The organism is Clostridium perfringens (assembly GCF_016027375.1).
GTDB lineage: Bacteria > Bacillota > Clostridia > Clostridiales > Clostridiaceae > Sarcina > Sarcina perfringens.
In genome coordinates this window covers 2,912,031-2,969,701 of record NZ_CP065681.1, presented here as the reverse complement: position 1 = coordinate 2,969,701, position 57,671 = coordinate 2,912,031, and the positions used below count along the sequence as shown (strand labels likewise).

Below are 57,671 nucleotides of genomic sequence, written 5' to 3'. Positions count from 1 at the left end.
CTTATAGGTATAAATATATTATTAGAACATACAGGAATTATTGAAAAGTTATTTTCTTAGTATCATAATTAAGGTAAGGATACATATATAACTTTATCTTAGGTTGAAACTTAAAATCACTATTTTTTAAACAAGAGAAAAAAATATTACTTGTAATAATACATTAACAAGTGATATAAATATATAGGTAGATTTTAGAATAATAATTTTAATTAAATATATTTGTGTTAAATATGGTTTAGAGTTATAAACAACTAAGGAGGTAATTTACATGTACGTTGCATTTGGAAACAGAGTGTTAGATAGTGAAGAAATAAAAAAAGAAATAGAACTTAATACTGATGCTAAAGTTGTAAGTGATTTATGTAAGAGCTCAAAAAGAGAAGATATAATTGCTTTTAAACTAAGCATAGATATGGATATTTTAAGAGGTCTTATGAAAGAGAATTCTGATCTTAAAGATTTAAATGATGAAGAGTTATTTGAAGATTATTTAGATTTAGCAGAAGAGGTTGCTGGAATGATATTTGAATACATGCCAGAAGATGCTATATTAGATATAAGATCATATAAATGGGATATGTCTTACAATGATGTAAAATTAATAATGGTAATGGCTCATGAAGATCTTGGAATAGCTAAGGTTAATGATGTTATGAAGAGATTATTAAGACAAGTAGATTAATTTTAAATGGTGAAATAAACTTTTAAATTAATTTTTATAAAATAAGTTTTATATGAATTAGATAATTAAAATCTATAAATGTTATTTGTTTTTCTAACATTTATAGATTTTTTTAGTGTGTTTTTAATAAAGAAATTTATGAAATATTTATTGGAAATACTTTTGGTTGTAGAAAAAATATAAAATTTAGTATAATAAAATTATTAATTTGTTGTGAATAAAAATTAAAGAATAAATGAATGTTTTAATTCATGTAATTTTTATAGGTACGATTAGTTAAAATATTTTAGTGATTTAGTAGGTGATTAAGATGAAACTTTTAAGTTTAAATACGGAAATACTAGGTTTTGATACTTCTTCTGAATTTGCAAAAGAATTAAATTTAAATGAAAAAGACCTAGTTTTTACAAACAGAAGAATATATGAAGGAAGTTTTAAATCTTTAGATTTAAAATGTAATTATGTCTTAAAGGACAAATATAATTTCAATGAACCTAATGATGAAATTATAGATGAAATTTTTAAAGATATAAAAAATATAGATTTTAATAGAGTTATAGCTATTGGTGGAGGATCAATTCTAGATGTAGGTAAACTTTTAGCTTTAAAAGATGTAGATAGTACAAAGAAACTATTTAAAAGAGAACTTCCTATAATAAGAGATAAGGAGCTTATTATAGTTCCTACAACTTGTGGTACTGGTAGTGAGGTAACAAACATATCTATTGTGGAAATAAAGAGTGAAAATACTAAGTTAGGTTTAGCAGTAGATGAACTTTATGCAGATAAAGGAGTTTTAATTCCTGAACTTTGTAAAACAATGCCTTATAAAGCTTTTGTTTATAGTTCTATTGATGCATTAATACATAGTATAGAAGGATTTTTATCTCCAAACTCTACTCCTTACACAGATTTATTTGCTTTTAAAGCAATTGAAATGATTTTAAGTGGATATAAAGAGATAATAGAAAAAGGTGAAGAGTATAGAAATACTATAATGGATAAATTTTTAATTGCAAGCAATTATGCAGGAATAGCCTTTGGAAATGCAGGAGTTGGTGCAGTTCATGCCTTATCTTATCCTTTAGGAGGAAAATATCATGTTCCTCATGGAGAGGCAAATTATCAATTTTTAATGGCAGTATTAAATTTCTACAAGAAAAACAATGGTGATGGAAAAATTAGCGAATTAACAAAATTAATAAGCAGTATTATAAATGCAAAGGAAGAGGATTGTTATTTAGAGTTAGAAAACTTATTAAATAATCTTATTAGAAGAAAAAATTTAAAAGAATATGGTATGACAATTGATGAAATTGAAAAATTTTCTCATAGTGTAATGAAAAATCAACAAAGATTACTTAAAAATAATTATGTATCTATGGAAATAAAAGATATGGAGGAAATTTATAAATCTCTATATTAGGAGGCATTATGAAATTTTTTAGGATGATTTTAATTGCTGGAGAAGTTTTGCTTGTAATTTTGTTGCTTTTAGGTATTGTGTTTAAAGTAGCTGAATGTGAAAAGAAGGATAAAAGTTTAAGTAATATTAAAGAACAACATATTAAATTGGATGATGAACAACAAGAAAAATTACTATATTGTAGTATTATCAGATAATAATTTTAAATAGTTAATGGGAAGGAGAGGTACTTGTGGTTTTAGTACTTACATTTATTTTATTTTTAATGATATTTTTAATAATAGTAGATTTCTTTGCTATATTATTTAGACTTACAGGGGTGCCAATAGAAAAAGCCAGATTTCAAGTTACATCTCTTTTGACAGGAACAGGTTTCACAACAAAAGAAAGTGAGATAATAGTTCAACATCCTACTAGAAGAAAGCTTGCTATTTGGCTTATGGGATTTAGTTATGCCAGTACAGCAACTATTATATCTTTTGCAGTAAATATAATAACTAGTAGTGTCATAGATGTAGGTTCCATAGCTGTAATTGTTCTTTTTATTATATTTGTTTTGTTTTTTCATAAAAGTTCTTTATTAGAAAAGTTTGAAAATAAAATTGAGAAATTTATTGTTCAATCTAAAATTTGGGACAAGATTAATTCAAAGCATTTAACTTTAATAACTAACACTAAAGGCTTTGGAGTTTATGAAATATATCTTTCAAACAAGGCAACACTTATTGGAAAGAGCATAAGAGATAGTGATCTTAAAGCAAATGAAATAGAAGTTTTAAATATAGATAAAGGGGATAAGTTTGTTAATTTCCCAACTCCTGATTATACTTTTGAAGTTTGTGATAAGGTAACAGTGTATGGTAATGTAAAAAATATAAAGGCTATGTTTAAGCATATAAATGAAGTTAAATAACAAAATGGGCGTATATTAAAATAACTCTTTATAAAACTTACAAATAGTGTATGTTTGTAAGTTTTATTTTTTATATTTTAGACACAAACCCATTTTTTATTATTTTATAGCCTAATTAGATTCTTAAGTTATTTAGATTTTTAATCATTTTATTTAAAACTTCATCGAAAAATATAAGTTCCTCATCTTTTAAATCTTCTAATAATAACTTAAAAAATCTATTACTTACTTTGTTTAAAATATTAAGTGTTTCATTAGCAGAGGGAGATATGTATAATCTAAATATTCTTTTGTCTTTGTCATCTTTTTTTATTGATAGCATTTCTTTTTTTAATAAGCTTTCTATAGATCTTGAAATTAATCCTTTAGAAAGACCTGAAAATTCGACTATATCCTTTGCAGTATTATATTCTAAATTTTCCTGTAAGAAAACTAATATTTCAAATTCATTATGCGTTAATCCCAAATCATTTAATGTTGGTGAAATAAATTTTTTATATGTTTTTTTTGCTTTAGTAAAAGAAACTAAAAAAGCATTTCCATTAGGATTAAGAGCTTTTAAATCCATTAACCTTCCTCCTTGAATAGTTCAATTGTAAACTTTATATAAATTATACCTTAAATTGGTTTATAAGTAAACTATATATTTCTTATTTAAATCATATAATCATTATACATATGAAAATATACTTTTTTAATAATATTTTTCAAAGTTTAATGTAGAAAAGATTAATATTTTTTAATTAAGTTAATAATATAAGGATAAAATAGTAAAAAATTACTATAACATATTTATAAATTTATTTAGGAGAGGAAAAACATTGGAGTTTAAAAATAATAAAATTAAAGATTATATTTTTTTATCAACATATATAATACTTTTAATATTCTTTTTTATAAATATAAAGGATATTATGAACTTTCTTTATAAGTTTTTAGGAATAATAAAGCCTTTTATATGGGGAATAGCCATAGCTTTTATTCTTAATATTCCAGTGAAATTAATAGAAAAAAACTTAGGAAATAGTAAGTTCTTTAAAGGAATGAAAAGAAGTTTTTCAATAACTTTAACATTTCTTTTCTTTATATTAGCTATAACATTATTTATATTATTTGTAATTCCTCAATTATTAAGTAGTATTTCAACTTTAATGAATAGTATTCCAGAATACTTATCTCAATTTGAAAAGTTTTTAGAGGTAAATGCAATAAATAATTCACAGTCACAAGTTATGATGCAAAATATAATTAATGAGTTACTAAATATGTGGAAAGAAATATTAAAGGTAACAAGTCAAATAGTAGGAACCTCCTTAGGTTATTTATTAGACTTTACTTTAGGAATAACTTATGGAGTAATAAATTTCTTTTTATCCTTAATTTTAGCTATATATATGCTAGCAAGTAAAGAAATCTTAATAAGTCAACTAAAACTTATAATATATGCTTTTGTTAGTAAAAATAAGGCAGATAGGATTATAGAACTAGGGAAGATGTGTAATGAAATGTTTTCTAAATTCATATTAGGGCAGTGCACAGAGGCGTTAGTTATAGGAGTTTTATGCTTTATAGGGATGATAATTTTAAAAATGCCATATGCTTTATTAATAAGTGTAGTAATTGGAGTAACAGCATTAATACCTGTTTTTGGAGCCTTTTTAGGTACAATACCCTCAGCATTTATAATACTAATAATGGATCCTATTAAGGCTCTTTGGTTTATTATATTTATAATAGTTCTTCAGCAATTAGAAGGAAATCTAATATATCCAAGGGTTGTTGGAAGCTCTATAGGATTATCTGCCCTGTGGGTTATGTTTGCTATGATAGTTGGAGGAAGTTTATTTGGAATAATAGGAATGTTAATAGGAATTCCTATCTTTGGTGTAGTCTTTAAAATCTTAAAGAGAGTAGCTAATAGGAAGATAAATGAAAAGGGAATTGAAAGAAGATAATTTAAGATATTCATTTTAAAGCAGTTTATTATAAATAGGCTGCTTTTTTATTTTGATTTTTTTAAGGAGGTATAATAAGGAAAAATTAATAAAGTGATAAAATTCGACAATTAAACTTGGTAGTTTGTTAAAATGTTTCTATTAGATATAGAAGTTTTAAGTATATGTTTTTCTATAAAAAACAATTGTGTTGTTATGATACACATAGAAAAATGGAGTATTTAAGAGGAAATATAATCAAATTATTAAGAAACTTGCAATAATTTGTTAAGAGTAAGTTTGATTACAATTAAAAATGTATTTATAATTAAAAATGTGTTAACGAAATAATAAGTTTAATGATAAATTCATATAAATTGATAATTTGAATGAGGTCATAATTAAAAGAGGGGGATCAATATAAAATGGCAGAGGCAATTAAATCTACTGATTTTGAGGTAGAAAAAGGCAATGGACGATTAAAGCATCCAGCAGGACTATACCTTTTATTTTTCACAGAAATGTGGGAAAGATTTAGTTACTATGGAATGAGAGCTTTATTAATGCTTTACTTAACAGCATCATTTGTGACTGGCGGATTAGGATATGATGTACCTAGTGCAGCTAGAATATATGGAGCTTATACTTTTTTAGTTTACTTTACACCAATAATTGGTGGAGAAATAGCAGATAAGTTTTTAGGACAGAAAAAATCAATTATGCTTGGGGCAGCAGTAATGATTTTAGGTAACTTAACTTTATTTGGATGGCAAACTAGATGGGCTTTATACTTAGGATTAGGGTTCATAATAGTAGGAAATGCTTTCTTTAAACCCAATATATCAACAATAGTTGGTCAATTATATGAAGATGGTGACAAGAGAAAAGATTCAGCTTTCACAATATTCTACATGGGAATAAACTTAGGATCTTTAATAGCACCAATAATATGTGGATTATTAGCAGAAAACTTTTTTGCTACAAAATCAGGAGAAGTAATACTTCACTATGGATTTAGATACGGATTCTTAGCAGCAGGTATAGGTATAATATTAGGAGAAATTATCTTTATAACTTTATCTCCAAAATACTTAGCACATGTTGGTGAAATTAAAAGAGAAAAAAATAAAAAAGATGTTGCAAAAGAAAAGAAACCTTTAACTAAGCAAGAGAAGAAGAGAGTTGCAGTTATATTAATACTTGCATCATTCGTTGTATTCTTCTGGGCAGGATTTGAACAAGCAGGTACAACTTTAACATTATTTGCTGAAAATGCAACTAATAGAAGTTTGTTTGGATGGACAGTACCAGTAGCATTCTTCCAATCTATAAACCCATTATTTATACTAATATTAGCACCATTATTCTCAAAATTATGGTTTACACTTGCTAATAGTAAAAGAGGAGATTTATCAATCCCAACTAAAATGGCTATGGGTATGATAGTTTTAGGATGTGGATTCTTATTAATGGTTTTCGCAACTATGTCATTAGGTGGAAATGTTGAAAATCCAGCAGTTAAAGCTAGTATGTTCTGGTTAGTAGGAACTTACTTATTTAACACAATGGGAGAACTTTGTTTATCACCAATAGGACTTTCAATGGTAAGTTCATTAGCACCAGCTAAATACGCTTCATTATTAATGGGTGTATGGCTTGCTAGTAACGGAGTAGCAAACTACTTATCAGGATTCATAGCATCATTTGTTGAAAAACTAGGAGCTTTAGAACTATTTGGTTCAATAGCTGGAGTGAGTATAGTATTAGGTTTAGTACTATTGCTATTAAGCAAAAAGATTACAGCTATGATGGAATAAAATGATATTAAAATTAAATCTCTTTAAGAAGATTTGAGTAATTAAATTAGGATATTTAAGTTTTATATAAGAAAAGACACATTAATAAAATAATGTGTCTTTTTTGTATCTTAAAAATTTTTATTTTAAATTTATTTTAGTTAATTTAAGTTAAGTATTTTTTTAAACTCTAAAATATTCTTCATCTAAGTATAAAAGCATTTCTTCAGTTATAGGAACTGACAATCCTGCATAGTCTGAAAATCTTTGGATCTCATCTTCTTTTTCTTCTTTTTTTAGCTCGTGATGATGTTTAATTTTTTTGCCAGCTTTCTTTTCAAGGTCTTTCCACTCTTTATAAACTTTTACTAAATCTTCTTTTAACTTATTATCGCTCATGAAAAACATCTCCTTAAATAAATGTATTATTATAATATTCTTCTAATTCAAGTATTTCTTTTTCTGTCAATGGTGTATCAATTTTAGCGAATTCAGAAAATTTCTTTGTTATAAGTTTTATTTGCTCTTTTTCTAACTTTTTAAAATCATGATTTAATTTTAATTTTTCAAAAAAGCTTTTTTCAGAAACTCTCCATTTACTATAGAGATCTAATAACTCCTTCTTTATTTTTTCCTCTCCCATAAAATTCAACTCCTTATAAATTTTATAAATATATTATATAATAAAAATATATATTTTAAAATGTTGTAAATAAAGAAAGATTTTTGTTTACAAAAAGTATAAAATTTAATTTAGTAAAAAAAATAATTTTAAGAAAAAAATTTGATTTAAAAAGTGTTTTAATATAAGTAATTACTTATATTATATATAAAGAAACAATTGTTTACTAATGGAATTTAGAGGCATAAAATTTTAGTGAGGTGATATAAAATGAATACATTAAATGATATTTTATCAAAAGAAATTGAAGAATTTAGAGAAAAAGGACATAAGTTTTTAAATAAAGAAATGACTGTTGGTGAATTTAAAAAGGCATCAGGAGGCATGGGTGTTTATGCGCACCGTGGAGGAAAAGAATTCATGGTGAGATTAAGAGTTCCATCAGGAGTTGCTGGATTAAGTTTATTAGAAGAAGCATATAACTGGGCTAAGAAATATAACTTAGAAAAAATACATTTAACAACTCGTGAAGCAATACAATTACATGGAATATCAATAGATGCTGTATGCGACATAATGCAAGAAGGGTTAAATAAAGGAATATACACTAGAGGCGGTGGTGGAAACTTCCCAAGAAACGTAGCCTTAAATCCTTTATCAGGAGTTCAAATAGGAGAAACTTTTGATGTAACTCCTTATGCACTAGCATCTAATGCACATTATATGAGTAAAATATATACTTATAATTTACCAAGAAAAATTAAAACTGCATTTTCAAATACAGAGGAGGATTCAGCTCATTGCACAGTTACAGACTTAGGATTTTTAGCTGTGGAGAATAACGGTAAGAGAGCCTTTAAACTTTACATAGGTGGAGGATTAGGAAGAAATCCAAGAACATCTGTTGAATTTGATGAGTTAATAGATGAAAAGGACGTATTATATTGTCTTGAAGCTATGACTAATTTATTTGTAGCTGAAGGAGATTATAAAAATCACGGAAAAGCTCGTATAAGATATATTGTTGAGAGAATGGGCGAAGAAGAGTTTAAAAATTGCTTTAGAAAACACTTAGAAGAAGTGAAAGCTAAAGGTGGATTAGACCTTAAGGTTGAAGATATAAAATATAGTAAAAAAGGTGAAAAAACTAATATAAAACATGAAAGATTAATACCTCAAAAACAAGAAGGATTATATACTGTTTTATTCCACCCAGTTGGAGGACAATTAAGCTTAGATGTATTAAAAGAATTAATAGAAAAAATAGAGAAAATAGAAGAAGTAGAAGTAAGATTAGGTATGGATGAAAATCTATATGTAAGAAACTTAAATGGAAAAGAAGCTGAAGCTATCTTAGACTTTACTCAAGGTAAAGGAGGAGAGACTTTAGCTGAAAGAAGTGTTTCTTGTATAGGTACACCAATATGTCAAATGGGAGTACTAGAAAGCCAAAAAACTTTAAGAGAGTTTGTAGAATTATTAAAAGAAAATTCAATTAAGGAAGGAATATTACCAAGAGTTCGTTTCTCAGGATGTCCAAATTCTTGCGGTATGCATGAAATAGGAGATATAGGATTCGCTGGTAAAAAGAAAAAAGTTGGTGATGTTTTATCAAATGTATTTGAATTACATTTTGGTGGAAAATTGGGAATAGGTGAAACTCGTTTAGGAGATTACTATGGAGATATACTTCAAGACAAGGTTCCAGAATTCTTAATTAAGGTTGCAAAGGCTGTAGAAGCTAAAAATTCAACTTTTGAAGAGTGGATTAAGGATAATAGTGAAGAATTTAAAGCTATAGTTGAAGAATATAATGTATAGTTGTTAACAAAATATTTACAAAATCCAAAAAAACTTAATAAATAGGTTTTTTTGGATTTTTTGATTTTTACTAAAAATTCCTTTCAAGGGGCATATTTAAATACTTTTTTAGCTTGTTTTATTAAATATTAGGTTTAGTAATACTAAGTATTTTACTTAGTTTTTGTTACCGAAATATTAACGATGCCCTTTGAAGCTAGCTTGAAATAAGGGTTAGAAAGAATTTGCTATAGAAAAAAATAAAATGGTGATATATAATAAATTCAAAATTTATATTTATGCGGTTAAATAAGTTGTTTAAAGAAAGGATTGATGTTAGGGTTGAAAGAAAAGATATGCCTTTATGGTTTTAATAATCTTACTAAGACACTAAGTTTTAATATTTATGATATTTGTTATGCGAAAACAGAGAGAGAAAAGGAAGACTATATAAAATATATAGACGAGCAGTATAATTCTGAACGTCTTACAAAGATTCTTTGTGATGTTACAGAAATGATAGGAGCTCATGTCCTAAATATTTCAAAACAAGATTATGAACCTCAGGGAGCTAGTGTAAATGTTCTTATAACAGAGGAGGCATTACCAGTAGCACTAATTGACCCATCATGTAATAAAGGAGAACTTTCATATTTGGAGCTTAGAGATAGTGTAGTTGGACATTTAGATAAAAGTCATCTTACAGTTCACACTTATCCAGAATTTCATCCAAATAACGATATAATTTCTTTTAGAGTTGATATAGATGTATCTACTTGTGGAAAAATATCTCCATTAAATGCTCTAGATTACTTAATCGGAAGTTTTGATTCAGATGTAATAACTATTGATTATAGAGTTAGAGGATTTACTAGAGATGTTGATGGTAGAAAATGCTACATAGACCATGATATAAAATCTATTCAAGATTATATAGATGGAGAGACCCTAAAAAAATACGATGCTATGGATGTTAATGTTTATCAATCTAACATATTCCATACAAAGATGATGCTTAAGGATATAGTTTTAAATAACTATTTATTTAATTCTGATCCATATGAATTATCTCCAAATGATAGAAGAGAAATAAGAGATAGAATATCAAAAGAGATGATTGAAATATACGGTGGTGTAAATATTTATTAAGAAAAGGAGGGATTTCTGTGAAAAGACTTTCTCAAGAAAATGCTCCTATTTATGAAGCATTAAAATGGTACAAGAATCAAAGAATTGTTCCTTTTGATGTACCAGGTCATAAACAAGGAAGAGGAAATACAGAATTAAGAGAGTTTTTAGGTGAAGATTGTGTTTCAGTAGATGTAAATTCAATGAAACCCTTAGATAATCTTTGTCATCCAACTTCTGTAATAAAGGATGCAGAAGAATTAGCAGCTGATGCCTTTGGTGCTGATAAGGCATTTTTCATGGTTAATGGAACCACATCAGCTGTACAAGCCATGATAATGAGTGTTTGCAAAGATGGAGATAAGATTATAATGCCTAGGAATGTGCATAGATCTGCAATAAATTCTTTAATAATAACAGGGGTAACTCCTGTGTATATAAATCCAGGAATTCATGGTAGACTTGGAATTTCTCTAGGAATGGCAATGGAAGATATAAAAAAATCCATTAAGGAAAATCCAGATGCTAAGGCTATTTTTGTTAATAACCCAACATACTATGGAATTTGCTCTAATTTAAGAGAAATAGTTAAGTTAGCTCATGAAAATAATATGTATGTCTTAGTTGATGAAGCTCATGGAACTCATTTTTATTTTGATAAAAGACTTCCAGTATCAGCTATGGAGGCAGGGGCAGATATGGCAGCAGTTAGCATACATAAAACAGGAGGCTCATTAACTCAGAGTTCTATGTTACTTATGAAGTGTAATAGAATTAAGCCAGATTATGTGAGAACAATAATAAACTTAACACAAACAACTAGTGGTTCTTATTTACTTTTATCTTCTTTAGATATTGCTAGAAGAAATTTAGCCTTAAATGGAGAAAAAATATTTGAAGAGGTTGTTGGAATAGCTGAATATGCAAGAGAAGAAATAAATAAGATAGGTGGTTATTACGCTTTCTCAAAAGAAATAAATAATGGTGATGATATTTATGATTTTGATGTAACTAAGCTTACTATAAACACTTTAGAAACTGGACTTGCTGGAATAGAAGTTTATGACATATTAAGAGATGATTATGGAATTCAAATAGAGCTTGGAGATGTGGCTAATATTCTTGCCATAATATCAGTTGGAGATACTAGATATAACATTGAGAGATTAGTTTCAGCTTTAAGTGAGATTAAGAGAATTCATGAAAAAGATAAAAAAGATATTTTTGACCACGAATATATAGATCCTATAGTTAAGGTTAAGCCAAAAGAGGCTTTTTATGCTGATAAGAAGAAGGTTCTTTTAAGAGAAAGTGAAGGATTAATTTCTGGAGAATTTGTAATGTGTTATCCACCAGGAATTCCAATACTTGCCCCAGGAGAGCTTATAACTAAGGAGACTATAGACTATATTGAGTATTCTAAGAAAAAGGGAAGTTTAGTTACAGGCCCTGAAGATATGGAAATTGAATATATAAATGTTTTAGATTGTTAGGAGGAATTTTAATTATGGAATTATGGTACACAGAAGAACATACAGACAATGTACGTTTTTCAATCAAAGTAGATGAACAACTTTATAGTGGAAAGAGCGATTTCCAAAGAATAGATGTTTTTAAATCTCAAGAGTTTGGAACTTTCTTCACATTAGATGGACTTATGATGGTAACAGAAAAGGATGAATTTATTTATCATGACATGATAGTTCATGTTCCAATGGCTACAAATCCTAATATTAAAAATGTACTAGTTATAGGAGCTGGAGATGGTGGAACTGTAAGAGAACTTACAAGATATGAAACTATAGAAAAAATAGACATGGTTGAAATTGATAAGTTAGTTGTTGATGTTTGTAGAGAATATTTACCTCAAACAGCTAATAAATTAGATGATCCTAGAGTAAGTTTATTCTTTGAAGATGGATTAAAATTTGTACGTTCAGTTGAAAATAAATATGACTTAATAATAGTTGATTCAACAGATCCATTTGGACCTGGAGAAGGTTTATTCACAAGAGAATTTTATGGAAATTGCTTTAAGGCCTTAAAAGAAGATGGAATACTTGTAAATCAACATGAAAGTCCATACTATGAAGAGTATGCAAGGGGAATGAAGAGAGCTCATAAGAGAATAAAAGAATGTTTCCCAGTATGTAGAGTTTATCAAGCTCATATACCAACTTATCCATCAGGACATTGGCTATTTGGTTTTGCATCAAAAAAATATGATCCACTAAATGCTGATATAGAAAAGTGGAATGATTTAGGATTAAAAACTAAATATTATAATACTGATTTGCATAAAGGATGTTTTGCATTACCTAATTATGTTAAGGAGATGCTAGAGAATGTTGATGAATAGAAATGTAAGCACTTTTATAGGGTGTGAAGCTGAATATGATGAATCAAGCATAGTTGTATTTGGAGCTCCTTTTGATTCAACAACTTCTTTTAGACCAGGTACTAGGTTTGCAAGTCAAGTAATGAGAGGAGAATCTTGGGGATTAGAAAGTTATAGTCCATATCAAGACTTAGATCTTTATGATTTTAATATTTTTGATGGAGGAGAAATAGAGCTTCCTTTCGGAAATTCAGAGGGAGCATTAGCTTTAATAGAGGATTTTTCAACTAAGGTTGTTGAAGATGGGAAAATACCAGCTATGATAGGTGGAGAGCATTTAGTAACTTTAGGGGCATTTAAAGGAGTATTTAAAAAATATCCTGATGTTCATGTAATTCACTTTGATGCTCATGCAGATTTAAGAGAAGATTATTTAGGTCAAAAACTATCTCATGCTACTGTTATACATAGAGTTTGGGATTTAGTAGGAGATAATAAAATATTCCAATTTGGAATACGTTCTGGTGAAAAAGAAGAATTTTTATGGGCAAAGGATCACGTTTATACAAATAAGTTTAATTGTGATACTTTAGATTATGCCTTAGAAAAGGTTAAAGATAAACCTGTTTATGTAACAATAGACTTAGATGTTTTAGACCCATCTGTATTCCCAGGTACAGGAACACCAGAACCAGGTGGAATTCAGTTTAATGAACTTTTAAATTCAATATTAAAACTTAAGGGGTTAAATATTGTGGGATTTGATATTAATGAATTATCACCACAGTATGACCAAACAGGAGCATCAACGGCTGTAGCTTGTAAAGTTTTAAGAGAGATGTTATTAGTAGCAAATAACAAATAGAATGATTTTAAAGATAGATTAGCCTTAGATAAATTTAGAATATGTATTTAAGAACTAGTTAAAATTAAAACTAGTTCTTAATCAATTCAGTTAAGGGTATATTTAGAGATTTTTAAAGTTAATTGCAATTTATGCAAAATATACTTTAAGTTAAATTTAATTTAGAATTTTTAGAGATTTAAATATAAAAAATAGAACTGTATCAAAAGCTAATAAAAAATTTCTTAAATTAATGAGAGAGAGTATTTAGTAACTCTTTCAAAAATAGTCTTAGAAATTTTTAAAAGGTTAATTTGATACAGTTCTTTTTGCGTATTTATCTAATAAAGTAAAGAATTAAAAGTGCTTGAATTGCTATTATTAAAGGAATACCTATAGTAAATTTTGCATGTTTTGTTTTATGACGAAAGACATGCATTCCCCATAATGTTCCAATTCCTCCTCCTATTATAGAAACGCCTATTAAGGTATCTTCACTTATTCTCCATTGATGTTTTTTAGCTTTTTGTTTATCTATATACATTAGAATTATTGCCACTAAATTTATTACAATCAAATAACCTACAAAAAGTTCTTTCAATAATTACCCCTCCTAATTTATTTCATTAGTATTTATTATATGGTTCTTAACTTAATTATAACTTATTTCTAGGGAAAGTTATTATTAATTAGTAGATAAATATAAAATTTGGGTAGTATAAAGTGTATTTCATACAATTTTAGTAATATTAAAGTTTATTTAAACGTATACATAATATAAGGTCATTTTATTTTAAGGGGGGAGAGCTAATGAAAAGTAAAAAAATTATAGCTACGCTTGTTGCAAGTTTAGTTATTTCTAATATGGGAGGATATTTAGTAAAAGCTAATCCTAATGTAAATCATAAGGCAGTTATTATAGAAGATAGACAAGCTATTATTGAAACTGCTATTCCACAATCAGAAATGACAGCTAGTGCAACTTCAGAAGAGGGCCAAGATCCAGCTTCAAATGCTATTGATGGGAATATAAATACTATGTGGCATACAAAATGGAATGGGAGTGATGCACTTCCACAGAGTTTATCAGTAAACTTAGGAAGTTCTAGAAAAGTTAGTTCTATAGCTATTACACCAAGAACAAGTGGAAACAATGGATTTATAACTAAGTATGAAATTCATGCTATTAATAATGGAGTGGAAGCTTTAGTTGCAGAGGGTACCTGGGAAGAAAATAATTTAGTTAAAACTGTAACTTTTGATTCTTCTATTGATGCAGAAGAGATAAAAATAACTGCAATTCAAGGTGTTGGTGGATTTGCTTCAATAGCAGAGTTAAATGTTTATGAAATCAAAGGCGAAGTTGATGAAATTGCCAACTATGGAAACTTAAAAATAACTAAGGAGGAAGAAAGATTAAATATAACAGGTGATTTAGAAAAATTCTCCTCACTAGATGAAGGAACTATAGTAACTAGATTTAATATGAATGATACCTCAATTCAAAGTTTAATTGGTTTAAGTGATGGAAATAAAGCAAATAACTATTTTTCACTTTATGTAAGTGGAGGAAAAGTAGGATATGAGCTTAGAAGACAAGAAGGAAATGGAGATTTTAATGTACATCACAGTGCAGATGTTACTTTCAATAGAGGAATAAATACTTTAGCTTTAAAAATAGAAAAGGGAATAGGAGCTAAGATATTTTTAAATGGTTCTCTGGTTAAAACGGTATCAGATCCAAATATTAAATTTTTAAATGCAATAAATCTTAATAGTGGATTTATTGGTAAAACTGATAGAGCAAATGGGTATAATGAGTATTTATTTAGAGGAAATATAGATTTTATGAATATTTATGATAAACCAGTAAGTGATAATTATTTGTTAAGAAAAACAGGAGAAACTAAAGCACCATTAGAAGATAGTTTATTGCCAGATGATGTTTATAAAACACAACCAGTAGAATTATTCTATCCTGGATATTTAGAATCAAGAGGATATAGAATTCCTGCTTTAGAAACAACTAAAAAAGGAACGGTTTTAGCTTCTATAGATGTTAGAAATAACGGAGATCATGATGCTCCTAATAATAACATAGATGTAGGTATAAGAAGAAAAGAAGTAAATGGAGAATGGGAAGAAGGAAAAGTAATATTAGATTATCCAGGTAAATCAGCAGCTATAGATACTTCTCTTATGTCAGCTACCATAGAAGAGAATGGAATTGAAAAAGAGAGAATATTTCTTATAGTAACTCATTTCCCAGAAGGTTATGGATTCCCTAATACAGAGGGTGGAAGTGGATATAGAGAAATTGATGGAAAATATTATTTTATATTAAAAGATGCTCAAAATAATGAATATACAGTTAGAGAAGATGGAATTGTTTACAATTCAGAAGGAAATCAAACTGATTATGTAATGAAAAATGATAAAACCCTTATTCAAAATGGAGAAGAAGTTGGAAATGCCTTACTAAGCAATTCTCCACTTAAGGCAGTTGGAACTGCTCATATTGAAATGATTTATAGTGATGATGATGGTAAGACATGGAGTGAACCAGAGGATTTAAATCCAGGGCTTAAGAAAGAATGGATGAAATTCTTTGGAACTGCACCAGGAAAGGGAATTCAAATAAAAAATGGAGAGCATAAAGATAGATTAATATTCCCAATATACTATACTAATCAAAATAATTTCCAATCAAGTGCTGTAATTTATAGTGATGACTTTGGTGAAACTTGGAAGTTGGGAGAATCTCCAATAGATACAGCTTCTGTAAGCTCTGAAACAGTTTCTTCAGGAACACAGTTGACAGAGTGCCAAGTAGTTGAAATGCCAAATGGACAACTAAAATTATTTATGAGAAATACTGGTTCATATACAAGAATTGCAACTAGTTTTGATGGAGGAGCAACATGGCATGATGAAGTTCCAGAAGATACTTCTTTAAGAGAGCCTTATTGTCAATTAAGTGTTATAAATTATAGTGGAAAAATAAATGGTAAAGATGCAATTATATTCTCAAACCCAGACGCAAGTAGTAGAGTAAATGGAAGTGTTAAGGTTGGCTTAATAAATGAGAATGGAACTTATGACAATGGAGAACCAAGATATGAATTTGATTGGATTTATAATAAGACAGTTAAGCCAGGTTCATTTGCTTATTCTTGTTTAACAGAGTTACCAGATGGAAACCTAGGATTATTTTATGAGGGTGAAGGGGCAGGCAGAATGGTATATACTGAATTTGATTTAAATTACCTTAAGTTTAATGCTTCTGAAGATTCACCATCAGCTTCAGTTCAATCAATTGAAGTTTTAGATGAAGATTTAGCTTACAATTCTGGAGAGGAAGTTTCAATAAAAGTAAACTTTAATCAATTAGTTAGTATCATAGGAGATAGAAAGATAACTTTAGATATAGGTGGAGTAGATGTACCACTAAATATGGTTAATTATGAAGGGAAGAGCTCAGCTATATTTAAAGGAACTATACCAGAAGGAATTAATCAAGGAAATTATGAAATAAAGCTTAAAGAAAATAATACTTTAGAACTTAATACTGTTTATAATAAAGTTTCAACTTTCAATGGATTAGATAATACAGGAATTAATGTACAGATTGGTGAATTAAAAACAACTGTTGGAAATTCAACCATAAAGGTTAATGATGAAGTTCAAGTTGGCTCAGCATTTGAAGCTATATTAGGAATTGAAGGATTAAATGGAGATACAGAAGTGTATTCAGCAGAATATTTATTTGAGTATAATGCAGAAGCATTTATATTAAATGAAATTACTTCATTTAATGATTCTTTATTTGTAAAGAGTAAAGAAGTTGAACCAGGAAAAGTTAGAATATTAGTAGCTTCTTTAGGGAATGAAATAGAAAAAGATTCAGATCTAGTAAAAGTTAACTTAACTCCAAAGATTTCTTCTGAATTAGAAGTTTTAGGATTAACAACAGCTTTAGTAGGAGCTGGAGATGGAAATACTCATGACTTAGAACTTTCAAGTAAGGAAGTTAAAATTAATGAAGAAGCTTCAGGAGAGATAGTAGTAAATCCAGTACAAAATTTTGAAATTCCAGAAATAAATAAGAAAAATGTTAAATTAACATGGAATGCTCCAATAACAACTGAGGGGTTAGAGGGATATGTAATATATAAAGATGGAAAGAAATTATCAGAAGTTCCAGCTGAATCTACAGAGTTTGTGGTTTCAAAATTAAATAGACATACTATTTACAATTTTAAAGTGGCAGCTAAATATTCAAATGGAGAACTTTCAGCTAAAGAAAGTAAGACTATAAGAACTGCTAGGTAATGAATAAATTTAAAAATAAATGTAAATAAGTAAAAAATAAGTAATATTATGTAATGTAAACGAATATAAATATTTATGTAGATTATTAAAGTAATCATACATTTTGTATATATAAAAAATTTGAAATGTTTGGGGGAGAAATTTTATGAAGAAAAAATTATTAGGTATGTTATTAGCCGGAACATTAATGGTAGGAGCAGTTGGATCATATGCTTGGTTCTCAGATAAAGCAGAAGTTGATTCAGGAATTAAATTAACAATGGGTACTTTAGATGTTGATGTAAAAGAGATTTCTGATGGATGGAATATTGTTGATGAAACATCAGAAATAATAAATAAAAAATCAACTAAACATTTTAAAAATGTTAGACCAGGAGATAGTTTCCAAAGAGAATTTGTAATAGCTAATTCAGGTACATTAAAGCAAAAAGTATCAGTTAAATTAAATCCAGAGGTAGCTAGAAAAGTTGTTACTACAATTGGTGACCAAGCTGTTCTTTTTGATGATTTATTTAATTTAAAATTTGAATTAGGTGAGCTTGAATTACCAATGAAGATCAATGAAAATGAAACTTTTGAATTTGAGTTAGACTCACTTTATACTGAAGCTGAAGATTCTGATAAAGTTACAAGTGCTGCAGATTTAAAAGTTACTTTAGAAGTAGATAAAGATGCTATGGATAATAGATTTAACCATGATGGAAATAAGTTCGTTGAAATATTTGACTTCTTAAAAGATAAATCAGTTCCATTAGTACTTGTTGAAGCAGAACAAGTTAATAAATAATATTAATTTAAAATAAAAAACAGAGTCCATTAGACTCTGTTTTTTATTTTGTGATTAAGGATTTTAAAGGTTTATAATTTTAATTTAAATATAATATATTTAAATTAAAAGCTTATTTATAGTTTGGTTTGAATTTTTTTAGTCTTAAGGCATTTAATAATACTGATACTGAACTAAAGCTCATGGCAAAGGCACCTATCATTGGATTAAGTAATGGGCCTCCAAATATATGAAGAACTCCCATTGCTACTGGAATACCTAAAGTATTGTATCCAAAGGCCCAGAATAAGTTTTCCTTTATATTTTTCATTGTTTGCCTGCTTAATTGAATAGCACCAACAACATGTAATATATCACCTTTCATTAGAACTATATCAGCAGACTCCATAGCTATATCAGTACCTGAACCTATAGCCATTCCAATGTCAGAAATAGCTAAAGCAGGAGCATCATTTATTCCATCACCAACCATAGCGACTTTTTTGCCTTCATCTTGAATGGTTTTAATTTTTTCAGCCTTTTCTTGAGGAAGAACCTCAGCGATAACTCTATCTACACCTACTTCTTTTGCAATAGCCTTAGCTGTTTTTAAATTATCTCCTGTTAACATTACTACTTCAAGTCCCATTTTTTGTAGGGTTTCTATAGCTTTTTTACTTGTTTCTTTAACAGTATCAGCAACGGCGATTATACCAGCTATTTTTTCATTAATAGCAATAAACATAGGAGTTTTTCCCTTTGAAGCTAGTTCTTCAGAAGTCTCTAATAAATTTTTAAGATTTATATTTTTATCTTTCATAAGTTTATAGTTACCTAATAAAATTGATTTATTTTCAATAGAGCACTTAATTCCCTTACCAGGTATTGCTTCAAAATCTAAAACATTTTTTAGTTTGATATTTTTTTCTTCAGCATCTCTAACAATAGCTTCTCCAAGAGGATGTTCTGAACCTTTTTCTGCTGAGGCTGCTAATAAAAGGAGTTCATCTTTTGAAATATTTTCACAAATAATATCTGTAACCCTAGGTTTTCCTTCAGTTATAGTTCCTGTTTTGTCGAAGACAACAGTATTTAAGTTTTGTGTGCTTTCTAAAGCTTCACCACTTTTAATAAGTATTCCATTTTCAGCTCCCTTACCTGTACCAACCATAATAGCTGTTGGGGTAGCTAAACCTAAAGCGCATGGACAAGCAATTACTAATACAGATATAAAGATTGTAAGTGCAAAAGTTTTACTTTCACCAGAGAAATACCAAGCTAAACTTGCAATTACTGCTAAAGATATTACTATAGGTACAAAATAACCTGAAATAGTATCAGCTAATTTGGCAATTGGAGCTTTTGATCCTTGGGCATCTTCTACTAATTTAACTATTTGAGAGATTACAGTATCCTTACCAACCTTTGTAGCTTCATAAATTATTCTTCCATTTTTATTTATACTAGCTCCAAAGACTGTATCTCCTACTTTTTTTTCAGCAGGAATACTTTCTCCAGTTAGCATACTTTCATCAATTGATGTATATCCTTCTACAACTTTACCGTCTACAGGCAATTTCTCACCTGGCTTAACAAGTACTAAATCAAAAACTTTAACTTCATCAATAGATACAATTTTTTCTTTTCCATCTACAAGTAGAGTGGCTGTTTTAGGGGCTAATCCCATAAGTTTTTTTATTGCATCAGAAGTTTTACCTTTAGTTAAAGTTTCTAAGTATTTACCTAAACTTATTAATGTAAGTATTGTTCCAGCAGATTCAAAATATAACTGCATAGCATAGTTACTATCGTCCATATAAATGTGGTATATTGCAAATAATCCATAAACATATGCAGCACCAGCTCCTATAGCTATTAAGGAATCCATATTAGGACTTCTCATAAATAAATTCTTAAAACCATGTATAAAGAAATCTCTACATATGAATATAACCACAGTTGTAAGAAGTAATTGAATAAGTGCAAAGTTTAAGGGATTATGCATCGGATCTATTATATTAGGTAAATGAAGGCCAACCATATGTCCCATTGATATTATGAATAATGGAATTGTGAATATTGCTGAGCCAATAAGTCTATTTTTCATTCTTTTAGTTTCATTCTCTTTTGCTTTTTCATGTTCATCTTCTTGAGATGCATCTAAAAGTTTATATCCTAATTTTTCTACCTTTGCTTTTATATCATTAGCAGAAACTTTATCTTTATCGAAAGAAATATTAAGAGTAGAATTTGCGAAGTTAACATTAGAACTTTCAACACCATCCATTTTACTTGTTACCTTTTCAATTCTAGCTGCACAGGCTGAACAAGTCATTCCTTCTACCTTAAAGGAAGTAGACTTATTATTTCCTTTTAGTTCAAAGCCTAGTTTCTTTACTTTTTCTTTAATTTCTTTTAAGGAAATTTCATCTTCATCATATTCAACTTGAAGGCTTTCATTAGCAAAGTTAACAGTAGCATTATATATTCCAGATAATTTATTTAAAACTTTCTCAATTCTAGATGCGCAGGAAGCACAACTCATTCCAGAAACTTTGAAAGATTCTTTCTTTAAGTTTCTAACTACTGAGAAACCTAGCTTATTTATTTTTTCTTCTATTTCTTTGAAGGATATTTTATTTTCATCAAACTCTAAATTTAATTTTTCAGTTGCCAAATTAACATTAGCTTTTGATATGCCATCCATTTTACCTAGAACTTTTTCGATTCTAGCAGCACAAGCGGCACAACTCATACCTTTTATTTTAATTGATTTATTTATCATAAAAATTATAGCTGACATATTCCCTTGTTATAAAGAAAGGAATAACAGTTTTCCTCCTTTTAAATTTTTACCTCCCCTAGGGGGTGGTTGTGATTCAAATATACTCTTTGATTTTTCTTTTGTCAATAATAAAGTGATAAGTATTATCAATGAAATTTAAGATTTAGGGTAAGTATTTTTAATAATATAAACTTATTTTGGCTAAAAAATAAAAACTTATTTAAAATTAGATAATTATTAATAAAAAACTAAAAAAATCACAAGATAAGAAAAAGAAGTTAATTTAGAAAAATTAAATGAGGTGAGTATATGAAAAAGTTACTTTATATTACAGTAAACTCAAAGCCAGAGAAGCTTTCATCAAGTAAGACTATTGGAAGAGCTTTCATAAGTAGATTTGTGGAACTAAATCCAGAGTTTGAAATAGAGGAAGTGGACTTATACAAAGACTTTATTCCTAGATTAGAGCATAAGCATTTTTCAGGAAGAAGTTCTGTGGTGGATTGTGAGACTGCTAGTATAGATGCAAAGACAAAGGAAGAAGTAAAAAGAATAATAGAGTTAAGTGAGCAATTTAAAAATGCAGATTTATACGTAATAGCAGCCCCTTTATGGACACTATCTTTTCCAGCACCATTAAAAGAATATATAGATTGTGTTGTCCAAAACAAAATAACAATTAAAGTAACACCAGAAGAGGTTAAGGGCTTGTTAGATGATAAACAAAGAGAAATGGTGTATATACAATCTTCAGGGGGAGAAATTCCTTGGCTTACTAAAGGGATATTTAATAAAGGCTTAAATTATGTTGAAGATATAATGAAATTCTTAGGAATAAAAAAATTCCATCAATTATTAGTGGATGGAACAGGTTTTAGCATAGAAGAAAAATTTAAGGCTGAAGATAAGGCTGTTGAAAAAATAGATAATGTAATAAAAGACATACATTTTAGTAATAAAGGTTAAAATAAAAGTATTTTATTTGGTTAAGAAAATTTTATATGAAAATTAAATTTGGTTATATTTAAAGATTGATTTTTAGGTTCATAAATATTTTTAAGAGAATTTATCAAAATGATTTATTAATAAAACTTACCTGTACATAACATATTAATTGTAAGCTTTATTCATGATCTTTGATAAATTCTTTTACTTTAAATATGAGAAAAAATATCTTTTACACAAGTATTATAAATTAAAAAGGGAACGAATGTTTGCATTTTTTACTTTTATATGTTATACTTAACTCTCAGCTTGTGGGTTTAAATGCTGAAACTAGAATATAGAAATAAATTATTTTTATAATAAAATAAAGTTTAGAGTTTATTCTCAGGTTTAAAAAGGTATAGAAGAGAGATAAAATATTTAAATTACAATAACGGTAAATTGTAATTCACTTCGTAAAGAGGATTTTCACTTCAATAGGTACAAAATTATTTTATACTAATGTTTTAAAATTTCTAAAAACATGATAAATGGTATAAAAACATAACACCTAAAATATTCTTAATAAATCCAGTAAAAAATTTAAAAGTATGTTATTAATTCAGTATAGTTTTACATTATAGGACTATTTATTTAAGATTTATAAAAAGGTACTGCGTGAAAAATTAATAATATGTATTTTCATATATTATAGCTAATTAAAGTTGATTTAGAATGATATTTGATTAGTTTAATTTTTGTTGAAAAAATAGAATATATTCATACTAGTTGTTAACTCAAAAGAGAAACTAGATGATTTTTAATACTTACAATTAAACCTGTGAATTAAAGGAAAAAAATAAAAATTTTGATATATAAATATTAAATTATGTCTATAATTTAAGTGAAAGTTGAATTCTCTATATAGGGAGAGTTTATTTAAAATGTAAATTAAAAGGAGGATGAAAATTTGTTAATATATAATATTTGTAATGAATTTAGTAAAAGTAAAAAGAATAAAAGAAGAACTAGTACAGATGTAAAGAATATTTTAAATGAGGCAAAAAATAAATAGATTTTATTATGTAGAGCACTGTTTTATATAATGGTGTTTTTTTATTTTTTAAATACTATTTTAAAAGCTTATGAAGACAGTAATATAGCCATTAATAGAGACTAACATAGTATTTAGTATTTAATAAATTATATGAAATAAATTTTAGGTTAAACAAATTAAAATTTGAATTTAACTTAAAATCGTGTTACAATAAACTAACAACTTTTTAAAATAATAAAAGTTGTCAGAAGAAAAGGGGGATTTTTATGATAGAAATAAAAAATGTATCTAAACAAATAGGAGACAGAAAGATACTAGATAATATTTCTTTAACTATTGATAAAGGAAGTCTAGTTGTTTTAATAGGTTCTAGTGGATGCGGTAAAACAACTACTTTAAAACTTATAAATAAGTTAATAACACCTACTTCTGGTGAAATATTTATAAATGGGAAATCTTTAGCCAAGGAAAACCCTATTGAATTAAGAAGAAATATTGGATACGTAATTCAGAATAATGGATTGTTTCCACATTTAACAATAAAGGAAAATATAGAGCTTATTCCAAGACTAAAGAAAGGCAAAGATGTTGAAAAAATAGAGCAGACGACTTTAGACCTTTTAAATATGGTTGGATTGGATCCTGAAATTTATTTAAATAAGTATCCATCAGAGCTTAGTGGAGGACAGCAACAGAGAGTAGGTTTTGCAAGAGCCTTTGCTACAGATGCTGAGATAATTTTAATGGATGAGCCCTTTAGTGCTTTAGATCCAATAACTCGTACTTCACTTCAGGAAGAGCTTTTTAATATTCAAGAGGAGCTTAAAAAAACAATTATTTTTGTTACTCATGATATGGACGAAGCTTTAAAGATAGCAGATAAAATATGCATAATGAATGGAGGAAAAATAGCTCAATATGATACTCCAGAAAATATACTTAGAAATCCAGCAAATGATTTTGTTAGAGATTTTATAGGATCAGATAGGGTTTGGAATAATCCTGACTTCATAAAAGCAAAGGATATAATGATAAAAAATCCTGTATCTGTTAAAGGTGCTAGAACCATATTACAAGGAATCGAGATAATGAGAAGTAATAAGGTTGATAGTTTATTAATTATTGATAAAGAAAATGTACTTAAAGGTATTGTTACTTTTAAAGATATAAAAATTACAAATGAAAAATCAAGAGCACTTTCAGAAATTATGAGTGAAAATCCACTAAGAGTTAATGAAGATGATAGTTTAGTTGATATTTTAACTGTAATGAATGAAAACTCAGTAGGATTTATACCTGTTGTTAATTCAGAAGAAAAATTGGTAGGGCTTATAACAAGAAGTAGTTTACTTTCAATATTAAGCGACCAATTCTTAGACATGGAGGTGAATATATTTGAATAATTTATTACAATATGTAATTTCACAGAAAACTCAAATATTAGATTTATTAGTTCAACATATATATTTAACAATTACGGCTATAGGAATAGCTATATTAATAGGAGTTCCTTTAGGAATTCTTGTTTCAAGGGTTAAGTTTTTAAGAAAGCCTATAATAGGCTTTGTAAACTTAGTACAAGCTGTGCCTTCTATGGCCTTACTAGGATTGCTTATTCCCATATTAGGAATAGGAAGTACACCTGCAATCTTTATGGTTGTAGTATATTCATTGCTTCCAATAGTTAAAAATACTTACACAGGAATCTCTGGAATAGACCCAGTAGTATTAGAATCTGCTAAGGGAATTGGACTTACTAAGAACCAAAGTTTATTTAAGATACAATTACCATTAGCATTGCCAATAATAATGTCTGGTATAAGAATATCAGCAGTTACAGCCGTAGGGCTTATGACTTTAGCAGCCTTTATTGGTGCCGGTGGACTTGGATACTTAGTATTCTCAGGAGTTCAAACAGTAAATAATAATATGATTTTAGCAGGAGCTATACCAGCTTGTATTTTAGCCTTAATAGTTGACTTTATTTTTGGAAAAATAGAGGTAGCTGTTACACCAAAGGGATTAAGTAATGATAACAAAAAGAAAAATACTTTTGTTCTTAAAATAATAAGTGTAATAATGATAATAGCTATTTTATTTATGGGAATTTCATCATTTATATCAAGTAGAAAAGATAAAGTGGTTATTGGATCAAAAAACTTTACTGAGCAACTTATTTTAGGAAATATTTATGCAGATTTAGTTCAGGCTAAAACAGATTTACAAGTTGAAAAAAAGTTAAATCTAGGAGGAACATCAGTTGCCTTTGGAGCACTTGAAAAAGGTGATGTTGACATGTATGTTGATTATACTGGAACATTACTTGTTAATGTTATGAAAGAAAATAATATTGATAATAGTGTAGATTATTATAATAGCATAAAAGAAAATATGAACAAGGAACATGGGTTAACAGTAATGGAACCCCTAGGTTTTAATAATACTTATAATATAGCTATATCAAAAGAATTAGCTGATAAGTATAAGATAAATACCATATCAGATTTATCAAAGTACAGTAATGAATTTGTATTATCTCCAACTATTGAGTTCCAAAATAGACAAGATGGTTTAGTTGGATTAAAGAATTACTATGGCATGGATTTCAAAAATGTTAAATCTTTAGATGGAAGTCTTAGATACTCAGCATTATCAAATGGGGAATCACAGGCTATAGATGCTTTCTCAACAGATGGACTTCTTAAAAAGTTTGATTTAAAAACTTTAGAAGATGATAAGAAATTCTTTGTAAATTATAGTGCAGTACCTATAGTTAACAATAAAACTTTAGAAAAATATCCACAATTAAAGGAGATTTTAAACTCTTTAAGTGGTAAGATTAATGAAGAAAAAATGATTGACTTAAACTATGAAGTAGATGTATTAGGTAAATCACCAGAAGAGGTTGCTAAAGCTTTCTTAATTAGAGAAGGTTTAATAGAACAATAGTGAGTATTTATTATATGTTAAATAAAGATTATAAGAAGCATATTAGGATTTATATAAGTCTTAATATGCTTTTTTTATTGCTTAATTTATAATTAGTATAGTTTTTAGTGAAGGAGTGTTTAAAGAATATTATTTTAGAAAGTTTTTAAATGAAACCTAACTTAAAGAAAAAATAAAAAATTTGAAACTTTCTAGCTACTTAAAAAGACTAATGTATGTAGACATCGATGTTAAAGTTTTTGCTAGGAGGGGAAAGATGGAAAAAACTATGAGTATATCATATCTAGATATAGATAGAAAAAATGAATTAAATGAAATTAGATTAATAAAAGAATCAATGAAAGGAAATAAAGAATCCTTTGGAATCCTTATAAAAAAGAATAAAGAATACTTATACAAAATGGCGTTTCTATATGTTAAAGATGAGCAGGATGCTCTTGAAGTTATACATGAAACCGTATATAGAGCCTTTTTAAATATTGAAAAATTAAAAAAAGCAAAGTTTTTTAACACATGGATTACAAGAATTTTAATAAATGTATCAATTGATTTTCTAAAGAAAAAAGGAAAAAATGAAATGTTGGATGAAAGTACACCGATAAGAAAAGAAAAATGTGAAATATCTACAGAGGAAAAGTTAGATTTATATAATGCAATAGATTTATTAAATGATAATTATAAAACAGTAATAATCATGATGTACTTTAATGATATGAAAATAAAAGATATCTCAAAGGTTATGGAAATTCCAGAAAACACAGTTAAAACTTATTTAAGAAGAGCAAAACAAGCTTTAGGTGAGGTTTTAAAGGAGGGCTATTTAAATGAATAAAAAAGACTTAGATAAGATAAATTTACCAAATAATTTAGATGATATTATAGATGAGGCAATAAATATGGCTCATGAGGATAAAAAGAAAAATAAAATAAAAGGTAAAGGGTATAAGAAAGTATTTAAAAATATTGCAGCAGGACTTGCAATAATTACTGGAATTGGTGTTGGTACAACCACCTTGGCTTATGGGGTTCCAGTAATCAAGAATGCTTTTGAAAGAATACAAAAGGAAATATGGAATAAAGGGGATTACTCAAAATATGCAACAGAAGTTAATCAGACTGTCTCTAATAATGGGGTAGGAATAACTTTGTCAGAGATTCTTTGTGATGGACAGAATTTATATGTAAGCTATGTAATTGAAAGTAAAGAACCTTTTAAATATATAAAATATAAATATGATCCTGTGAAAGATTATGACATAACTAAAGAACAAGCAGAAAAAATTGAACAAATGCAATTAGATTACGGAGCTGAAGCTAAAGTAAGTTTTACAGATAGTGAGTTAGATAATAGTGGAGTTTCAGGATTAGAAGGAAGATTCATAGATGATCATACTTTTGTTGGAGTAGAAGAGTACAATTTAACAAGCTTAAACATGAGGATTCCAGATGAATTTGAATTTATAATAAATTTCAATTCAATAGTTGAAGAAGGATGGAATAGTGAGAGAGATAAAGATAATGTATTAGAAGGAACTTGGAACTTTAAAGTGCCAGTAAAAGTTGATAAATCTTTATCTAAGTGTATAGAAGTTAATGATATGAATAAGGAGGGTGTTGGTATTAAAGAAGTAATAGCAACTCCAATTAAATTAAAATTAGTTACTACTGGCTATGACAGAGAAAAGAATAATTACTGGGTAAGAGTTTATGATGAAAAAGGGAATATATTAAGAACAAGCAGTGGAGAAGAATTATCTAGTTATGGAGAATACTTATCAACTATTGCTAAGGAAGGTGAAGATATTAAAAAAATAAAAGTTGAAATTTATAAACCATTTGTAGATGAAAATGGAAAAGATTATTTTCATGATCCTAGAGAAACTATATTATATTCTAAGGAAATAAATTTAGAATAAACAAGGTTTATAATATTAATTTATTAAGTTTAAAATAAAAAATATATTAACCTAAAATAGTTTTATAAAGAGAAGTTAAATGAGAGTTTATAGTAATTTTCATTGGCTTCTTTTTTATTTCTGATAGTTTTAAATTTTAAAGTTTAATTTCATCTTATAAATATTTTAGTAACTTGTATATTAATTATTTTTAAACTACTAACTATAAGTTAAATATTTTATTATTTAATGATAAAAATAGTAAATAAAAAACTTTTGAAAAGGATTAATGAAAAGGTTGACACAACATATACGTATATGTTAGTATAAAGCCATAAGATATACGTACAAGTTATGGAGGGAAAAAGATGAGTAAGTTTGAAAAAGATGCAAAGTTACTAACAGAGTACATAGGCGGAAAAGAAAACGTAGCTGCAGTTACTCACTGTGCTACAAGAATGAGATTCGTTTTAAATGATACAAGCAAAGCAGATGTTGAAAAAATAAAAGCTATTCCTTGTGTAAAAGGAACTTTTACACAAGCAGGACAGTTTCAAGTAATAATTGGACCAGAAGTTGCAACTTTTTATAATGATTTTGTTGGACAGACTGGAGTATCTGGAGAAAGTAAGGAAGAAGTCAAGAAGGCTGCTAAGAAGAATATGAATATAGTTCAGAGAGCAGTTGCAGGCTTAGCAGAAATATTTGCTCCGTTAATACCAGCTATCATAGTTGGAGGTCTTATATTAGGATTCCGTAATGTAATCGGAGATATGAAATTATTTGAAGATGGAACTAAGAGTTTAGTTGAAATTTCTCAATTCTGGGCAGGAACACATAGTTTCTTATGGTTAATAGGAGAGGCAATATTCCACTTCTTACCTGTAGGAGTTGTTTGGTCAATTGCTAAGAAAATGGGAGCAGATCAAATGCTAGGAATAGTTATTGGTATAACTTTAGTATCTCCACAATTATTAAATGCATATAGTGCAGGTAATGGAGCCGCTGCTCCAGTTTGGGACTTTGGATTTGCTCAAGTTCCAATGATAGGATATCAAGCACAAGTTTTACCAGCAATCATGGTTGGATTCACTTTTGTTTACTTAGAAAGATTATTTAAGAAGATTACACCAGGTCCTATACAAATGATAATAGTACCATTTTTCTCAGTAATTCCAACAGTATTATTAGCACACACTGTTTTAGGACCTATAGGTTGGAAAATAGGTAGCGTAATATCAGGAGCTATAGTGGCAGGCTTAACATCATCATTTGGATGGTTATTTGCAGGAATTTTTGGAATGATTTATGCACCATTAGTTATAACAGGATTACATCATACTTTATTACCAGTTGATTTACAACTTATAAGTGATATAGGTGGAACATTCTTATGGCCAATAATTGCATTATCAAATATAGCTCAAGCATCAGCAGTTTTAGCTATGATATATGTAAATAGAAAAGATGAAGATGAAAAACAAATATCAATACCAGCATGTATTTCAGGATATTTAGGGGTAACTGAACCTGCAATGTTTGGGGTTAACTTAAAATATCTATATCCATTCATAGCTTCTATGATTGGAGCAGGAGTTTCTGGTATGTTCTCAATGGCAATGGGATGTATGGCAAACTCAGTAGGAGTTGGTGGATTACCAGCAATCTTATCAATGCAATCATCTAGTATGTTAATGTATTTAGTTGCAATGGGAATAGCAATAGTTGTACCATTCATCTTAACAATAGTGTTCTCAAAGACAAAATTAGCTAATATGGCTTCAAAATAATATAAAAAGGTGGGGGTAACTCCACCTTTTGCTTATATAGATTTTAGGTGAAATAACACATGAAATACTAGGTAAGATCTATTAAATTACGGATTTAAATATAATTAGAAATTATATTTAAAATTTAACAAGTGTTGACAGAAAGAGTGAATTAGAATATATTTAAAATAACTTATACGTACAAGTTGTGTGAGGTGTGAATTATGAAAGATTTTAAGAAAAGTGTTGTTTATCAGATATATCCAAAATCATTTAAGGATTCAAATGGAGATGGTCTTGGAGATTTAAGAGGAGTAATTGAAAAATTAGATTATCTTAAAAATTTAGGAGTAGATTATATTTGGATGACTCCATTTTATGTATCTCCTCAAAAAGATAATGGATATGATATAGCAGATTATTATAAAATTGATCCTAGATATGGAACTATGGAAGATTTTGAAGAATTGGTTAAAGAAGCTAAAGGCAGAAATATAGATATTATGCTTGATATGGTTTTTAATCATACTTCTACAGAGCATGAATGGTTTAAAAGAGCTTTAAAGGGCGAAGAAAAATATAAAAATTATTACATTTTTAAAGAAGGAAAAAAAGGAGAACCACCAACAAATTGGATTTCAAAGTTTGGAGGGAATGCTTGGGAGTATGTTGAGGAGCTAGGAGAGTATTACCTACATTTATTTGATGTTTCACAGGCTGATTTAAACTGGGATAATAAAGAATTAAGAGAAGAAATCTATAAAGTGGTGAATTTCTGGATAGATAAAGGGGTTAAAGGATTTAGATTAGATGTTATAAACCTTATTTCTAAGCCAGAAAAATTTGAAAATGATTATGAAGGAGATGGAAGAAGATTTTATACTGATGGGCATAGAATACATGAGTATTTAAAAGAACTTAATGAAAGAACTTTTGGTAAAGATGTAGAAATAGTAACTGTTGGTGAAATGTCATCAACAACTATAGAAAACTGTATAAAATATTCTAATCCTAAGGAAAAAGAATTATCAATGGTATTTAATTTTCATCATTTAAAGGTTGATTATAAAGATGGTCAAAAATGGTCTTTAATGGATTTTGATTTTATTGAATTAAAAAAACTTTTTAATAATTGGCAAAGAGGAATGATTAATGGAGGAGGCTGGAATGCTGTTTTTTGGTGTAACCACGATCAACCAAGAGTTAATTCAAGATTTGGAGATGTAAAGAAATACTTTAATGAATCTTCAAAAATGCTAGCGACTTCAATTCATATGATGAGTGGAACTCCTTATGTATATCAAGGAGAAGAAATTGGAATGACAAATCCAGGTTTTGAAAGTATTGAAGAATATAGAGATGTAGAATCAATAAACTATTTCAATATTTTAAAAGAAGAGGGAATTGATGAAAAAGAAATAATGGAAATCCTTAAGAGCAAATCAAGAGATAACTCAAGAACTCCTGTTCAATGGAATGAAGAAAAAAATGCTGGGTTTACTACAGGAACTCCTTGGATAAATATTGCTAATAATTATAGAGAAATAAATGTTGAAAGAGCTTTAGAAAATAAGGATTCTGTATTTTATCATTATAAGAAACTTATTGAATTAAGAAAGAATGAAGATGTAATAGCCTATGGAGATTACATTCAGTTTTTAGAAGATCATCCTAAAGTTTATGCTTATGAAAGAAATTATAATGGTGAAAAGTTACTTGTTATAAATAACTTCTATGGAGAAGAGTGCTTAGTAGATTTATCAAAGGAAATTGAAGGGCTAGAAAATTACAATAAGAGTATTTTAATATCTAATTATAAGGATAGTACATTAGATTTATTAAGTTTAAAGTTAAGACCATATGAATCAATAGTTTATAAATTAGAAAAGTAATATATAATAATTGAAAAATTTGAGATTTCAATAGTATAAAAGATATACTTTGCGCATCAATTATATATTACAAATTAAGAAGGGGTTGTATTTTAAATAAGATGCAACTCCTTTATTTTTTTGAAATTCACTTAAAACTTACTATTATGTTAAAATATAATTGAATTTTAATATTTATAGGTAATAATAAATATTGAGTTATTTATTATACAAAGTTTTAAAAGTAGTAAAAGTTATAATTATAGGTTGGGGAGAGTTTAAAATATGTCTAGTAAGTATTTAAAAATATATAATGATATTGTTGGAAAAATAGATAGTGGAATTTTTGAAGCAAATACTAAATTGCCTTCAGAATCACAACTTATGGATGAATATAATGTATCTAGGGATACTGTAAGAAAATCCTTAAATTTATTAGAGCAAAATGGGTATATTGAAAAATCTAAAGGTAAGGGATCCTTTGTACTTGATATGAATAAATTTGATTTTCCTGTGTCAGGTATAAAGAGCTTTAAAGAGATTGAAAATAGCTTAGGAAAAGAGTGCGAAACTATATTAGAGGAATTAACATTAAAAAGTCCTAGTGATAGCCTTATGAAAAAATTAGAGGTTTCTCCTAATAAATATGTTTGGAGTGTAGTAAGAGTTAGAAATATTGATGGTGAAAAGATAATTTTAGATAAGGACTATTTAAATGCAGAGTTTGTTCCAAGACTTACAGAAGAAATATGCAAGGATTCTTTATATAAATATATAGAGGGAGAATTAGGGTTAAAAATAGCCTATGCTGAAAAAGAGATAACAGTACAAACTGCTACTGAGGAAGATCAAAGACTTTTAGATTTAAGAGGATATGATATGGTAGCTGTGGTTAAAAGTTATACATATTTAGAAGGAAGAAAATTATTTCAATATACAGAGTCAAGACATAGACCAGATAAATTTAAGTTTGTAGATTTTGCAAGAAGATAGCTTTAAAATGGTGATGAGGCTGTATCAAAATATAATAATAAAACTTGCAAACATTATAAAAAGAGTAGTTAGATGAGCTTTAGAATGTTTGCAAGTTTTATTAAAAGTTATTTTGATATAAGCCTCTTTTAGAATTACTAATTATTTTAAATAAAAAAATGAGAGCACTTATGTACTCTCATTGACTGAATAATGTTTAACACCTAAAATAGCAAAGGAAAAAGTTTCGATGTAGTAAAGGCTAATTTAGGAAAGCCACTTAAGTATCAAACAGTTTTTAAAAAAAGTTAATAATGTTTACAAAATATTTATAAAACTTTTTGCATTTAATGTCAAATAAATGGAATTAAATAATTTTAATATTTAAGCCTATATTTTGAAATTAAATAATTTTAACCATTAAATAATTATTTAAATAAGGAATGTATACATTTTACATTAACAATTTTTTAATATCCTAAGGTTAATGTAATTTTTGAATTTCCATTTACAACTTCATCAGGTGAAATACTTTGCTTAGTTACAGATGGTCCTTCACCAACAAATTCTCCTATAAGACCTAACTGATTAAGAAGTTTTTCAGCAGATTCTTTAGAATAGTTTTTAAAGTCTGGAATTATAACATCACTATTTAAGTTTGAACTATCACCAGCTATTAAAGTTATTTTTGTATCAGGAGATATTGGATAGCCAGGAGCAGGATTACTTTCAACTATAAATTCACCTTCACCTTCTATTTCGTAAGATATACTTAATTCTTTTAGCATACTTGTAGCATCATTTATAGGTAATCCACGAACTTCAGGAATTATAACAGTTTCTTTTTCAGGAAGTTTTTCATCTAAGTGGAATTCTGTTAAATCTATATAGTTAAATATATTTTGGAGTAGCATTCCAGCTAAAGGTGCTGCAACTCTACCACCATAATATTCTCCATTTTTAGGATTATCAACAGATACCATAACAGATATTTGTGGATTATCATAAGGAGCAAAACCAACAAAGGAAGCTACATATCCTCCACCATATCCACCAGTTTCAGGATTAACTTTTTGGGCAGTACCTGTTTTACCAGCAACTCCATATCCTTCTTTATAAGCTCCTTTTGCTGATCCATTTTTTACTGCGTTTTCTAGGGCTAATTTTATTTGATCAGCAGTTTCTTTGCTTATTAAATTTTCTGTTTTTTTAGGGACAAAGGTTTCATCTATAACTCTATCATTATTTTCATCTATATAACTTATTTCTTTAACAACATGGGGTTGAATTAATGTGCCACCATTGGCAACGGCATTAACTGCAGTCATGAATTGAATTGGGTTAACAGTATTAGTTTGACCAAAAGAAATAGTTGCTAAGTCCATATCTGTTATATTTTCTGTTTTCTTAACTATTCCAGGAGATTCACCAGGTAAATCTACACCGGATTTTTTTCCAAGACCAAATTTTTTAATATATTCATTTAATTTTTCAGCACCTAATTTTTCTCCTAAATTCATAAATCCAACGTTACATGAATTTTGTATTATTTCTTCAAAGGTTTGAGTGCCATGGCCACCTCTTTTCCAGCATTTAATGAATCTATCACCTTTTTGAAGACCACCACTACAGGTATAGGTTTCATCCTTACCAGCTACCCCTTCTTGGACTGCGGCGGAAGCTGTTATTATCTTAAAAATAGAACCAGGTTCGAAGGAGTCTGAAACAGATCTATTTCTCCACATTTTTTGAATTCTATCTGAGGAAGTATTTCCAGAAAAATTTTCAGCCCCATCATAAGGTTTATTTGGATTAAAGTCTGGTTTGTTAGACATAGCTAAGATTTCACCATTGTTTGGATTCATTATTATTACTGATGCTGCATCAGCATTATGATGTACTAAACCTATTTCAGCGATTTGTTCAGCAAAGTATTGTAATTTTTCATCAATTGTTAAGACTACATCTTTGCCATCTACAGGGGCTGTAAATCTAGAAATAGTATAAGGATATTCAGCACCGTCTTTAACCATCTCAGTTATTTTTAATCCAGGACTTCCAGATAAAACTCTATCATATTTTAGCTCAATACCATTTAGTCCAACACCGTCAGAGTTAGTAGTACCTAGTACATGAGAAAGAAAATTATCATTAGGATAGTATCTTTGAGTATCTGGAGAAACCATTACTCCTGGTATTTCTAATTCTTTAACTTTATCAGCTTTCTCCTTTTCTATTCTTCTAGCAAGGATTGCAGCACCAGCAGGAGCTCCAGAAGGAAGTTTAAATTCTAATTTTTTTAAAACTGTATCCTTATCCATTTCAAGAACCTTAGAAATTTCTAAAGCTAATTCTTCATTAGTTTTTCCAGTTTTCTTTGTATAAGATCTAATTGCATTTAGGTTGAAGTCAACTCTATAAACATTAGAACTAACAGCAAGCTCGTTTAGATCCCTATCTAGTATTTTTCCTCTTCTTGCAGATATTTTAACTTCGTTTGTCCATTGTTCAACAGCTAGTTCTGCATATTCAGGTCCTTTAACTATCATTACATAAGATAATCTAATGCTTAGTATAAAACACATAATTATAATAAATGCTAGGATAAACGAAAGTCTTTTTCTTATTATGGCCATATCTCTATATGATCTTTTCAATATTAAATACCTCCTCCAAAAAAACTTATCTATACATAATATTAGTTAAATAAGAAATTAATTATAAAATTTAAAAAAAAGCTTATTTAAAATAAAAGTTTATTTTTATGTGTATAGTAAGATTCATAATAATTTAAGGTTAGGATTTAAAATATTTTAAGTATGAAATAAAAAATTATAGAGGCAACAAAATGTAAATTATTAAAAATAAGGTAGAGATTAAAAAGGATTTTGTTTATTATTTACATATAAGGTTTTTAAATACTATGGTGTTTTTTAATATTTTAAAATAGGAACTGAAATATTGGGGTGCTATATTAAAAAAATAAAAGGGGGAAGAGCAGAGTTGGAGCATACTAAAATTAAGAATATTAATTTATCAAAGAGAAGAAAAAAGATTTTTAGAAGAAGACTTATATTTTTAATTAGTATTATATTGATTATTGGTGGAAGTATTTTCTTTGTTTTTTCTAAAATGAATAAAGATGAGAGTTATAGAGATGCTTATAAAAAGAATATTTCAAGTAGAGAGTTAGAAAAAATGAGGCAGGAATTAGATATAAAAGAAGTTGATTATAAATGGGGAAGCGGGCTTAAAAAGGGGAATTCACCTAAAAGATTAATTATTCATCATTCAGCAACAGATTCACCAGAAACTCCAGAAGATATTCATAAGTTTCATTTAGATAATGGATGGAGTGGAATAGGATATCATTTTTATATAAGGGAGGATGGGACAATTTATAAAGGTAGAGATGAAAATGTAATAGGAGCTCATGCAAAAAATGCAAATTATAATACCTTAGGAATATGCATTGAAGGAAACTTTGAAAAAGAGGGTTTAAAAGAGGCACAAAAAAATTCACTTGTTAAACTAGGAACTTATTTAAGCTTAAAATATCCAATAAAAGATATACTTCCACACAGGGAAGTTGTGGATACTTTATGTCCAGGCACACTTTTTCCAATGGATAATATAAAAAGTAGCATTATTGAGGAAATAAAGAATATGTGATGATTATATAGTGAGAATTAGATTTTATAAACTTAATACTGAATTGACATGAAAAAGTTTAAATGGTAATTTATAGATATAATTTAATAAAAATTCTTCAGGGCAGGGTGAAATTCCCTACCGGCGGTAAAGCCCGCGAGCTAGTTTAGCATGATTCGGTGAAACTCCGAGGCCGACAGTAAAGTCTGGATGAAAGAAGAATATCTAATAAGTTATCTTTTTATTATGTTTTATATGCATATTAAATGGATTGTTGTGCTTTAGAATCTTTAGCTCTGAACATTTTTTGTTCAGAGCTTTACTTTTTATACTATTTATATCGTTATTAATTATTTTGAATTGGTTAAAATTTTTATTTTTAGAAATATAGAAATATATTTAAAGGATTTATTTAAACCAGTTTTAAATTTTATTAAGCCTAATATTTTTAGATATATTAATTAAAATTTTAAGATTCTATTTAAATAACTTCAATTACTTGGATAACTAATAAAAGCCCTGAGTTTAAATTTACTCAGAGCTTTTATTTTTTATTAGGTACTTCTAAAGAAGAATTTGGAAGGAGAGGATAACTTGGATGAATTTTTTATGAAAAAAGCTTTGGAATTAGCTAGAAAAGGAGAGGGATATGTAAATCCAAATCCTTTGGTAGGAGCTGTTATTGTTAAGGGTGGAGAAATAATAGGACAAGGATATCATGAGTTTTTTGGAGGAAATCATGCTGAAATTAATGCTATTAATAGTTCTATTAAATCTACTGAGGGAGCAACAATATATGTTACCTTAGAACCTTGTTGTCACTATGGTAAAACTCCTCCATGTATAGAAGCCATAATTAAAAATAAATTTAAGAGAGTAGTAGTTGGAACCTTAGACCAAAATCCTTTAGTATCAGGAAAGAGTATTAAAATTTTAAGAGAGTCAGGCATAGAGGTTAAGGTAGGAGTTTTAGAAAAGGAATGTATTAGATTAAATGAGATATTTAATTTTTATATTAAGGAAAACAGACCTTTTATTGCACTTAAATGGGCAATGACCTTAGATGGAAAAATAGCAACTAAGGAATTTAAATCAAAATGGATAACTAATAGAAAATCAAGAGAGTTTGTTCATTCCTTAAGAAATAAATATAGCTCAATAATGGTTGGAATAAATACTGTTTTAAAGGATAATCCAGATTTAAGATGTAGACTTAATAAAAATAAAGAGTTAGAAAGAAAGCATTTTAGGATAGTACTTGATAGTAAATTAAGAATTCCTTTAGATTCAGAAATATTAAAAAATCAAAATGAGTCAAAAACCTTAATTTTTACAACAAATAAAAAAGATAAGATAAAAAATGAAAAATTAAAAGATATAGGTATAGAGGTAATAGAAGTAAATTTAGATGAAGGAAAAATTAATATTAATCAGGTTTTAGAGTGTTTAAAAGAAAAAAATATTGATTCAGTTCTTATTGAAGGAGGAGGAAATTTAAATTTTACTTTTTTAGAAAATAAAAAAGTAAATAAGATATATGCCTTTGTTGCACCAAAAGTTTTTGGAGGAAAAAATGCTATTACTCCTGTTGAAGGGGAAGGAATAAGAAATGTTTTAGACGCCTTTGAATTTCCTGAAGTAAATTTGAAGAATTTTGATAAGGATATTTTAATTGAATGTGGCCTTAGTTAATAGAAAAAGGAAGTGAATAATATGTTTACTGGTATTGTAGAAGAAATAGGAGAAGTTATAAGCATAGATAAAAATGAAAAATCATCTTTACTGAAAATAAGAGCTAATAAGGTCTTAGAGGATACAAAGATAGGTGATAGTATATCAACAAATGGAGTTTGCTTAACTATAACAACTAAGGGAAAAGATTATTTTACTGCATATGTTATGGGAGAAACCTTAAGAAAAAGTAATCTTGGAAACTTAAAAAAATCAAGTAAGGTGAACTTAGAAAGAGCCATGAGTATTAATGGCAGATTTAATGGACATATAGTAACTGGCCATATTGATTCCACTGGAGAAATAATTTCTTTTAAAGATGAGGGGGAAGCAATATGGGTAGAAATTAAAGTTTCATATGAATTAAGCAAATATATAGTTTATAAAGGTTCTATAGCTATTGATGGAATAAGTTTAACTATTGCAGAGGTTAAAGGGGAAAGTTTTAAAGTTTCAGTAATTCCTCATAGCCAGGAAGAGACAACATTAACTAAAAGAAAAATTGGTGATTTAGTAAATATAGAATGTGACTCTATTGGTAAGTATGTTGAAAAGCTTTTAGGATTTAAAAAAGATAGTAGAAAGAAAAAGTCTGTTTTAACAGAAGAGTTTTTAACTATTAATGGGTTTATTTAAATTGTATTTTAAAATTTAATATTTATTTTTATATATTGTTTTAGATTAAGTTTGATTTTACAAAGTAGATGTATTAGTTACAAAAAACAATATCTAATAATTTTAAAAATTCTTGAAAGGTGGTGTTGGGGATTTTTATCTCCTTAAAAATATGAAGAAGTTTAATTTAGTAGAAGAGGCAATAGAAGATATAAAAAATGGGAAAATGGTTATTGTTATTGATGATGAGGGAAGAGAAAATGAGGGGGATCTAGTTATGGCTGGAGAACTTGTTACTGGAGAAAAAATAAATTTTATGGCTACTTATGGAAAGGGTTTAATATGTGCTCCAGTAAGTGAGAGGATAGCTGAAAATTTAGGATTGAATCCTATGGTTTTAAATAATACAGATAATCATGAAACTGCCTTTACAGTATCTATAGATTATAAAGATACAACTACAGGAATATCAGCCTTTGAAAGGGCTCATACAATTAAAGAATTAATAAATGAAGAAAGTAAAGCAGAGGATTTTAGAAGACCAGGACATGTATTCCCTTTAATAGCTAAGAATGGTGGCGTTTTAAAGAGAGCTGGGCATACAGAGGCGGCAATTGACTTAGCAAAGTTAGCTGGATTAAAAGAAGTTGGGGTAATATGTGAAATAATGAAAGATGATGGAACTATGGCTAGAACTGATGAATTATTAGAATTTGCAAATAGTCATAATATGAAAATAATAACTATAGAAGATTTAATTGCTTATAGAACAGAAAGAGATAATTTTGTTTATAGAGTTGTTGAAACTAATATGCCAACTAAATATGGAGAGTTCAAGGCTATTGGGTTTATAGATAAACTTACAGGAGAGCATCAAGTGGCTTTAGTTAAAGGAGAGATAAAATCAGAGGAGCCAGTATTATTAAGAGTGCATTCAGAATGCTTAACTGGAGATGTTTTTGGATCAAGAAGATGTGATTGCGGAGAGCAGTTTCATAGGGCTATGGAAAAAATAAATGAAGAGGGAAAAGGGATATTACTTTATATGAGACAAGAAGGAAGAGGAATAGGTCTTATAAATAAGTTGAAAGCTTATAAGCTTCAAGATGAAGGATTAGATACTGTAGAAGCTAATATAGCTTTAGGATTTCCAGAAGATCTTAGAGATTATGGCGTTGGAGCACAAATTTTAAAAGAGTTAAGTGTAAGGGAAATCAGGTTAATGACTAATAATCCTAAAAAAATAACTGGCTTAGAGGGATATGGACTTAAAATAGTAGAAAGAGTACCTATAGAAATAAAGTGTAATGAGGAAAATGAGTTTTATTTGAAAACTAAGAAAGAGAAAATGCACCATTTAATAATGCAGTAATTTTATAGAGTTATTTAAAATTTTAGATTTAAAGATAGATTAAAAGTGGATAAAAAAGTATCAATATTAGATACGAAGAATTAAAAAAATACTTGAAGTATAAAAATGTTTAAAGGAGAGATTAGAATGAGGATTTTAGAAGGAAATTTAATAGGTCAAGATAAAAAGTTTGCTATAGTTGCAGGAAGATTTAATGAATTCATTGTATCAAAGCTTATAGATGGAGCTTTAGATGCTTTTAAAAGACATGGAGTAGAGGAAGATAATATAGACCTTGCTTGGGTTCCAGGAGCTTTTGAAATACCATTAATAGCTAAAAAATTAGCTAAATCAGGAAAATATGCCGGAGTTGTTTGTTTAGGAACAGTAATAAGAGGAGCTACTAGTCATTATGATTATGTTTGTGGAGAGGTATCAAAAGGAATAGCTAATGTAAGTTTAGATACTGAAGTACCAGTTATCTTTGGAATAGTAACAACTGAGAATATAGAACAAGCTATAGAAAGAGCCGGAACTAAAGCTGGTAATAAAGGGTTTGATGCAGCTATGGCAGCCATTGAAATGGCAAATCTTTTAGAGAATATATAACTTTCCAAGTTAAGTATATAAGTTCAAGTTATAAAATTAAAGATTCTATAACTTGAACTTATAATTAAAAGTATTTATCTTAAAATTAAGAATAACTATTTAAATAAACTTAGTGTTAAAGTTTATTTAACACATAAGTTACAAGGATCAGATTTTCCTTTATTTATAGCTTCATTAAGGCTCATGCTAAGGATAGAAGAGCTTCTTTTTAAGGCTGTACAATCTTTGCTATAGTGATAGCTTTTACCGTTTGGAGTTACATATACAATAGAATGGTTTTCATCTTTTAATGGCGTTGCTATACCGTTAGAATCTATTTTCCAACCATCAATAATTGTGTTAGTAACCATCTCACCAGAACTATTTAAATAGTACCAAGTACCATTGTCATTTAGCCAGCCAGTTTGCATAACTCCGTTAGAATTTGAATAATACCATTTAGAATAGACTTTATACCAACCTGTAGCCATAGAGCCATTGTCGTTTAAATAGTACCAAGTACCATTGTCATTTAACCAACCAGTTTGCATAACTCCATTAGAATTTGAATAATACCAGTTAGAATCAACTTTATACCAACATGTAGCCATAGAACCATTGTCGTTTAAATAGTACCAATTGCCATTATCATTTAGCCAGCCAGTTTGCATAACTCCGCTAGAATTTGAATAATACCAGTTAGAATCAACTTTATACCAACCTGTAGCCATAGAACCATTGTCATTTAAATAGTACCAATTGCCATTATCATTTAGCCAGCCAGTTTGCATAACTCCGTTAGAATTTGAATAATACCAGTTAGAATCAACTTTATACCAACCTGTAGCCATAGAGCCATTTTCATTTAAATAGTACCAAATACCATTATCATTTAGCCAACCAGTTTGTATAATTCCATTTTTATAGAAGTACCATATTCCATTTGTATTAATCCAACCTTCTTTAGAAGATTTAATTAAATTTTCATTTTTTATGTTATATGAGTTAGATAAATTTAAGTTTGATACTTGGATTTTCGAATTAAGTGTTTCTGCATTTACATTGATTGTATATATGCTTGAAGATATTAGTCCAAGTGTTAATACAATCGATGTTATTTTGTGATTGATTTTCATAATATTCCCCCTAAAACAAATTATTTAAGTAAATTATACTAAAAAACAGAAAATTTTGGATGAATATTATTGAAAATATAATTAATAATAAATTAATTAAATATTATCCCTCAAGAATCTTAACATAAAAAGTTCTGTTTCTTGGGCCATCAAAGTCGCAGAAATATACATCTTGCCATTGACCTAAGATTAATCTACCTCTATGTAATATTAATTGCTGAGATACTCCAACTGTAGAACTTTTAAGGTGTGAATGTGAATTGCCTTCAAAATGTCTGTATTTATGATCATTAGTTGGATAAACTTTTTCAAATCCATAAATTAAATCTTTAACAACATCAGGGTCTGCATTTTCATTTATTGTTATACCTGCAGTAGTGTGTGGACAATAAACAACCACAATTCCATTTTCAATATTACTATTTTTAATATCCTCTCTTATATAAGATGTAATTTTACTCATACTTTGAGGTGTATGAGTTTCTAGTGTATGTTTAAAAAAATTATTCATAAAAACACCCCTTTAAATCTTAATATATAAACATTATATAATATTTTTTTATTTGAAATAACATAATATTCTTAGGTTTAATATTAATAAATGTGGATAGAATGGCATATGAAGAACTTATATTGGAGGAAGTAGTATGTTTGATTTCATATTTGATAAAGAGGATAAAAAGATTAAGGGGAGAAACTTTTTAGATGAGAGAAATTTTATAGTGTTGTTTCTTTCACAGATGTATTTATAAAATAATTATTTATTTGAAATTTTTTAAATGAAGTAATAATAAGAAATATAGTATATTGTAATTATTTTTTGTAAATAATAATTAAAGATTATGCAAGAAAAATTTACTAATATATGCTAATATGTAATTAAGATTATTATTTATGGAGGGATTTATTATGTACACTATAATGGCTATCAAAATATCACCTAGAACTGTTGCAGCACCAAGAGTTCAAGAAATACTAACTAAATATGGTTGTATAATACATACTAGAATAGGCTTACACGAAGCTACTGAAAATACATGTTCAACTTCAGGTCTTATTCTTTTAAACCTTACACCAAGTGCTGAGGAAGAAATAAAAAATTTAGATAATGAATTAAATTCTTTAGAAGATGTAACAGCTAAATTATTAAACCTTTAATAAGATTAAAAAAGGGAATGGATTAAAATAATCGTCTATAAAACTTACAAACCATGTGAAGAGAACTTTTAGTAGTTCTTAGAATAGGTTTGTAAGTTTTTTTATTTTTAATAAAGTACTTTTTAATTATAAATTATCATTAAAAATAATATACTCAAAATTTTCAATGATTTAGTAAATAAATTACATGTAAACGTTAATTGACAAATGTTAATATTAAACTGTAAGAAAAAGGTTATATTAATATACATGACTTTAAATGTTTAGATTGAGGGAAATGGAGGAGAAATTTATGGGAGAGTTAAAGGGAAGAGTTACAATACCGACTGATTCTAATATGAAAGAAGAAATAAAGAGTATTATAGATAGATGGGGAGCTGATGCCTTAAGAGATTGTGATGGTACTAAGCTTTCTAAGGATATAGTTGACTTAGGGGTTAAGCTATATTCTACATACCTAACAGTTAGAAGTGATCAAAAATGGGCTAGTGAAAATAAAGATGAATTACAACAACTTTACTTAATGTCAGAGCCTGTTATTGCTAAATCAGAAAAAACTGAAATAAAAATATTAGCTGGATATTATTCTGAGCAATTTGAAATAGATAAGGTTCATGATGAAAAAAAATGGTGGGAAGTTATAGATAGAACTACTGGTGAAGTTGTAGATCCTTCAAAATGGAATTTTAATAAAGAGAGTGAAATCTTAACAGTAGAAGAAACTACACCTTATCATGAATATACAGTAAATTTCTTAGTTTATATGATTTGGGATCCAACTCAAATGTATAATCATATAACTAATGATTGGGGCGATAAACCTCATGAAATGCCATATGACTGTAGACAAGCTAAGACTAGGGTACATGTTAAAGAAGCTTTAAAGAAATGGATTCATGAGAATCCAGAAGTAGATGTAGTTAGATTTACTACTTTCTTCTATCACTTTACATTATGCTTTAACGAGGTTGCTAAGGAGAAATTTGTTGATTGGTTTGGATATAGTTCATCAGTGAGTCCTTTAGCTTTAGAGCAATTCGAAAAAGAAAAAGGATATAAATTAAGACCAGAAGATATAGTTGATGCTGGTTATTATAATTCAACATTTAGGGTTCCAACAAAACAATATAAAGATTTCATAGATTTTCAATGTAAACATGTTTCAAAAATGGCTAAAGAGTTAGTGGATTTATGTCATGAAAATGGAAAAGAAGCAATGATGTTTTTAGGGGATAACTGGATAGGTACAGAGCCTTATGGAAAGTATTTCCCAAGCATTGGATTAGATGCAGTGGTTGGTTCAGTAGGTAATGGAACAACTATGAGAATGATAGCTGATATTCCAGGAGTTAAATATACAGAAGGAAGATTTTTACCATACTTTTTCCCAGATGTATTTAATGAAACAGGAGACCCTGTTGGGGAAGCAAGGGAGAATTGGTTACAAGCAAGAAGAGCTATTTTAAGAAGTCCACTAGATAGAATAGGATATGGTGGATATTTAGGACTTGCAGTTAAATTCCCAGAGTTTGTTGAGCAAGTTGAAAAAATATGTGATGAGTTTAGAGAAATTCATGAAACTATAAAAGGAACTAAGGCGTATGTAGCCCCATTTAAGATTTGTGTATTAAACTGTTGGGGTAAATTAAGAAGCTGGCAAACTCAACAAGTAGCTCATGCTCTTTGGTATAAGGAAATATATTCATACGCTGGAATTGTTGAATGTTTAAGTGGTATGCCTGTAGAAGTAGAATTTATTAGTTTTGATGATATATTAGAAAATGGAATTCCAGAGGATACTGGAGTTATTATAAATGCTGGAGATGCTTACACTGCTTGGAGTGGTGGAGAGTATTGGAAAAATCCTAAATTAGTTTCTATGATTAGAAAATGGGTTCATAATGGTGGAGGATTTATAGGGGTTGGAGAACCAACTGCAATACATTATGAGAATAAATTCTTCCAGTTAGCAGATGTTTTAGGAGTTGACAAGGAAGTTGGATTTAGTTTAAGCACTAGAAAATATAATGAATTAAATCCACATCATTTTATAACAGAAGAAATTGGTGAAAAAGCTATTGATTTTGGTGAGGGGATGAAAGGCATTTATGGAAAGGGTGATAGTTACCAAGTTTTAAGAATGGACTTTGGTAATTGCCATTGCTTAAAGAATAACTTCAGAGGAGATACTACTTGTGCTGTAAACACATATGGAAAAGGTAGAAGCGTTTATTTTGCAGGATTCCCATATACTCCAGAGAATTGCAGAATTTTATTAAGAGCAATTTATTGGGCTGCAAGTAAAGAGGATGAGATGAAAAAATTCTATGTAACTAATATAGATACTGAGTGTGCTGCCTTCTTAGAAGTAGGAAAAATGGCTGTAATAAACAATACTCAAGAAGAAAAAATTACAGATGCATATATAAATGGTGTTAAGGTTGAAACTTTAACCTTAGCTCCTATGGAAATAAGATGGTTAAATATAAATAAATAAGCTTTTTCTTTTAATTCCCTTATATATATAGATCCTTAGTGAGTTTTTCACTAAGGGTCTTTTTAGATTTTATATAATTTTTGTAAAAATTAGGAAAATAAAATATTTAGCCTAGGAAGTTAGTTTCAAAAAAATACCATATATGATAAAATGTTAAAAAAGAATATAGAAATTATACTAAGGAGTGAGGAAAATAATAAAGAAAATAACAAATACCTTAAGAGGAATATCAAATTTTCTTAGAAAAACTTCTATTAAAAATAGACTTATAGCATCATTTTCTGTAGGAATAATTTTTTGTAGTAGTATTTTAGGCATACTCCTATATAAAAAGGCTACCAATGCATTGAAGAATAATGCAATAAATTATTCGGAAAATATGCTTTCTATCATGAGTGAAGACATTTACAAAAATAAAGAATTCTTAGAAAGAGCATCTATTGAATTATCAATGAATGAAGAAATAGCTAATAATCTTATAAATTACAAATTTATGGATGGAAAAGAAAAGAATGAATTTCTAAAATATATGAATGATTACTTATCTAAAAAACTTTCTCTTTTACCTAATCTAGCAGAGGTTGAAATAATATCAAAGGATTATGAAGTTACTTATATGCAAGGCTTTAAATATTTTAAGAGAGAAGATATAGAAAGATATGCAGATGAATCTGAAAATGGACTATTTTGGTTTTCTACAATTTTAAATAATGAACCTCACATATGCATAGTAACTCCAGTAAAACAGGATAACAGTATTGTGGGATATGTTTTTATGGCTATAAAAAGTGAAGTTTTTGCTTCTTCTTTTTCTCTTTTTAATATTGGTAAAGGCAGTGAAATTTTTATAATAGATGATAAGAATAACATAATAATTTCTGAAAATAATTTAAATAGTAATTTTATATTAGAGGAGACAGATTTAAATAAGTTCCTTAAAGATAAAGGGGCTAAGGATACAGCAAGGAGTATAGTGGTAAATGGAGAAAATTATGTAGCTACATATAGAAAATTAAAGGGATTTAATTGGTATATAGCTTCAATGACCCCTTATGATTTTATAAATGCTGATATTCAAAGTTTAAGGAAGGAAATGACTATAATAGGATTACTTTTCACTTTAGTGGTATTAATATTTTCATATTTTCTATATTCAAGTATTAAAGTACCTTTATATAACCTTTTAAATAAGATGAAAAGAGTATCTGAGGGGGATTTAAAGGTTTTAGTAAATGATACTTATGAAGATGAGATTGGTGTTATTTCTGATAATTTTGATTCTATGTTAAAAAGAGTAAATGAATTAATTGAAAAGACTAAATTACAAGAAGTTGAGAAAAGGGATTTAGAGATAAGGATGTTACAGGCACAAATTAATCCTCATTTTCTCTTTAATACATTGAACTCTTTAAAGTGGACAGCCTTAATGAATCAAGATTATACAGTAAGCGAGGGGCTTAGTTCCCTAGCAGAATTATTAAGAAATACTATTATAGATAAAAATGAGCTTGTAACTATTAGAGAAGAACTAGAGAATATAAAGAATTACGTTGTTATTCAAAAGATAAGATACGGTAATTCCTTTGATGTTCAGTATGAAGTAGATGAACTTTTATTAGAAAATAAAGTTATAAAGTTTATTTTACAACCAATAGTAGAAAATTCAATAATTCATGGAATTGATGAAAATAAGGAGAATCAAAAGATTATTATTAAAATTATGTCAGAGGAAGAAAATATTTTAATATCGATTAAGGATAACGGAAAGGGGTTTAATAGTAAAGAAAAGGTTAAAGATAATAAACTTTCAGGTATTGGATGGAATAATGTTGATGAGAGGATAAAGTTAACATTTGGCTTAGGTTATGGGACAACTATTTACAGTGAGGTGAATAAAGGAACTATTGTTAAAATAGTAATTCCTAAGAGTATATAGGGGGAATTTTTTATGTTCAAGGTTATTATTGCTGATGATGAAAAAATAGTTAGAATTGCTATGAGAAATATAATAGACTGGGAATCTCATGGGTTTAATATAGTTGGATTAGCTCAAGATGGCTCAGAAGTTCTTAATATACTAAATGAAAATGGTGCTGATCTTATTATAACGGACCTTAAAATGAAAGGATTAAATGGAATTGAATTAATTGATAAGCTTAAAGAAGAGAATTTTAGGGGTAAGATACTTGTTCTTAGTAATCATGGGGAGTATGAATTAGTTAGGGAAGCAATGAAAAAGGGCGCAGATGATTATTTATTAAAAATAACTTTAAGACCAAAGGAACTAGAAGATATAATTGATAAATTAAAGATATAATTGATAAATTTAGGGAGAGTTTAGAAGAGAGGAAAGAAGAAGAAGAGAAAGAAGCTCAGTTTAAAAATGAATTTGATAAAACAAAAAAATTAGCTGAGATTTCTTTATTAAAGGAATATTTAAAGGATGATATATCTTATGAAGAACTTTTAAATGAGTTTCCAAAGATTAATTTTTTAGATGATAATTGTGAATATTATACTGGTGCCTGTATTTATATAGATAATTATAAAAAGATTTATGAGGAAAAAATTAAGGATAAAAATAAATTGTCAATTACTATAGAAAACATAATAAAAGAAGAATTTAGTGTAAATGGGGTTAAGATTATTCCAATAAATAATCATAAGTATATTTTTATATCTAAGATGGATTTTAATAGTTTAAAGATAAAAACAATAAATATACAGAATTTAATAATGCTTTATTTAAATATTAAAGTTAGTGCTGTCTTAATAAAAAGGATAGAAAGTGTAAGAGGCTTAAAAGAGAGCTTTAAAAAGGTTGAGGAAATTCTTAGTCTAAAGTTTTATGGAAAAGAAAACTTTTTAATAATAAGTGAAGAATTTTTGGGGTTTGGTGATGCTATTAAGCTTAGAAAAGAAGTAACAGATGCCATTTTAGAGAATATAGAGTTAGGAGAAATTTCTTCTAATAAGGAACTTATAAAAGAATTTGCTAGAAGATGTTCTAATATGAATGTAAAACCTTCGGCTTTAATAAACTATGTAAATTTTATGTGCGAATTAATAGAGTATCATGAGTATGTACAAGATGATTTAAATGGTATAAAAGAATTAAAAGGAAAGATATTAAAGAGTGATAACATAGAGGAATTAATAAATAATTCAACTATTTTAATAGATTATATCAATCAAAGATATATAAAGAGCAAAGAGCTTAGTTATAAAAAAGAGGTTAATGAGATTATAAAGTTTATAGAAAAGAATATTGATAAGAGAATAACCTTGGTTATGGTAGCTAATGCTGTGAATTTAAATGAAAGTTATTTAAGTAGAATTTTTAAAAATGAAACAGGAAAAAATCTTATGTACTTTATAAATGAAGTAAAGATGAAAAAGGCTAAGGAATTATTAAAACAGCAAGATACTTTAGTTAAAGAGGTTGCTAACAGTATTGGAATGACAGATCAGTTTTATTTTAACAGAGTTTTTAAGAAGTTTTATGGGGTAAGTCCATCTAAGTTTAAAAAGGATTATAGTAATAAAGTTTTGTCATAAATATAGATTATTTTTATTTTGTATTGATATTGTAAAAAAAGTACATGTTTAAGTAAAATCCTTATATTCAAAAAAATTCCAATAAGAAGTATTATAAATATGAGAAGAAAATGTTTACAAGAAATGAGTAAGGGTATTGGAGGAGAGAGTTTATGAAAAGAAAATTAGTTAAAATGCTAACTGTTGCATGTGTTACAGCTATAGCTGCCTCTGCATTTGTTGGATGTGGAAATAAAGAAGAGGCACCAAAAGATAATGAAAAGCCATCAACTGAACAAGCTGAAGGTTCAGGAGAGAAAAAGGTTTTAGAAATAGCTGTTTTTGAAGGTGGATTTGGTAAGGATTACTGGGATGCTTGTATAGATGCCTTTGAAGCTGAGCACCCAGATGTAGAAGTTAAGATGGAAGCTAATCCTAAAATAGGTGATATTATAAGACCTAAATTATCATCAGAAAATACACCTGACTTTATATACTTAAGTACAAATGACCCATCAGGTATAGCTAATGCTTTAATAAAGGATAAAGCTTTAGTAGATTTAAGTGATGTATTTGATAGAGAAGATCCAGATAATCCAGGACAAAAATTAAAAGATAAAATATTACCAGGATTTTTAGATACACCACTTACAACTCCATATGGAGATGGAAAAGTATTCTTAGCACCACTTTACTATAATGTTACAGGTATGTGGTATAACAAAGCATTATTCAAAGAAAAAGGATGGGAAGTTCCAAAAACTTGGGATGAGTTCTTTGAATTAGGTAAGAAGGCAAAAGATGAGGGAATAGCTCTTTATACTTATCAAGGACAAGCACCAGGATATAATGAGGCTGTAATATTCCCAATGTTAGCTAGTGCAGCTGGAGAAGAAGCTGTAGAAAAGATATTCAACTATGAAGAAGGTGCTTGGAAAGATCCAAATGTTAAGAAAGCATTAGATATATTCCAAAGAATGGCTGATGAGGACATGGTTCTTAATGGAACAGTTGGTATGACTCATACTCAAGCACAAGTTGAATTCTTAAATGGAAAAGCATTATTCTTACCATGTGGTAGCTGGTTAGAAGGAGAAATGAAAGATGCTATACCAGAAGGATTTGAGTTTGGATTTATGGCTCCACCAGCATTTAAAGAAGGGGATACTCCATATGTAACTACTACAATAGAGCAAATGTATATCCCAGCTAAATCAGATCAAGTTGAATTAGCAAAAGAATTCTTAGCATTCCAATATACAGATGCTATGGTTCAAAAGAATGCTGAAATAGCTAAGGCTGTAGTTCCAGTTAAGGGAGCAGTTGAAAAAGCTAAATCTTCATTAGATGCATCAGGATATGAGTCTTATAAGGTTGTTGAAGAAGGTGCTAAACCAATTCCACTTTCATTTAAACCAACAAACTCTAAACTAGATTTTAGAAATGATAGTTTATTTGGACCAGTAGGAAGTATCATAAATAAAGAATTAACAGTTGATGAGTGGATTAATAACTTAGAATCTGATTCACAAACTCTTGCTAAAGAAGTTGTTGAATAATTATTAAGATAAAATAAAATTTATTGAGAAGGAGAGGAGATTCTTCTCCTTCTTTAAAATTATAGGGGGTGAAATTTCATGAACAGTAATAAAAGAAAAATATTTTTAGCAATGTGTGTGTTGCCTGCACTTATACTATTTACAATATTTATGTTATACCCAATTGGAAAAGGTTTCATGATGTCTTTATATGAATGGAGTGGGATTTCAGGAGAACCAGTATTTGTGGGGTTAGATAACTTTAAAGCACTTTTAAACGATAGATATTTTAAGGAAGCATTTGGGAATACATTTTTCATAATAGTTTTATTTCCAGCAATAACAATAACCCTTTCTTTATTCTTAGCTGTAGTAATAACTCAAAGTAAGTTAAAAGAAAAGAATTTCTACAGAGTTATACTATTTTTCCCAAATATATTATCAATGGTTGTTATAGGGGTTTTATTTACATATGTTTATGACCCATCAATAGGAATTCTTAAAGCATTTTTTGAAATGATAGGACTAGATAAGTTAGCAGGTCTGGCATGGCTTGGAGATTCAAAATTAGTTCTATGGGCATTAGTTATAACTATGGTATGGCAAGCTGTTGGTTATTATATGGTAATTTATATAGCTGGATTAGATGGAATATCACCTTCACTTTATGAAGTTTGTTATTTAGAAGGAGCTTCAGCTTGGCAAAAGTTTAGATATGTAACATTACCACTTTTATGGGATGTAGTTAGAGTAACCTTTGCATTCTTTATTACAGGGGCACTTAACTTAAGCTTTATCTTTGTAACTGTAATGACTAAGGGTGGACCAAATGGAAAATCAGAGGTTTTATTGACATATATGTATAAGCAAGCCTTTACAAATTCTCAATATGGATATGCTATGGCAGTTGGGGTAACTATATTTGCTTTTGCTATGATCCTTGCATTAATAATCAATAAATTAAGTGACTCTGATGCAAGGGAAGAAAAGAGAGTAAAAAGATTACAACAGAAGGGAGTGAGATAACATGTTAGAAACTAAAAAGAGAAAAAATGTAGGTTTAGATACTGAAAACAAAACTAAAAAAGTAATATCTAATACATTATTAAGGATTATATTAATAGCTGCAACTATTTTAGTTATAGTACCAATTATATGGACAATAATGTCTTCTTTTAAAACTACTAAAGAATTCTATGCAAGTCCATGGGCCTTACCAAAAAGTTTTGGGTTTGCTAACTATATGACTGCATTTACAGAAGCTAACATGGGCGCTTACTTCTTCAACTCAATATTAGTTACTATAATAGCTATGGTTTTATCCCTATGTTTAAGTGTACCAGCATCATATGTTTTAGCTAGACAAAAGTTCTTTGGGTGTAGTTTTATAAAGAATCTATTTATGGCAGGATTATTTATTCAACCAGTATATATTATAGTACCTTTATTTACAATATTAGAAAAAATGAAATTGTTAAATAATTTATTTGCCCTAGCTCTTGTATATGCAGTGCTAAGCTTACCTTTCTCAATCTATATAATGAGTGGATTTATGAAGGGGATTGCAAAGGATTATGAAGAGGCAGCAATGATAGATGGATGTACTAATCTTCAAATATTAACAAAGATAGTAGTTCCATTAGCTAAACCAGGTATTATAACTATAATGATATTCAACTTTATGAATTATTGGAATGAATATGCTATGGCAATGACTTTCATAACAGATGCAGATAAAAAGACATTACCAGTAGGGTTACAAAACTTAATGGAAGTTCAAAAGTTTGCAACTGACTGGGGAGCATTATTTGCAGGATTAGTTATAGTAATGGTACCTACAATGGTTATATACTCACTAGTTCATAAGAAGTTAACAGAAGGTGTTAATATTGGTGGAGTTAAGGGCTAAATTTATTAGCATTTAGAAAAGAAAATAAGATTATTAAAATAAGAGCAGATGTCACTTTTAGTGAGATCTGCTTTTTTAGTTAAAATAAAATTAAAATTTAAATTTACAATAATCAGTATAGTTATTTAGAATTTTTGCTATATAATTAATTAGTGACTTTAAACTAAGAATTTAAGGTTTGCCAATTAGACTTAAAACTTAATAAAAACATTATTATTAATTTAAACTAATCTTTATTTAAAGGTTAACTTTAAAATTAAGGATTAAAGTGTTTAGAGTAACCTTATTAAAAAGTAGAGGTTTATTTTATAATAATGAAATATTGATTTAAATGGAGGTAATAATTTGAAGAAAATAGTTAAACCTTGGGTTGCTACCTTAATTGTTTTAATAGTAGCTTTTTTGGTGTATTTTTTTGTTCCAACTGCTAATAGTAAAATAAATCAGATGATATTTTACTTAAGTAGTATGAATTTAGATATGATAAAGGAATATATATTATCTTTTGGAATATGGGCACCTATAACATCATTTTTATTAATGGTACTTCAATCTGTAATAGCACCAATACCAGCTTTTTTAATAACCTTAAGTAATGCAGCTATATTTGGATGGGTTAAGGGTGCTATATTATCATGGAGTAGTGCCATGGCTGGGGCAGCACTATGTTTTTATATAGCAAGAGGCTTAGGAAGAGATGCCGTTGAAAAGTTAACTAGCAAATTTGCCTTAAAGGATATAGATGGTTTCTTTGAAAAGTATGGTAAACATACTATACTAATAGCAAGATTGCTACCTTTTATATCTTTTGACTTAGTTAGTTATGCTGCAGGACTTACATCAATGAACTTTTGGTCATTTTTCATTGCTACAGGTATTGGACAATTACCTGCCACAATAGTATATTCTTATGTTGGTGGTATGCTTACTGGGGGAGCACAATTACTTATGAGTGGACTTTTAATTTTATTTGCTTTAAGTATAGCAATATATGTAGGGAAAAAAGTTTGGAATGAGAAAAGAGGTAAAAATGACAAATAAGGAACTAAAGAAAAATTTAGAGGATTGTGTTAATTGTGGTCTTTGCTACAAGGTGTGTCCAATGATGAATACTTTTGGAGAAAGTCCTAAAAATATATTAAGAGATATAGATGAGAATAAAATAAATTATGATGAAATTGCATATTCTTGTATGCTTTGCAATGCATGTACTGAAGCATGTCCAAAAGATATAAATTTAAAAGAGATGTTTCAAAATTTAAGAATAAAATCTTATAGAGAGAATTTAAAAAATACTAGCAAGAAATTTAATTTAAAGGTTGTTCAAAATCATCAAAAAGGTAGTTTTTCTAAGTTTTTAACATCAAAAAATAATCATAAGAAAATAAAGAGAGTGTTTATTCCAGGTTGTAGCTTAAGTGGATATAACAATGAAATTATTTTTAAAATAAAGGACTACTTAATAGAAAATTTAGGGGAAGTAGAGATACTTCTAAAATGTTGTGGAAAACCTTCAAAGGATATTGGAAACTTAGAATTATTTGAAAGCAATTTAAATGATATAGAGAATAATCTAAAAATCAAGGAAGTTGATGAAATAATAGTAGCCTGTGAAAATTGTTATAAGACTTTTGGATCAGCTTTTAAAGATATTAAAGTAATAACACTTTGGGAAGTTATAAATGAATTTGGAGTGCCAAAGGAACTAAAAAACAAATATTCAGATTTAAAAGAAGAATTTGCCTTGCATGATCCATGTCCTATAAAAAAAGAAGAACAAATTCACGAAGCTGTTAGAAGCATACTTAAAGATTTAGGAATTAAAATAGTAGAATTTGAGAAGAATAGAAGTAAAACTGAATGTTGTGGTTGTGGAGGAATGGTAGGAGTTACAAATAAGGAATTATGGCTAAGTCAAAAAAATAAAAGAGCTAATTCTACAGAATGTGAAAATATAGTTTCTTACTGTGAATCCTGCGTAAATACCTTTAAATCTTCAGATAAAAATGCATTACACATATTAGACTTTATTTTTAATGAGGATGTTATTAATGGCAAAGCTAAAAGTCAAAAGAATATAAGCACAATTAATCAATGGATAAATAGAATTAAATTAGCAAACAAAGTAGGAAAAGAGAGTTAATTTTAAATTGGGGTAGGAACTACCCTATAAGCTTGGGGAACCCTGTATTTTTAGGTATATTCATTAAGGTGTTCCCATTCCTATAGGTGGAGAGTAGTTCACATACTTATCTAATAAAAATAAAAGCAAATGAAAGTTTAAAATAGAGGGAGAGAAAAAATAATGTTAGATACTTATGGAAGAAAGTATGTAAATCCAATAATAGATTTAGGTGCTAATACATTATTAAAGTTAAGATTAACACCAAATGGAGTTAGTATAATAGCTCTAATTATAGGAGTTTTAAGTTCTGTATTTCTTTATTTCGATAAATTGATTTTATCAGTAGTTTTTCTTTGGATATCAGGATACTTAGATTCTGTTGATGGTGCTATGGCAAGAAAAAAGAATTTAACTAGCCCTTTTGGAACACTTTTAGATATAACCTTTGATAGAATTGTTGAACTTAGCATAATATTTGTCTTAGCTTTAAAATTTCAAAATAGTAGATTATATCTTTTAATATTAACAATGATGATTTTAATATCTATGACCATATTTTTAACAGTAGGAGCCTTAGCTCAAAATAATGCTATGAAGTCTTTTAGATACCAAGCAGGACTTGCAGAAAGGTCAGAAGGATTTATTTGTTTTTCACTTATGATTTTACTATCATCTATAAAATTAAATTTAGTTACAAATATATTTTCCTTAATAATATTTATAACCATAATACAAAGAGCTTTAGAGGCTAAAAGGCTTTTAAAATAAAATATAATTACATGTTTTTAATAAAATATTAATAAAGTGCTGAGCTATATATAATACAATGTTAAGTGGATTTACATATAATTAATAATATAATAGGTATTTAAAAGAATTTATTTAATTAAATTAAATAAAATAAGATGAATTTGTATAATAAATGGATAAAGATACATTCTGTGTTAAGTGTAAGTTAATTAATCAATTGAATGTTAAATTTAAAAAAATATTATGATATACTAGATTTGTTCAATAAAAATTCATAATGAGAACCAGGAGATGAAATACGAATGTTTAATTTAAATCCTAAAGACGATAAATTTTATGATATGTTTATCGATGAAGCAAAAAATGTAGAAAAAGCAGCAGTAATATTAAGTGAAGCCTTAGGGGATCTTGAAAATAAAACAAGCCACGTGGCTAGAGTTGAAGAGTTAGAACATAAAGGAGATGAAATAGTTCATAGACTTATAGAAGAACTAAACAATTCTTTTATAACTCCTATTGATAGAGAAGATATATTTTCTATAACAAAAAGAATGGATGATATTTTAGATTCAATAGAAAGTACTATGCATAGATTCACTATGTTCAACATAAATGAATCTAAAGAAGGTGCTAAAGTTTTAGGAAGCTTAATAGTTGATGCATCAAGAGAATTAGTATCTCTAATGGAAGAATTTAAGCATATGAAAAAGAAAAATAAAGAAATTACAGAGAGAGTAATTTCAATAAATAAAATAGAAAACAAAGGAGATATTTTCTATAGACAAATGATATCAGAATTATTTGCTGAAGATGGAAAAACTCCAGTTCTTGATATAATAAAATGGAGAGAAATATATAAATTCTTAGAGGCAACTTTAGATAGTTGTGAGGCTGTAGCCAATATAGTTGAGGGAGTAGTGATGAAGTATGTCTAGTACTTTAGCTGTAACAGTTGTTATTATTCTCTTAACATTAGCTTTCGATTTTATAAATGGATTTCATGATACTGCAACGGCAGTTGCTACATCAATTTCCACAAGAGCTCTTTCACCTAAGGCTGCCATAGCTTTATGTGCCGTATTTAACTTTGTTGGAGCATTTTTAGGAACTGAAGTTGCTAAAACTGTGGGAGATGGTATAGTAGATCAAAATAAAATACCTCTATGGGTTATTGCAGCAGTTATATTAGGAGCTATTATATGGAATCTTATTACTTGGTATTTTGGAATTCCAAGTAGTTCTTCTCATGCCTTAATAGGATCATTAATAGGTGGAGGAATAGCTTATTCACATTCAATAAACATAGTAAGTTGGGGAACTCTTTTTGATGAAGTAATTCTTTGGCTTATATTATCACCAATTATAGGTTTAATAGTTGGATACATATTTATGATTTTATTAAACTGGGCACTAAGAAGATGCAAACCAGGACCTGTAAATAGAATTTTCTCAAAATTACAAGTGGTTTCAGGAGCATTAATGGCTTTAAACCATGGTGGTAATGATGCTCAAAAATCAATGGGTATAATTACTATGGCACTTTTAAGTGGAGGATTTTTATCTACTTTTGAAGTACCAACTTGGGTTATAGCTTTATGTGCAATTGCAATGGCAACAGGAACTTCAATAGGTGGTCAAAAAATAATTAAAACAATGGGAAGTGGAGTTGCTAAATTAAACGCTGTTAATGGATTTGCAGCACAAACTGGGGCAGCTGGAGTTATAGGAATAGCTACTATGTTCCATGCACCTGTAAGTACAACTCACATAATAACAACTACCATAATGGGTGTTGGAGCTTCTAAAAATCCTAAAGCGGTTAAGTGGGGAGTTGCTAAGAATATAGTTTGGGCTTGGATATTAACAATCCCAATAAGCGCATGCATAGCTGCTATAGTAGTTGAAATATTTAAATTTGTATTATAGTTTGAAAAAGTAAGTATATATATAATAGAAAATTTTAATTAAAGATTAGATAGAATTCTAAAAAGAATTTCTATCTAATCTTTTTTTATTTATTAAAAAATAAAACCACCTATTTTCAGGTGGTTTTAACTTATTGCTTAGTAGTTAAATTTTAATTACTTAAAATCCAAAGGTTAGTTATAAAAAGTTAAAAATAAAACTTACAAACAGTATGAAAAGAATATCTAGTAATTCTCGGAATATGTTTGTAAGTTTTATTAAGACTTATTTTATATATTAACTTATTTATTTATTTCATTTACAGGTTTCTTTAAGAAGCCGATTATTAGAGCAGCTACAATAGAGCCTACTAA

The 57,671-nt window shown here is 28.1% G+C and carries 48 protein-coding genes, 3 pseudogenes and 1 riboswitch (2 of these 52 cut by a window edge); of the genes and pseudogenes, 40 read left to right on the top strand and 11 right to left on the bottom strand.

Annotation, left to right across the window (positions count from 1 at the left end; all coding sequences use genetic code 11):
• From I6G60_RS13805 to I6G60_RS13785, 5 genes are all read left to right on the top strand, one after another.
• Positions 1-60: the end of a manganese efflux pump MntP gene (locus I6G60_RS13805; RefSeq protein ID WP_011590238.1), read on the top strand. Its footprint begins 582 nt before the window's first position; only the last 60 of its 642 coding nucleotides appear in the window; the start codon falls outside the window, past its left edge; it ends in the stop codon at positions 58-60.
• A 211-nt stretch (positions 61-271) separates the two neighbouring features.
• Positions 272-685, top strand: a complete 414-nt coding sequence (locus tag I6G60_RS13800) for a hypothetical protein (RefSeq protein WP_003471360.1) — start codon at positions 272-274, stop codon at positions 683-685.
• A gap of 310 nt (positions 686-995) precedes the next feature.
• Positions 996-2,111 carry a 4-hydroxybutyrate dehydrogenase gene (locus tag I6G60_RS13795; protein WP_003474476.1) on the top strand — a complete coding sequence of 372 codons (1,116 nt, stop codon included), beginning with the start codon at positions 996-998 and terminating at the stop codon, positions 2,109-2,111.
• Between the two features lie 8 nt (positions 2,112-2,119).
• Positions 2,120-2,308: a hypothetical protein gene (locus I6G60_RS13790; protein WP_003449870.1), complete on the top strand. Its 189-nt coding sequence runs from the start codon at positions 2,120-2,122 to the stop codon at positions 2,306-2,308.
• A gap of 35 nt (positions 2,309-2,343) precedes the next feature.
• Positions 2,344-3,024, top strand: a complete 681-nt coding sequence (locus I6G60_RS13785; protein ID WP_003449949.1) for a TrkA C-terminal domain-containing protein — start codon at positions 2,344-2,346, stop codon at positions 3,022-3,024.
• A gap of 115 nt (positions 3,025-3,139) precedes the next feature.
• Here I6G60_RS13785 and I6G60_RS13780 read toward each other — a convergent pair whose 3' ends face one another.
• On the bottom strand, positions 3,140-3,592 hold the full coding sequence (locus I6G60_RS13780; RefSeq protein ID WP_057230769.1) for a MarR family winged helix-turn-helix transcriptional regulator: 453 nt from the start codon (positions 3,590-3,592) through the stop codon (positions 3,140-3,142).
• Between the two features lie 253 nt (positions 3,593-3,845).
• Here I6G60_RS13780 and I6G60_RS13775 point away from each other — a divergent pair, with 253 nt between their 5' ends.
• A complete protein-coding gene (locus I6G60_RS13775; RefSeq protein WP_003455481.1) occupies positions 3,846-4,979 on the top strand; it encodes an AI-2E family transporter in 1,134 nt (377 codons plus the stop codon).
• 404 nt (positions 4,980-5,383) lie between these two features.
• Complete coding sequence (locus I6G60_RS13770; RefSeq protein ID WP_003450292.1) at positions 5,384-6,775, top strand: peptide MFS transporter; 1,392 nt, start codon at positions 5,384-5,386, stop codon at positions 6,773-6,775.
• A gap of 162 nt (positions 6,776-6,937) precedes the next feature.
• Here I6G60_RS13770 and I6G60_RS13765 read toward each other — a convergent pair whose 3' ends face one another.
• Entirely contained in the window at positions 6,938-7,153 is a 216-nt protein-coding gene (locus tag I6G60_RS13765) for a hypothetical protein (protein WP_003449914.1), read from the bottom strand.
• Between the two features lie 13 nt (positions 7,154-7,166).
• A complete protein-coding gene (locus I6G60_RS13760) occupies positions 7,167-7,397 on the bottom strand; it encodes a hypothetical protein (RefSeq protein WP_003450005.1) in 231 nt (76 codons plus the stop codon).
• Positions 7,398-7,646: 249 nt separating this feature from the next.
• Here I6G60_RS13760 and I6G60_RS13755 point away from each other — a divergent pair, with 249 nt between their 5' ends.
• The 5 genes from I6G60_RS13755 to speB all read left to right on the top strand — a co-directional run bounded on the left by I6G60_RS13755 (position 7,647) and on the right by speB (position 13,507).
• The gene (locus I6G60_RS13755; RefSeq protein ID WP_057230774.1) at positions 7,647-9,197 is read left to right on the top strand and encodes a nitrite/sulfite reductase; all 1,551 of its coding nucleotides are present in this window, start codon (positions 7,647-7,649) and stop codon (positions 9,195-9,197) included.
• 312 nt (positions 9,198-9,509) lie between these two features.
• Positions 9,510-10,325 carry an adenosylmethionine decarboxylase gene (gene speD, locus I6G60_RS13750; RefSeq protein WP_011009885.1) on the top strand — a complete coding sequence of 272 codons (816 nt, stop codon included), beginning with the start codon at positions 9,510-9,512 and terminating at the stop codon, positions 10,323-10,325.
• Positions 10,326-10,342: 17 nt separating this feature from the next.
• Positions 10,343-11,797 (top strand): aminotransferase class I/II-fold pyridoxal phosphate-dependent enzyme, encoded by a 1,455-nt coding sequence (locus I6G60_RS13745; RefSeq protein ID WP_003455632.1) that lies wholly within the window; start codon positions 10,343-10,345, stop codon positions 11,795-11,797.
• A gap of 14 nt (positions 11,798-11,811) precedes the next feature.
• Complete coding sequence (gene speE / locus I6G60_RS13740) at positions 11,812-12,663, top strand: polyamine aminopropyltransferase (RefSeq protein WP_049039298.1); 852 nt, start codon at positions 11,812-11,814, stop codon at positions 12,661-12,663.
• A complete protein-coding gene (gene speB, locus I6G60_RS13735) occupies positions 12,650-13,507 on the top strand; it encodes an agmatinase (RefSeq protein WP_057230776.1) in 858 nt (285 codons plus the stop codon). Before speE ends, speB begins: the two co-directional genes overlap by 14 nt.
• Before the next feature lie 316 nt (positions 13,508-13,823).
• Here speB and I6G60_RS13730 read toward each other — a convergent pair whose 3' ends face one another.
• Positions 13,824-14,087, bottom strand: a complete 264-nt coding sequence (locus I6G60_RS13730) for a DUF1294 domain-containing protein (protein ID WP_087326606.1) — start codon at positions 14,085-14,087, stop codon at positions 13,824-13,826.
• A 209-nt stretch (positions 14,088-14,296) separates the two neighbouring features.
• Between I6G60_RS13730 and nanJ the strand changes: the two genes are divergently transcribed.
• Positions 14,297-17,818, top strand: a complete 3,522-nt coding sequence (gene nanJ, locus I6G60_RS13725) for an exo-alpha-sialidase NanJ (protein ID WP_197925427.1) — start codon at positions 14,297-14,299, stop codon at positions 17,816-17,818.
• Positions 17,819-17,963: 145 nt separating this feature from the next.
• Positions 17,964-18,605, top strand: a complete 642-nt coding sequence (locus tag I6G60_RS13720) for a TasA family protein (protein WP_011009887.1) — start codon at positions 17,964-17,966, stop codon at positions 18,603-18,605.
• A 112-nt stretch (positions 18,606-18,717) separates the two neighbouring features.
• On the opposite strand, the gene I6G60_RS13715 is transcribed toward I6G60_RS13720, so the two are convergent.
• A complete protein-coding gene (locus I6G60_RS13715) occupies positions 18,718-21,369 on the bottom strand; it encodes a heavy metal translocating P-type ATPase (RefSeq protein ID WP_332831006.1) in 2,652 nt (883 codons plus the stop codon).
• A gap of 309 nt (positions 21,370-21,678) precedes the next feature.
• Here I6G60_RS13715 and I6G60_RS13710 point away from each other — a divergent pair, with 309 nt between their 5' ends.
• The 8 genes from I6G60_RS13710 (at position 21,679) to treR (ending at position 32,827) form a co-directional block, all read left to right on the top strand.
• Positions 21,679-22,335 (top strand): FMN-dependent NADH-azoreductase, encoded by a 657-nt coding sequence (locus I6G60_RS13710; RefSeq protein ID WP_003455358.1) that lies wholly within the window; start codon positions 21,679-21,681, stop codon positions 22,333-22,335.
• A 1,281-nt stretch (positions 22,336-23,616) separates the two neighbouring features.
• Positions 23,617-24,753: a betaine/proline/choline family ABC transporter ATP-binding protein gene (locus tag I6G60_RS13705; protein WP_111744053.1), complete on the top strand. Its 1,137-nt coding sequence runs from the start codon at positions 23,617-23,619 to the stop codon at positions 24,751-24,753.
• Complete coding sequence (locus I6G60_RS13700) at positions 24,746-26,299, top strand: ABC transporter permease/substrate-binding protein (RefSeq protein ID WP_111744054.1); 1,554 nt, start codon at positions 24,746-24,748, stop codon at positions 26,297-26,299. Before I6G60_RS13705 ends, I6G60_RS13700 begins: the two co-directional genes overlap by 8 nt.
• A gap of 256 nt (positions 26,300-26,555) precedes the next feature.
• Positions 26,556-27,131, top strand: a complete 576-nt coding sequence (locus I6G60_RS13695) for a sigma-70 family RNA polymerase sigma factor (RefSeq protein WP_111744055.1) — start codon at positions 26,556-26,558, stop codon at positions 27,129-27,131.
• Entirely contained in the window at positions 27,124-28,215 is a 1,092-nt protein-coding gene (locus tag I6G60_RS13690; protein ID WP_003471460.1) for a DUF4179 domain-containing protein, read from the top strand. Before I6G60_RS13695 ends, I6G60_RS13690 begins: the two co-directional genes overlap by 8 nt.
• A 347-nt stretch (positions 28,216-28,562) precedes the next feature.
• On the top strand, positions 28,563-29,984 hold the full coding sequence (gene treP, locus I6G60_RS13685; RefSeq protein WP_003471351.1) for a PTS system trehalose-specific EIIBC component: 1,422 nt from the start codon (positions 28,563-28,565) through the stop codon (positions 29,982-29,984).
• A 203-nt stretch (positions 29,985-30,187) separates the two neighbouring features.
• On the top strand, positions 30,188-31,855 hold the full coding sequence (gene treC / locus I6G60_RS13680; protein ID WP_003471188.1) for an alpha,alpha-phosphotrehalase: 1,668 nt from the start codon (positions 30,188-30,190) through the stop codon (positions 31,853-31,855).
• Between the two features lie 264 nt (positions 31,856-32,119).
• Positions 32,120-32,827, top strand: coding sequence for a trehalose operon repressor (gene treR / locus I6G60_RS13675; protein ID WP_003471465.1), 708 nt, complete (start codon positions 32,120-32,122; stop codon positions 32,825-32,827).
• 449 nt (positions 32,828-33,276) lie between these two features.
• Here treR and I6G60_RS13670 read toward each other — a convergent pair whose 3' ends face one another.
• Positions 33,277-35,463: a stage V sporulation protein D gene (locus tag I6G60_RS13670; RefSeq protein ID WP_003471431.1), complete on the bottom strand. Its 2,187-nt coding sequence runs from the start codon at positions 35,461-35,463 to the stop codon at positions 33,277-33,279.
• Between the two features lie 346 nt (positions 35,464-35,809).
• Here I6G60_RS13670 and I6G60_RS13665 point away from each other — a divergent pair, with 346 nt between their 5' ends.
• The 5 genes from I6G60_RS13665 (at position 35,810) to ribH (ending at position 40,763) form a co-directional block, all read left to right on the top strand.
• Entirely contained in the window at positions 35,810-36,478 is a 669-nt protein-coding gene (locus I6G60_RS13665; protein ID WP_003471344.1) for a peptidoglycan recognition protein family protein, read from the top strand.
• An 89-nt stretch (positions 36,479-36,567) separates the two neighbouring features.
• A riboswitch (FMN riboswitch) is annotated at positions 36,568-36,683 on the top strand.
• Between the two features lie 368 nt (positions 36,684-37,051).
• On the top strand, positions 37,052-38,149 hold the full coding sequence (gene ribD / locus I6G60_RS13660) for a bifunctional diaminohydroxyphosphoribosylaminopyrimidine deaminase/5-amino-6-(5-phosphoribosylamino)uracil reductase RibD (RefSeq protein ID WP_003471179.1): 1,098 nt from the start codon (positions 37,052-37,054) through the stop codon (positions 38,147-38,149).
• 21 nt (positions 38,150-38,170) lie between these two features.
• Positions 38,171-38,824 carry a riboflavin synthase gene (locus tag I6G60_RS13655; RefSeq protein WP_003471205.1) on the top strand — a complete coding sequence of 218 codons (654 nt, stop codon included), beginning with the start codon at positions 38,171-38,173 and terminating at the stop codon, positions 38,822-38,824.
• Between the two features lie 151 nt (positions 38,825-38,975).
• Positions 38,976-40,175 carry a bifunctional 3,4-dihydroxy-2-butanone-4-phosphate synthase/GTP cyclohydrolase II gene (locus I6G60_RS13650; RefSeq protein WP_197925425.1) on the top strand — a complete coding sequence of 400 codons (1,200 nt, stop codon included), beginning with the start codon at positions 38,976-38,978 and terminating at the stop codon, positions 40,173-40,175.
• A gap of 126 nt (positions 40,176-40,301) precedes the next feature.
• Positions 40,302-40,763 carry a 6,7-dimethyl-8-ribityllumazine synthase gene (ribH, locus tag I6G60_RS13645; RefSeq protein ID WP_003471176.1) on the top strand — a complete coding sequence of 154 codons (462 nt, stop codon included), beginning with the start codon at positions 40,302-40,304 and terminating at the stop codon, positions 40,761-40,763.
• A gap of 122 nt (positions 40,764-40,885) precedes the next feature.
• On the opposite strand, the pseudogene I6G60_RS15515 reads toward ribH, so the two are convergent.
• From I6G60_RS15515 to I6G60_RS13635, 4 genes and pseudogenes are all read right to left on the bottom strand, one after another.
• A pseudogene (locus I6G60_RS15515) lies at positions 40,886-41,170 on the bottom strand (cell wall-binding protein); the annotation flags it as partial.
• A gap of 6 nt (positions 41,171-41,176) precedes the next feature.
• Positions 41,177-41,536, bottom strand: a pseudogene (locus tag I6G60_RS15370) (cell wall-binding protein); the annotation flags it as partial.
• An 18-nt stretch (positions 41,537-41,554) separates the two neighbouring features.
• A pseudogene (locus I6G60_RS15495) lies at positions 41,555-41,878 on the bottom strand (cell wall-binding protein); the annotation flags it as partial.
• Between the two features lie 103 nt (positions 41,879-41,981).
• The gene (locus I6G60_RS13635; protein ID WP_003457667.1) at positions 41,982-42,389 is read right to left on the bottom strand and encodes a secondary thiamine-phosphate synthase enzyme YjbQ; all 408 of its coding nucleotides are present in this window, start codon (positions 42,387-42,389) and stop codon (positions 41,982-41,984) included.
• 398 nt (positions 42,390-42,787) lie between these two features.
• Here I6G60_RS13635 and I6G60_RS13630 point away from each other — a divergent pair, with 398 nt between their 5' ends.
• From I6G60_RS13630 to I6G60_RS13575, 13 genes are all read left to right on the top strand, one after another.
• Complete coding sequence (locus I6G60_RS13630) at positions 42,788-43,036, top strand: RNA-binding protein (protein WP_003457734.1); 249 nt, start codon at positions 42,788-42,790, stop codon at positions 43,034-43,036.
• 292 nt (positions 43,037-43,328) lie between these two features.
• Complete coding sequence (gene gnpA, locus I6G60_RS13625) at positions 43,329-45,533, top strand: 1,3-beta-galactosyl-N-acetylhexosamine phosphorylase (protein WP_110016372.1); 2,205 nt, start codon at positions 43,329-43,331, stop codon at positions 45,531-45,533.
• A 184-nt stretch (positions 45,534-45,717) separates the two neighbouring features.
• On the top strand, positions 45,718-47,469 hold the full coding sequence (locus tag I6G60_RS13620) for a sensor histidine kinase (protein WP_003471470.1): 1,752 nt from the start codon (positions 45,718-45,720) through the stop codon (positions 47,467-47,469).
• Between the two features lie 12 nt (positions 47,470-47,481).
• Entirely contained in the window at positions 47,482-47,850 is a 369-nt protein-coding gene (locus I6G60_RS15360; RefSeq protein ID WP_223932423.1) for a response regulator, read from the top strand.
• A gap of 269 nt (positions 47,851-48,119) precedes the next feature.
• The gene (locus I6G60_RS15355) at positions 48,120-49,091 is read left to right on the top strand and encodes a helix-turn-helix transcriptional regulator (protein WP_223932424.1); all 972 of its coding nucleotides are present in this window, start codon (positions 48,120-48,122) and stop codon (positions 49,089-49,091) included.
• 152 nt (positions 49,092-49,243) lie between these two features.
• Entirely contained in the window at positions 49,244-50,629 is a 1,386-nt protein-coding gene (locus I6G60_RS13610; protein WP_003450251.1) for a carbohydrate ABC transporter substrate-binding protein, read from the top strand.
• Between the two features lie 78 nt (positions 50,630-50,707).
• Positions 50,708-51,634 (top strand): carbohydrate ABC transporter permease, encoded by a 927-nt coding sequence (locus I6G60_RS13605; RefSeq protein WP_003457627.1) that lies wholly within the window; start codon positions 50,708-50,710, stop codon positions 51,632-51,634.
• A 1-nt stretch (position 51,635) separates the two neighbouring features.
• On the top strand, positions 51,636-52,517 hold the full coding sequence (locus I6G60_RS13600) for a carbohydrate ABC transporter permease (protein ID WP_003449831.1): 882 nt from the start codon (positions 51,636-51,638) through the stop codon (positions 52,515-52,517).
• 345 nt (positions 52,518-52,862) lie between these two features.
• Complete coding sequence (locus I6G60_RS13595) at positions 52,863-53,558, top strand: TVP38/TMEM64 family protein (protein WP_078233371.1); 696 nt, start codon at positions 52,863-52,865, stop codon at positions 53,556-53,558.
• A complete protein-coding gene (locus tag I6G60_RS13590) occupies positions 53,548-54,660 on the top strand; it encodes a (Fe-S)-binding protein (RefSeq protein ID WP_078233372.1) in 1,113 nt (370 codons plus the stop codon). The genes I6G60_RS13595 and I6G60_RS13590 overlap by 11 nt, the downstream gene beginning before the upstream one ends.
• A gap of 162 nt (positions 54,661-54,822) precedes the next feature.
• Positions 54,823-55,410, top strand: coding sequence for a CDP-alcohol phosphatidyltransferase family protein (locus I6G60_RS13585; RefSeq protein ID WP_197925423.1), 588 nt, complete (start codon positions 54,823-54,825; stop codon positions 55,408-55,410).
• 284 nt (positions 55,411-55,694) lie between these two features.
• Positions 55,695-56,327 carry a DUF47 domain-containing protein gene (locus I6G60_RS13580; protein ID WP_003450071.1) on the top strand — a complete coding sequence of 211 codons (633 nt, stop codon included), beginning with the start codon at positions 55,695-55,697 and terminating at the stop codon, positions 56,325-56,327.
• The gene (locus tag I6G60_RS13575; protein WP_003450180.1) at positions 56,320-57,318 is read left to right on the top strand and encodes an inorganic phosphate transporter; all 999 of its coding nucleotides are present in this window, start codon (positions 56,320-56,322) and stop codon (positions 57,316-57,318) included. Before I6G60_RS13580 ends, I6G60_RS13575 begins: the two co-directional genes overlap by 8 nt.
• A 281-nt stretch (positions 57,319-57,599) precedes the next feature.
• On the opposite strand, the gene I6G60_RS13570 is transcribed toward I6G60_RS13575, so the two are convergent.
• Positions 57,600-57,671: the 3' end of a PTS fructose transporter subunit IIABC gene (locus I6G60_RS13570; RefSeq protein ID WP_011590257.1), read on the bottom strand. 1,821 nt of this gene lie beyond the right edge of the window; 72 of the gene's 1,893 nt are visible here — the last part of the coding sequence; its start codon lies off the right edge, out of view; the stop codon is at positions 57,600-57,602.

Bases quoted from the DNA above. Each gene is read 5' to 3' on its own strand.
- speB (WP_057230776.1), top strand. From the start codon at position 12,650: ATGTTGATGAATAGAAATGTAAGCACTTTTATAGGGTGTGAAGCTGAA.
- I6G60_RS15360 (WP_223932423.1), top strand. From the start codon at position 47,482: ATGTTCAAGGTTATTATTGCTGATGATGAAAAAATAGTTAGAATTGCT.
- I6G60_RS13780 (WP_057230769.1), bottom strand. From the start codon at position 3,592: ATGGATTTAAAAGCTCTTAATCCTAATGGAAATGCTTTTTTAGTTTCT.
- I6G60_RS13610 (WP_003450251.1), top strand. From the start codon at position 49,244: ATGAAAAGAAAATTAGTTAAAATGCTAACTGTTGCATGTGTTACAGCT.
- I6G60_RS13790 (WP_003449870.1), top strand. From the start codon at position 2,120: ATGAAATTTTTTAGGATGATTTTAATTGCTGGAGAAGTTTTGCTTGTA.
- I6G60_RS13760 (WP_003450005.1), bottom strand. From the start codon at position 7,397: ATGGGAGAGGAAAAAATAAAGAAGGAGTTATTAGATCTCTATAGTAAA.
- I6G60_RS13770 (WP_003450292.1), top strand. From the start codon at position 5,384: ATGGCAGAGGCAATTAAATCTACTGATTTTGAGGTAGAAAAAGGCAAT.
- I6G60_RS13695 (WP_111744055.1), top strand. From the start codon at position 26,556: ATGGAAAAAACTATGAGTATATCATATCTAGATATAGATAGAAAAAAT.
- speD (WP_011009885.1), top strand. From the start codon at position 9,510: ATGTTAGGGTTGAAAGAAAAGATATGCCTTTATGGTTTTAATAATCTT.
- speE (WP_049039298.1), top strand. From the start codon at position 11,812: ATGGAATTATGGTACACAGAAGAACATACAGACAATGTACGTTTTTCA.
- treC (WP_003471188.1), top strand. From the start codon at position 30,188: ATGAAAGATTTTAAGAAAAGTGTTGTTTATCAGATATATCCAAAATCA.
- ribH (WP_003471176.1), top strand. From the start codon at position 40,302: ATGAGGATTTTAGAAGGAAATTTAATAGGTCAAGATAAAAAGTTTGCT.
- I6G60_RS13710 (WP_003455358.1), top strand. From the start codon at position 21,679: ATGAAAAAGTTACTTTATATTACAGTAAACTCAAAGCCAGAGAAGCTT.
- I6G60_RS13720 (WP_011009887.1), top strand. From the start codon at position 17,964: ATGAAGAAAAAATTATTAGGTATGTTATTAGCCGGAACATTAATGGTA.
- gnpA (WP_110016372.1), top strand. From the start codon at position 43,329: ATGGGAGAGTTAAAGGGAAGAGTTACAATACCGACTGATTCTAATATG.
- I6G60_RS13605 (WP_003457627.1), top strand. From the start codon at position 50,708: ATGAACAGTAATAAAAGAAAAATATTTTTAGCAATGTGTGTGTTGCCT.
- I6G60_RS13795 (WP_003474476.1), top strand. From the start codon at position 996: ATGAAACTTTTAAGTTTAAATACGGAAATACTAGGTTTTGATACTTCT.
- I6G60_RS13585 (WP_197925423.1), top strand. From the start codon at position 54,823: ATGTTAGATACTTATGGAAGAAAGTATGTAAATCCAATAATAGATTTA.
- I6G60_RS13800 (WP_003471360.1), top strand. From the start codon at position 272: ATGTACGTTGCATTTGGAAACAGAGTGTTAGATAGTGAAGAAATAAAA.
- I6G60_RS13590 (WP_078233372.1), top strand. From the start codon at position 53,548: ATGACAAATAAGGAACTAAAGAAAAATTTAGAGGATTGTGTTAATTGT.
- I6G60_RS13600 (WP_003449831.1), top strand. From the start codon at position 51,636: ATGTTAGAAACTAAAAAGAGAAAAAATGTAGGTTTAGATACTGAAAAC.
- I6G60_RS13755 (WP_057230774.1), top strand. From the start codon at position 7,647: ATGAATACATTAAATGATATTTTATCAAAAGAAATTGAAGAATTTAGA.
- nanJ (WP_197925427.1), top strand. From the start codon at position 14,297: ATGAAAAGTAAAAAAATTATAGCTACGCTTGTTGCAAGTTTAGTTATT.
- I6G60_RS13705 (WP_111744053.1), top strand. From the start codon at position 23,617: ATGATAGAAATAAAAAATGTATCTAAACAAATAGGAGACAGAAAGATA.
- I6G60_RS13655 (WP_003471205.1), top strand. From the start codon at position 38,171: ATGTTTACTGGTATTGTAGAAGAAATAGGAGAAGTTATAAGCATAGAT.
- treR (WP_003471465.1), top strand. From the start codon at position 32,120: ATGTCTAGTAAGTATTTAAAAATATATAATGATATTGTTGGAAAAATA.
- I6G60_RS13650 (WP_197925425.1), top strand. From the start codon at position 38,976: ATGAAGAAGTTTAATTTAGTAGAAGAGGCAATAGAAGATATAAAAAAT.
- I6G60_RS13580 (WP_003450071.1), top strand. From the start codon at position 55,695: ATGTTTAATTTAAATCCTAAAGACGATAAATTTTATGATATGTTTATC.
- I6G60_RS13575 (WP_003450180.1), top strand. From the start codon at position 56,320: ATGTCTAGTACTTTAGCTGTAACAGTTGTTATTATTCTCTTAACATTA.
- treP (WP_003471351.1), top strand. From the start codon at position 28,563: ATGAGTAAGTTTGAAAAAGATGCAAAGTTACTAACAGAGTACATAGGC.
- I6G60_RS13630 (WP_003457734.1), top strand. From the start codon at position 42,788: ATGTACACTATAATGGCTATCAAAATATCACCTAGAACTGTTGCAGCA.
- I6G60_RS13715 (WP_332831006.1), bottom strand. From the start codon at position 21,369: ATGATAAATAAATCAATTAAAATAAAAGGTATGAGTTGTGCCGCTTGT.
- I6G60_RS13765 (WP_003449914.1), bottom strand. From the start codon at position 7,153: ATGAGCGATAATAAGTTAAAAGAAGATTTAGTAAAAGTTTATAAAGAG.
- I6G60_RS13690 (WP_003471460.1), top strand. From the start codon at position 27,124: ATGAATAAAAAAGACTTAGATAAGATAAATTTACCAAATAATTTAGAT.
- I6G60_RS13635 (WP_003457667.1), bottom strand. From the start codon at position 42,389: ATGAATAATTTTTTTAAACATACACTAGAAACTCATACACCTCAAAGT.